Below are 56739 nucleotides of genomic sequence, written 5' to 3'. Positions count from 1 at the left end.
GCGCCGCGGTCTGCCCGGCGACGTCTGCCAAGCGCCTTGGTCTGCCCGGTACCTTTGCGAGCTCAGGCGCTGCGGGCCAGCACGCCGGACAGATCGTCGCGCAGCCAGGCGGCGATCCGTGGCCAGGCATGCGCGTGGGTGCGCGCACCCATGAACAGGCCGAGGTGATTGCTCGGCTCGGAAGCCGCCGCAATGAAGGCCGGCGCCGTGCCGAGGAGGCCCGCAGTGGCGAGCGCCTGCGCAGCCGGCACGACCTCGTCGTCGAGCCCGGCCAGCAGGAAGACCGGCGCCTTGACGTCCCTCGGATCGACCGTGCGACCAAGAGCGACGAAACTGCCGCTAGCGATCTGGTTCTCCCGGAAAATCCGGTTGACGATCTCCAGATAATATTTGCCCGGCAGATCGAGCGTCTCGGCGTTCCAGCGGTCGAACCGCGCGAGCAGCGCCGCGCCCTCCTCGTCCGACAGGTCTCTCTGCAACGCCGTTACGATATCATCGCGGTTCGGCGCCTTGGACCAGAAGCGCAGCATCTCCTCGCCGCGGACATTGCCGCCGCCGCGTACGACGAGCTGGTCGTAGACCATCTCGGGCGCGTTGCGGGTGAGCCGGCACAACGAGGACTCGATCGACAGATCCACGGGAGCGCCGACCAGCACCAGCCGCCGCACCTTGGCCGGAAAGCGCGACGCATAAAGCAGCGACAGCCAGCCGCCCTGGCACAAGCCGACCAGATCGACCGGCGCGCCGATCTCGTCGATGGCGACGTTGAGATCGCCGAGATAACTGTCGATCGAGAGATAGCGCATGTCCGGCGTCGCCGACCGCCAATCGGCGAGATAGACCCGGTCGATGCCGCCGGCTTGCAGCGACTGCACTACACTGTGGCCGGGTGCGAAATCGGCGATCAGGGCCCGATGCAGCGCATAGGGCGCGCAGACCAGCGCCGGCTGGCCGGACCGCGTCTGCGAGCAATCGCGCAGGCGCATGGTCGCGAGCTCGAGCGCGACGGTGCTCGGCGTCGTCCAGGGCAGAGTGCTGTCGCCCTGCTCCGCGGGACCGCGCTCCAGCCACCAGAAGCAGCTGTCCATCGCAAGGCGCGCCGCTGCAAACGGCCACAGCAGCGGGTCGTCTGGGGCAGCCCCCTGTGCGCCGCTCTGTTTGCCGGTCCGCTTCACCATGGCCATCTCACGATCGTCACAGGAACGCCTCGAGGCTCACGATGGAGATGCCGAGGTCGCGAAAACTCCGATGGGCCGCAGCGACCGAGCCGTCGAGATCGATGCCACGGCAGGCGTCCTCGATGACGGCGACCTCGAACCCTGCCTTGCGGGCATCCTCCGCCGAGAAGCGGACACAGAAATCAAGCGCGAGGCCGGCGACGATCACGGTCTTCAGCTCGCGTTCGCGCAAATATCCAAGCAGGCCCGTCGGCGTTCGCTTGTCGTTCTCGAACAGCGCCGAATAGGAATCGATGCCACGGCGAAAGCCCTTGCGCACCACGAGGCTCGCGCTGACGACGTCGAGATCGCGATGGAACTCCGCCCCCGAGGTACCCTGCACGCAGTGCGCCGGCCAGAGCACCTGAGTGCCGTAGTCGAGCTCGATGGTCTGGAACGGCTGCTTGCCCGCATGGTTCGGCGCGAACGAGACGTGGTCGCGCGGATGCCAGTCCTGGGTCAGCACCACATTGGCGAATTTTTGGGCGATTCGGTTGATGGCAGGGACGACCTTCTCACCGCCGGGCACGGCAAGCGCCCCGCCGGTGCAGAAGTCGTTCTGCACGTCGATCACCAGCAGCACGTCGCGGTCGGAAATCTTCATCGCCGGTCTCATTCGCTGGGCCCGGCGCGCCGGCACCGGACAAGTCCCCTGAGTGTCGGCCTTCCCGCGCAGCTTCGCAACCGCCCCGCGCCGCGCGAATTGGTCGCCAGACGGCCGCCATGATGCAACGGTTTGGCCTCGTCCGTGTTGACTAGGCGCACCCAAGGGCGGATTCTCGCACTGTCCGTGACTGCGCGGATCGGGTCGAAGGACTGGAGGACAGGGTTGTCGTGCCGCAAGGCGGCGGCGGCCACGAAGTCATGAATATCGGCAAGACAGGACAGATACTTCTCGCCGATATCGGCGGCACCAATGCGCGCTTCGCGCTGAGCCGGAGCGAATTGGGCCGCGGCGACCTCGGCAGCGGCGACCAGACCGGACCGATCGATTATGTGAAGGTCGCCGACTTCCCGACCGTCCGCGAAGCCATCGCGGACGTGCTGGCGCGCCGGTCCGGCGGCGAGCCGCCGCAAAGAGCCGTGCTGGCCGTGGCAGGCCCCGTCACCAACAACCGCTGCGTCATGACCAACAGTCCCTGGGTCATCGACGGCAACGAGCTGCAGCCGGCTCTCGGCTTCGACAGCGTCCATGTGCTCAACGATTTCGAGGTGGTGGCCTGGTCCCTGCCCGCCTTGCAGCCTGCGGATCTGATCCCGCTCGGCGGACAAAACGGCCTGGCCGGAGAGCCGTTGCTGGTGGTTGGCCCCGGAACCGGCTTTGGCGTCTCCTGTTTGGTCGAACGCCACGGCGCGCGCCTCGCCGTCGTCACCGAAGCAGGACATGCGACCCTGCCGGCGGAGAACGAGCGCGAGGAACGTGTGATTGCGTGCTTGCGCCGCCGCCTTGGCCACGTCTCCATCGAACGCGGCGCGCTCTCGGGTTCCGGGCTGCAAAACCTCTACGAGGCCTTGGCTGAGGTTGACGGCGCCCAGGTGCCGCATCGCGATGCTGCCGCCATCACCAAGGCCGCGATGGAAGGCACCTGTCCCGTCAGCCGCGCAACGCTGGAGATGTTTTGCGCCATCCTTGGCTCGGTCGCCGGCAATCTTGCGGTGACGTTCGGTTCCCGCGGCGGTGTCTATGTCGCCGGCGGAATCGTGCCGCGTTTCCCCGAGTTCCTTCTCGCCTCTGCGTTCCGGGCGCGCTTCGAAGCCAAGGGGCGCTTCCAGGACTATCTGCGCAACATCCCGACCAAGCTCGTGACGAAGCCAGACGCGAGCTTCGTCGGCCTGAAGATGTTCGCCGACTCAAATCCAAACTGAAGTTCGGTCGTCCTTCTGGTCACGGTTCCATTAATGCACAGCTGATTGCCGCGCACGCGCGGTTCCATACATGAACGTGCTTGCCTGCGTGTTCCGGATGAGAAACAATCCTGCCGTGTGTTGTGTGTGGCGTAGTTGCGGGGGCGTGACATGCGTAAGCAGGATTTTGGTTTCGACTACCACCGCTATCATCGCCTGCTGAGCGAGGCGGATGACGAAGACAAGCGGCTGGCGCTGATCGACCTTCTGATCGAGGAAAAGGCCCGAGACCGGCTGGCCGCCCAGCGCGCTTCCGACCGCGCGGCCATGACGGCCCACACCATTGCCAGGGTGCTGAAGAACGGCCGCAACTGAGACTTGCAATCCGGCCCGCAGCGCCGGAGAGTTGCGGAATCCGATTGGGATTCCGTTAAGGATGTCCCCCAATCTGACGTCAAACTTTTTGCCCTAGGGTTCCCTCACCTGATGCAATTCAGGGTCAACAAGGGGGCAATGACATGAGCATGATTTCGATCGCCGCGATGCCGGCCGTCGTCGAAACGCGTTTCGCCGATTCGTCCTTCAAGACCATCTTGCTGTTCTGCTGCACGGGCCTGGTCGCCTCGTTCGGCCTGATGGCGTACGGCATCGACCTCGGCGCCGGCCTGATCTGAGACCACGACAAATCCTGCCGCCAAATGGCCGCCCCTGACGGGCGGCCATTTTCGTTGGGCTATCTCAGTGCGGCGTCTTCGCCGTCACCAGTGCGGCGTCCTCGCCGTCACTCAGTGCGGCGCTTTGGCCGGGGCTCCCGGAAACATGGAATCGATCATCGCCTTGAGCTGATCCATAGCGATCGGCTTGCGCAGGATCGGCCTGCGTCTGAGCAAGGACGGCAGCAATTCCGGACCGTACCCCGTGGCGAACATGAACGGCTTTCCGCGACGTTCGATCAGGTCGGCGACGGGATCGACGTAAAGGCCCATCAGGTTGATGTCGAGGATGGCCATATCGTATTGCGCGGTCATGGCGAACGCGCTGGCGTCCCGGACATTGTCCGCTTCCGCAACGACGTGGTGGCCGAGTTCCGTCACCATGTCGGCGATCATCATCCGGATCAACGCCTCGTCTTCGACCAGGAAAACGGAGAGTCCGTCCGCCATATCAACCCCGCAGTCAGCTTGCGAAGATAATCATACCTCAATTTTGGAGAGGATTCACGAATTCGTGGCCGGCTCCGTTAATTCAGACGCGCCCGATCCGATTCAACTTGATCAATCCAATCCGCGTTCGTGGCTCAGCCGCACCATCTCCTGAATGAAGACCTGCTTCTGCTTGTCATCGAGGCTCGAAAAGAGCGGCTCGGCGGCGTCGGCGACATTGCGCTGGTCGGCGGCGCGGTCGATCAGGAACTGCGCCTCGTTTCGCATCTGCTCGATAATGTCGTCGGGCGGATCCCGCTTGGCGCGCGCAACCCGCAAGTTGAGCCGCTCTGCACCATTATGCCCAAGGTAGTGCATTGCGCTCGAGAAGCCGTACCAGTGCTTCTCCTGATCAGCCGTAAGATTCAGCTGAGTCTTGATCCGCTCGATATAGGAATCGCTGTTGGCGACGATCTGCTCGGCGGTCTGCTGCGGCGCGCCGGCCTGGGTGAGGACGGTGACATCCTTATTATCCTTGCCTTGCGGTGCGTTCTTGGCCTCCTTGCTCGCCTTGGCGCCCTTGCCTGCTTTGGCGGCCTTTGCATCCTTGTCCTTGGCATCCTTGTCCTTGGCCGCGCCCTGTTGCTTGGCGTCCTTGCCAGCATCCCTGGCGGCCGGGGCCTGATTGCCATTGTTGTTGCCGACGCCGAGCACGCCGGTGAAAACGCCGACCACGCCGCCGATTGCACCGCCGAGCACGCCACCGACGGGACCTGCCGCCTTGTTTCCGGCCGCCGCGCCGTCCTGAACGCCTTTGACCAGGCCTTGAGCTTGGGCCACTGCGGCCGCACCGAGCAGCAGCGTAAGCACGGCCCCCAGTGCGAACCATCGCCGCATGTGAAGCCGCGCAGACGGCGCCGGGTTGATCATTCTCGTCTCCATCGTCGATCTGACTGGCGTGTTGGGGCGGAGTCACCCGCCAGCTGCAACTCTATCGTTTCCGCCGCTTCGCGGTCCAGACGCGGCCGAATGCTGTCCACGCCCGAAAAGTCTTTCGCGCGAAGCGGTTATGCAGGCTTATTCGAAACTGCGGCGTAATTGCGCACAGATCGTTCCAGGCCGGCTCTCGCGACGTGTGCGTCGCAAAACAAGCGATCGCAGCTCACCACCGGCACGGCGCTGCCGCGTTCGAGGACGCAACGTTAGTTCTAGGCGCGAGCCGTTCGGCTTTCTCGACAGACGCGGTCAATCATGATCTGATCGCGCTACCAATTTGCTGCGGCCTGCGTGAATTGTTCACCTGGGCCGACGGCATCAATAAGAAAATCCAACAACAAGAACTCGGAAAAGAAGTCTTAGAGGAAACTCCAACAACAAACACCCAGGCGAGGAAACGAGATGTCACGCAAGACACTGACGCGACGTCAATTTGTGGCTGCCACTGCAATGTCCTCCGCGGCGCTGATCACAGCGCCCTATGTCCGGGGCGCTTACGCCGCCGGCAAACTCTCGATCGGTTTCTGGGACCATTGGGTGCCGGGCGCCAACAAGGCCTCGACCGACCTCGTCAACGAATGGGCCGCGAAGGAGAAGGTCGAAGTCTCCATCGACTACATCACCAGCAACAACAAGAAGATCGAGCTGACCGCTGCGGCCGAAGCCCAGGCGAAGTCTGGTCATGACATCCTGCAGATGCCGAGCTGGTGGCCGCAGGCCTATGCCGAGAATCTCGAGCCGCTCAACGACGTCATGGAGCCGCTTCTCAAGCAGAACGGTGAGGTGAACGGCACGGTCAAATATCTCGGGCAGTCGGGCGGCAAATGGCTCGCAGTGCCCGCGACACCCGGCAGCCAGATCAAGGGTCCCTGCTCCCGCATCGACCTGATGAAGAAGCATGCCGGCATCGACGTGCAGGAGATGTACCCGGTCGGCGGCCCGCCCAAGGTCGAGAACTGGACCATGGAGACCTTCCTGAAGGCAGCCGAGGCTTGCCACAAGGCCGGCGTTCCGTTCGGCATCGGTCTCGGCGAGACCACCGACAGCGTGGACACCGCCGGCGCGATCTTCCAGTCGTTCGGCGCCGAGCTCGTCAACGCCAAGGGCGACATCACGGTGAAGACCGATCAGGTTCGCCAGGCCATGGAGTTCTACAAGAAGCTGATCGCCTTCCTGCCGCCGGATGCGCCGTCCTGGGACGACGCCTCCAACAACAAATGGCTGATCTCCGGCCGCGGCGCGATGATCCTCAATCCGCCGAGCGCCTGGGCCGTCGCCAAGCGCGATGCGCCGCAGGTTGCCGAGCAGTGCTGGACGCACGGATTCCCGTCCGGTCCGAAGGGCCGGTTTGCACCGTACCTGCCCTATTTCTGGGGTGTCTGGAGTTTTGGCAAGAACAAGGAGGCGGCCAAGAGCCTGCTCGTTCACATGTCCTCGCCATCGTCGATCGAGAAGTTCGTCGCGGTGAGCGGCGGCTACGACCTGCCGGCCTACGCCAACATGACCAAGCTCAAGACATGGGAAGAGGAAGGGCCGCCGAAGGGAACGCTCTTCCACTATCCCGACCCCTACAAGCATCAGACGCTGTCGATCGCGGCGTCCCCGGCACCGCCCAAGATCGCGCAGCAGATCTATTTCCAGGCGACGCTGACCAAGATGGCGCTGCGTTTTGCACGCGGCGAGACCATGGATCAGGCCCTCGCCTGGGCCGAGGGCGAGTGCGAAGGCTTCATGCGGAGCTAGGTGGGGTGTGCGGGGCGGTTCACGCCATCTGCGTGAGCCGCCTGCATCCCGTCATCGAATTCGCATGGCCGGGAAGCCCACCCCAATGGCCGGCTTCGCGGTTGGACAAAGAAGTAGATCCAATAGAGCTGATTCAAGGAAGCTGAGATGGCCGATGTCGTCGTCGAGCAAGGTCGCGCCGTCCGTGCAAGGGGCGCGCGGAAGGGATCAAGCCTGCGCAACGCGCTCGGACGGAAATCGACGGTGGCGTTCTTCCTGACGCTTCCGCTGATCCTACTGATCGTCCTGCTCGTGCTCTACCCCGCCTTCTACTCGGTGTACCTCGCGACGCTGAACAAGGCGATGACGAAGTTCGTCGGCCTCAGCAACTTCACCTTCCTGTTCAAGCGCGAGACGTTCTGGATGGTGGTGCGGCAGTCCTGCATCTTCGCCATCACCGCGGTGGTCTTCAAGGCGCTGATCGGTTTCATCGTCGCGCATTTCGTCCACAACATTCCGGGCAAGAAGCAGCGCAAATGGCGCGGCATGCTGCTGGTGCCCTGGGTGATTCCGCCGGCGATGAGCACGCTGGCCTGGCTGTGGCTGTTCGATCCCTCCTACAGCGCCTTCAACTACACGCTGTCCTTCTTCGGCGTCGGTCCGATCCCCTGGCTCGGCGACACTTTCTGGGCGCGCTTCTCCGTCATCCTGGTCAATGTCTGGTACGGCGCGCCGTTCTTCCTGATCATGTACCTCGCCGCGCTGAAATCCGTGCCCGAACAGCTCTATGAGGCCGCGGCGATCGACGGCGCCAACTGGTGGCAGCGGATCTGGTACGTGACGCTGCCGATGATGCGCAACATCATCGCCATCACGACGCTGTTCTCGCTGATCGTGACCTTCGCCAATTTCGACATCGTGCGCATCCTGACGTCAGGGGGCCCGCTGGATACGACGCATCTGTTCGCCACCTGGGCATTCCAGGTCGGCATCCAGAGCAGCGATATTCCGCTCGGCGCCTGCGTCTCCCTGTTCATGGTGCCGATCCTCGCCGTCGCAGCGATCTTCATCCTGCGCGATGTCAACAAACGCGGGAATGAAGCCTGATGAGCACGCTTGCAATCGACAAGGCCGGCCCCTCCCGCAAGATCAAATACGGCAGCATGAGCCGCGACCGCACCTGGGCGCTGCGCTGGTCTTATTTCTTCCTGGTGCTGTTTGCGATCTTCTTCCTGACGCCCCCGATCTACATGCTGATCACCTCGCTCAAGAGCAGCGCGGAAATATCGGCGGCGACCAATCCCTGGTGGGTGTTCCATCCGACGCTGTCGAATTATGTCGAGCTCCTGAGCTCGAACCAGTTCCTGCGCTTTTTCTGGAATTCGTCGATCGTGTCGATCGTGGTCGTCATCATCACGATGCTGATCAGCATCCCTGCCGCCTTTGCGCTGGCCCGGATGAAGTTCTGGGGCTCGGCGACGCTGGCCACCGGCGTCTTCCTCACCTATTTGATCCCGGACAGTCTTCTGTTCATTCCCCTGTTCAAGGTGCTCGGAATGGTCCAGGACATCACCGGCATCACGCTGCTCAACAGATGGTACGTGCTGCTGTTCATCTATCCGACGCTGACGGTGCCGTTTTGTACCTGGATCATGATCGGCTATTTCGCCTCGATCCCGAAGGAGCTGGACGAGGCCGCGCTGATCGACGGCGCCTCCTGGCTGCAGACCCTGACGCGGATCTTCATCCCCGTCGCGCTGCCCGGCCTGATCGCCGCGACCATCTTCGCGTTCACCGTATCCTGGGCGCAGTTCCTCTATCCCCTGGTGTTCACGACCTCGGTGGACCAACTGGTGCTGCCGGTCGGCATCACCACGACGCTGATCAAGGGCGACGTCTTCAACTGGGGACAGATCATGACCGGCGCGCTGCTCGGCGCGGCGCCGCCGCTGATCATCTACGCCTTCCTGATGGACTACTACATTGCCGGCCTGACCGCCGGTGCGACAAAGGGTTGATGTCTCATGGCTGACGTTGCTTTGCGGAAAGTGGTTAAGCGTTACGACGACGTCGAAGCCGTGCGCGGCATCGATCTGGATATCGCCGACCACGAGTTCATCGTGCTGGTCGGCCCCTCCGGTTGCGGCAAGTCGACGACGCTGCGGATGATCGCAGGCCTCGAGGACATCAGCGACGGCGACATCATGATCGGCGGCGACGTCGTCAACGACGTGCCGCCGAAAGACCGCGACATCGCGATGGTGTTCCAGAACTACGCACTCTATCCGCACATGACGGTCGCGGAGAACATGTCGTTCGGGCTGCGCCTGAAGCATTATCCCAAGGCCGAGATCAAGGCGCGGGTCACGGAAGCCGCCCGCCTCCTCGACATCACCGACCTGATCGACCGCAAGCCGAAACAGCTCTCGGGCGGCCAGCGCCAGCGCGTCGCGATGGGCCGGGCCATCGTGCGCAACCCGAAGGTCTTCCTGTTCGACGAGCCGCTGTCCAATCTCGACGCCAAGCTGCGCGTGCAGATGCGGATCGAGATCAAGAAGGTGCACCAGAAGGTCCGCACCACGACCGTGTACGTCACCCACGACCAGGTCGAGGCGATGACCTTGGCCGACCGTGTGGTGGTGATGAACAAGGGCAAGATTGAGCAAATCGGCACCCCGAATGAGCTCTACCACAAGCCGGCCACGCGCTTCGTCGCCGGCTTCATCGGGTCGCCCGCCATGAACTTCATCCCGTGCCGGCTCGAGGACGCCGGCGGCACGCTCCAGATCCGGCTCACCGACCGCATCGCGTTCGCGCTGCCGCCGGCCCGCGCGGCGCGCTACAACGCGCTGCCGCGCACCGACAAGCTGCTGCTCGGCCTGCGGCCCGAGCATCTCACCGAGTCGCATGCGCATCTGGGGCCGGGCGTCGAGACCTTCGAGACCGTGCTCGACGTCACCGAGCCGATGGGAATGGAGACGCTGGTCTATTTCGGGCTCGAGGGCACGCCGATCTGCGGCCGCGTCGATCCCAACGCCGGCGCCAAGGACGGGGCACCCATGCGTTTGGCGATGGACCTCAATAACATGCACCTGCTAAACGAGGCGACCGGCGTCGTGTTGTGACGCCGGTCCAAGAAACTCGCGCAGGCAGGGGACGATGGCGACCAACAAGAAGAAGATTTTCGTTACACAAACTTTGTCGCAAGGGGCACGCGCCCTCCTCACCCAGCGGGACGATATCGAGCTCGTCGAGTTTGCGAACCTGATTTCGGCCAGGGATTTCGAGGCCTTGCTGAAGAGCCATGCGCCGGTCCATGGCGTGGCGCTCGGCGCCACCGCCTTCGGCGAGACCGAGCTCGAGGCATCCAAGGACATGAAGGTCGTGACCCGCATCGGCGTCGGCTACGACGCCGTCGACGTGCCCGCCCTTTCCCGCCGCAAGGTGCCGCTGATGGTCGCGGGCAGCGCCAACTCGCCCTCGGTCGCCGAGCAGGCGCTGTTCATGATGCTGACGCTGGCCAAGCGCGCGAACGAGTTGCACGCCTGCGTCAAGGACGGCAAATGGGCCGACCGGCTCGGCATGCTGCCGTTCGATCTGTACGGCAAGACCGTGCTGATCATCGGCTTCGGGCGCATCGGCAGCCGTACCGCCAAGCGGTGCCTGGCGATGGAAATGACCGTGCAGGTCTACGATCCCTACAAGCCAGCCGCCGAGATCAAGGCCGCCGGCTGCGAGCCCGTCGCCGACCTCGACGTCGCGCTGCCTCACGCCGATTTCGTCACCATCCACTGCCCGAAGACGCCGGAAACCGTCGGTCTGTTCGATGCAGCGCGGATCGGCCGGATGAAGCCGAAATCCTATCTCATCAACACCGCGCGCGGCGGCATCGTGAAGGAAGCCGCGCTGTACGACGCCCTGGTCTCCGGCAAGCTCGCCGGCGCCGGCATCGACGTGTTCGAGGTGGAGCCGCCGCCGGTCAGCAACGCGCTGTTCGCGCTGCCCAACGTCATCATCGCCCCGCACGTCGCCGGCGTCACGGTGGAGGCGGTCAGCCGCATGAGCGAGCAGACCGCGCGCAACATCCTGAGTGTGCTGGACGGCGATCCCATCCGGCAGAACATCATCAATCAGGACGTGCTGGGCTGAACAAGCCGAAAGCGGATGGACAAAGCGCGATGAATCGTCATCGCGCTTTAGTTATTGTTTGAGCATGATCTTTTCGGAAAACCGCTGCGCACTTTTCCGGATCATGCTTAGTCCACCCGCCTTCGGAAGGCCAGAATGCGTCCCATTTTGGTGCAGATCGAGCCCCAACTCAGCCTTAATCAAGCGCGCGTAATGGTGACGGAAGCGCGGCGGCAGCGGGACAGGACTAGCCGGCCGTGCCGAGCTGGAGGATCAACCCTTGTCAGAGATCGACCCGACCGACCACGCGCTGGCGACCATCGCCAGCATCCTGGAGCACCCCGAGCCCGTCCTCGTCATTCGCAAGACCGAGACGGAGATCGTGGTTGCCGGAGAGCGCGAGCACGTGGACCCCGACGAGCATCAGGTCGTCGATGAGTATTCGGCTGTCGACGAGCATCCGTCGGTCGACGAGCATCAGTCAGTCGACGAGCATCAGTCAGTCGACGAGCATCCAATGGTCGAAGAGCAGCCGCTGGTGCCGGAGCACACCGATGCCGACGGCTACAGCAAGGTCGGGCCCGGCCCCATGGTGGCGATCCGCCTGAAATGGACGGTCCATCGCGGCGATGACGGCCAGTATTACGTCCACGAGACCATCGGCGAACAGTCCACGCCCGTGGTCAGCGGCCCCATGACGAGTGAGGCCGCGGTGCATTTCGTCGACGTCCAGCAGGACGAGGCGAACAGGCGCTTCGAGCAGCTGCGCAGCGAGATCGCCGGCCGCAGCTCGCTCGCCGACTACGAGCGCAAGGGCGAAGCCTAGCGCTCCGGCCCCAGGTCTCCGTGCACCTCTCCCGAAGGGAGAGGTGCACACCGAGCCTCGCCAACTACTTCCTTCCCAGATAATCCTTCTTCACCAGCTCGACACCTGCATGCCGCAGCAGGTCGTAGGCGGTCGTGACGTGAAAGAAGAACTGCGGGACACTGAACGTCAGCAGCAGCGCTCGCCCGGTGAAGGGCAGCTCGGTCCCGTTCTTCAGCCTGAAGAAGACATTCCGTTCCGCCGCCGCATCGATCTCCGCACGCGGCAGGCTTTCGATGAACTCGATCGAGGTTGCGATCCGCGCCTGAAGCCCGGCCATGTCGTGCTCCAGCGCCGGCAGCGCCACCGGCTCGAGCTCCGCAAGCAAGGCCGGGGCGACCACGGCATGCCGGCAGGCCTCGCCGACCTGCTGCGCCAGATCGTACATGTTCGGGGCCAGCCGCATACCGAGCAGAACGGCCGGATTGAACTTGCGCGCCTCCGCATACGCCACGCCCTTGTCGAGCAGTCCCGACAGGTTGCGCAAATGCGGGACGAAGAGGCCGACAGAGCCTCGTACATCGAGATCGTCACGTCCAGATTCCCTTCAATTCCATCTCGCCAGCGACTGGCATCTGGTCTAAATCCACCCCTCAAGAGCTGCACAATGACAGCTCGCGCAGGGGTGGAAAAGACATGATCGTACGGATGGCTGTTCGAATCTTGGCGGCTGCGGCCGTGGCGTTGCTGACGAACATTTCGGCTCACGCGCAGCAGGCGACCTCGCGCCTCGACGAGATCGTCAAGCGCGGCACCTTGCGCGTCGGCATGACCGGCGACTACAAGCCCTTCACCTATCTGGACAAGGCGACGCAAAAATTCAGCGGCTTCGACGTCGACATGGCGGAGGCGCTCGGCAAGGCGCTCGGGGTCAAGGTCGAGTTCGTTCCGACCGCCTGGCCGGAGCTGATGAAGGATTTCGAGGCCGACCAGTTCGACATCGCCATGGGCGGCGTATCGGTCACGTTCGACCGGCAGAAGAAGGGCTTCTTCTCGACGCCGATCATGCGCGAAGGCAAGACGCCGATCGCACGCTGCGCCGACGTCGGCAAGTACCAGACGCTTCCCGATATCGACAAGAAGGGCACCCGCGTGATCGTCAATCCCGGCGGCACCAACGAGCGCTTTGCGCGTGCCAACATCAAGGACGCCGAGATCACCGTCTTCTCCGACAATACCGTGATCTTCGACGAGATCGCCAAGGGCAACGCCGATCTGATGATGACGGACGCCTCCGAGACGCGCTACCAGCAGAAGCAGCACGCCGGCGTGCTCTGCGCGGTGCATCCCGAAAAACCGTTCGACTTCTCCGAGAAGGCCTATTGGCTCCAGCGCGACATGGCGCTGAAGGCCTTCGTCGACCAATGGCTGCATATCTCGATGGAGAACGGCAGCTACAAGAAGATCTATGCAGCGTGGTTCGACTAGCAATGCGACGGGAATTGGCAATCGCAATCGCGCTCGGGATCAGCGGGGTCCACGGTGCGGTCGCGAAGACGAAGTTCACGCCCGCGACAGGGCCGGCCTGCAAGGACGTGTCGACAAATGAACTCGGCCTGTGGACCTGCCCGGGTCCGGCCGGTTACGTGGTGAGCTTTGCCGACGAAGGCAATATCGTATCGGTCACGATTGCGCCTCGGAGCGCAATCGAGAAGGTGTCCGGGCCGACCGCGCAATGGCGCGGCGCCGGCAAGTCGTTCGGCGAAAAGGTGCAATGGATCATGCGAGCCGGCGTGCCAAGGGCCGCGGTGATCCGCACCTGGCGACAGGTCGGCGAGGATGAGAAGGAGCTCCAGGAGCTCTCCGTGTTCGCGATCGATGGCACGAAGGCCTGCCTCGTTGGTTCGGTCGATGTTCATGCCGATAAAGCGAACGACGCAGCGCTTGCCCGCGCCCACCAGGCCGCCAATGCGGGTTGTCCGCGGAGGTAGACGCCGCGCGCTGAATCTTCGCCGCTCAGGCGCGCCAAATTGGAGCGGGGCCGCCCTGCCCAACTCCGGGCAGAGTTCGGCGTTATTGAACCAAGGTCGGCACGCGCACGACTTATACCGAGGACAGTGATCTAGATCACTTTTGAAGAACGAACCGAGGCGTAAGCGTCGGTCCGGGACTATCTGCTCAGGAGATGGAAATGAGGAAGCTGTTGGCCGCGGTCGCATTCCTGTTGGCGAGTACAGCTGCTCAAGCACAGTACACTTTCGAATATGGCGGACGCACCATCCGGATCGATCCGGACCGCGGCACGGTGCAGATTCCCGGCGTGTACGACAACACCGGCCAGGCCAAGGCCAAGAAGGCCAAGAAGAACGACCAGGCGCCGCAGCAGGCCACGGTCGATCCGCAGGCACCAGCCGCTCCAGCTCCCGCTCCCGCCGCCCCGCCCGCAGCGGTGCAGGCGCCCGCGGCTGCTGCGGCCGTGGCGCCGCCTCCTGCGCCACCACCGCCGGCGCCTCCGCCGACCACGACCGCCACCAACGCGCCGGCTGATACGGCCGTGCTGCCGCCGCCTGCGCCGCCCCCGGCCCCTGCGCCCGCTGAGCAGCAGGCAGCGCCCACCGTGGCTCCACCGCCCGCTCCGACCGTCGCTACTGCGCCATCGGCGCCGCCTCCGCCGCCCGCTCCGGCGCCTGCCGCCGCTCCCGTCCAGGCGGCCGCAGCCACGCCGGCTCCGGCAGCCGCGGCCACACGCGACCTCAGCTCGCCGCTCGGCGTCTGGCTCACCGAGGAAAAGGAAGGCAAGGTCCGCATCGAGCAATGCGGCAGCAATCTCTGCGGCTACTCGGTTGATTCCAAATCGAACCAGAATGGCGAGCAGGTTCTGATCAACATGAAGCCCAGCAAGGACCAGAAATGGTCCGGCCGCATCCTCGATCCGAACTCCGGCTCGACCTACGATTCGACGATCGCGATGAAGGGCACCGACCGCCTGCGCGTGCAGGGCTGCGCCTTCGGCGGCATGTTCTGCGGCGGCCAGACCTGGACGCGGGTGAATTGAGCGGCGCTGATTGCACGTGAGCCAACGTGGCGCAGGTAGGCTGACGTTTTCGTCACACAACCTGCAATCTATGATCCGACTGGCCGGGATAGTCGTCGCTATCCCCGCCCATGCGAGCCGGGGCCTCGTGTCGTAGGACCGCTCGATTCAAATGCCCCCATTGTGAACCATTTCATACTCTGCCCGCCGAAGTTGCTTCTAGTCTGGATTGATCGCCAGACCCTTTGCGACCTGTTTTACCGCGCAGTCGGCACCGTTTCGCCGAGATTGAGTAAACTGAAAAAGTCATTTGCCGATCTTCTTTCGGCGCCGATAGTTGCGTAAGCGAGCGAGGTTGTTATGGAGGAACTCCGTGCGACGCCATCGCTAGTCTCAGGTGACTGGGGCCCCGGCTTGTTGATGTCGGAGGAAAGCATACGACGCCATGTGATCGGCGCGCTCCGAAGTCGGCAGACAAGCTTGACGACCGCGCTGCAGCCACTGGTCAACGAGCAAGCGCGGATGCTGGTTTCGGAGTTCGGTTTCGACGCTCAGACCGTCGGCAAAATCCTGCAATCGCAAAATACCATGCTGAGCGTATTGTCGGATCGGTATGACGCGCTCGATGAAGCCGCACATTACAGCGAGATTCCCTTCGTCGAACTGGCGAACGACGGCCGCATCGTCTATTCGAATGCGGCATTCGACAAGCTCATTCCCTGCAGGCGCGGCGCTGCTTTCTCCGGATTGTTCGGACCCCGTGCAGCCGACGTGTGCATGGCCCTCCGGGCAAATCACAACACGAGTTTGCGCGCGGACATCCAGACCCACGAAACGGTTCGTCAGGTCAGAGTCGAGATCGGCCCGTTGCGCGACGAGGATGGAAAGCCGGGCAATTACGCACTCCTGCTCGACCAGAGCGCTGAACAGAGCCGCCTCGATGCCTTGCAGGATGGCGTGCTCCGCACCGACTTGACAGGCAAGATCCGGTTCGCAAACGAGCGCGCGGTGCAGGTTCTGGGCTTCTCGGAATCAGAACTCAAGGAGATGTCGCTCTCCCTCGTGTTCGGATCCGAGGACGAGGGAACGACGAACCTGTTCGCCGAATGGATCACCAAACAAACGGGCTTCTCGAGCTTCGTCAGGCTCCGCCCGAAAGACGGTCGTTCCGTTCTGGCAAGGGTGAGCGGAACACCTTACATGGAAGCACCGAACAGCTCGGCAGGGCTGTTGGTGCTGTTCGCTCCTCTTGCCGAAGATCGCGCCCGTCGTGAGCTCAAGACGATTCTAGCCGAGCACGATGATCCGCAAGAGATCATCGAGGCAACGCTTCAGGCCATCGGCAAAGTCATCCCGTTCGAAATGAGCACGTTCGGGGTCTACAACGATCTCAGCGATTATTGGCGAGCGGTCACCGTCTTTCCCAGACCCAGCTGGGAGTGGAGCACGCGTTGGTTCAAGGTGCCGCCCGGCGTGATCGATTGGCTCGAGCAGGGCAAGACGTGGGACAACAATTTGGCCGCGTTCGTCGAGCGCCTCAATCCGGAGGAAATGGACAACCCCGTGAGCAAGGCCATCATCGCCGACGAATTCGAGTCGATGATCGTATTGCCGATCCGCAAAGCCGGAGGCCGGTTTGGAAGTTCGCTTGCTCTGCTGTCCCGCAAGCACCAATACACGGCCTCGGATCTGCGCACGCTGCAAAATCTCGGCGTCGAGGAGATATTGCAGGCCGCAGACGCCGCCATGGAACACGCCCAGGCACGCGCCTTGCGCAAACTCAAGGACGATTTGAACAAGGCAACGAGCGCACGCGTCATCGCCGAGCTGCTGGCCACAGGCACCACGAAATGTCTGGGCTGGGAGTATGTCGGCGTGTTCCGGGTCGATCGCCGCCGCAGCAAGTTCGTGCTGGTCGCCGAGCACGTCAAGAACGACCGAAACCTGCTCGTGAAAGCTCCTGACCGCAGGGCCGAGTACACCCAGGAGCTGTCCAGCGGCATGCTCGGCAGCTGCCTGGCCGAGCGGAGCATTCTGGTTGTTCCAGACATCGGCGATACCGAGAGGAACTACGGCTTCATCAAAACCGCACCCGATCAGCGATCCGCCATGACCGTCCCCCTGTTCGTGAATGGCAAGATCGAACTGATCCTGGACATGGAATCATCGGAGTTCAACGCGTTCCGTGGGCCTGATCAGGACGCGGCAAGTGGCCTCGCCGCCGACTGCGAACAGATCTTTGCGGCTCGCTGGCACGAAGCGATCGAGCACGCGCTCATGGATAGAATCGAGCAGGCGGCCGTGATCGTGGATGCCGTTGGAACGATCTGCCACATGAATGGTGCAGCCGAGAACATCTTCGGCCAGGCGCGTGACAAGAAGCTCTCGTCATTTGGCGCCCGGAACGAAGATTCCGTGCAACTGGCGGAATGCGGGATCCAGCACCGTCTTCACATCCACCTGACGATCGGCGACGCACCGCGCACCGAGCTGACGACTCTCGCAAATCGCGAGCCGTTGAATGACGATTATGGTCATCAACTCTGGCTGTTTACCAGCCTTGCGGACCAAAGCCGGGAGAGCGACTGGGGATATCTGGAAGAGACCGTCACGGCCGTTGCACGCGAGACCCGCGCCCCACTGTTGATGGCCGACGGCCTGCTGCGCGGCGCCGCGTCGCTCCTGAGCAAACCAGAGCTCATGAGGAATTGCGCCGAGCTGCTCGAGCAGGCCGCCAACCACCTGCTGAGGGCCGACCTGACTTTCGAACGTCTGTCCGATCGTCTGACCGTTCAGCAGACGCCGCAGGAGGCCCCCGAGAAATTCGACGTATTGGAAGTGCTTTATCACGAGGTCGAAGGCCTTCCCGTCGAGGATCGTGCCGCGATCGACCTCGTCGACCAGATTGCGATGCGTCATCCGGTGTTGGTCAAGGGATGGACGAAGAGGTTGAGCTTTGCATTTCGCTCCGCCCTCAGCTCTCTGCTGTTGTTGCGCATCACGCCGAACGACAGGTTGACCGTGACGATCGCGGAACGGCCGCCGCATCGCCTCTCGGTGTCTATGCGCCTGCCCGCGACGATTACCGACGCTCTGGCACCGTCGGCGGCGGATCCGATCGAGCAGAGCCAGCACCGAGCACGGCAGATGGCCAGCGTCGCGGTCGAGGCTATTCGCAAGGCTGCCGAACAGCACGACGGCGATCTGATCGAGCTGGACGGCGCGGGATTCGAGTTCAACCTGCCATTGTGCGCGCAGGAGGCACCGGTATGACAGCAAAGATTGCCATAGCCACCGCCGAACCAAGCATGTTCGAAACCCTGCGGGGACATCTGCTCGCGGCCGGAGTGGCCCTGGAGGACTTGTACGACAAGCCTCTGATGACCCCGGACCAGACCAGCGAGTGGCTCATCGCGAATGAGACTGAATTGCTCGTGCTCGACGCCCGGTTGCCGACTGACCCCAGCGCCGTATTCGACACACGCACGACCCTTGGCGCGAAGCACGTGCTCAACACCGTCGTCCTGGCCCAGGACCCCCACACCTCCGTGCTGGTCATCGCACCTTCGTTCGGAACCTGCGCGGACCTGGAGGAAGAGTGCCGAGCAGCAGGCAATGCGTTGATCCTGCCGATGGACGCGCTGCAGCTGCACCGGCATCGGATCTTGCGCCCGTTCATTGCGATGCTCACCGGGCATCCCGACGAGACGGATGCGATTCCGGGCGCGTTCCGCGTGATCGAGATCGAAATCCATAGCGCCAAGGTGGAATGCCGACTCGGAACGGGTGAAGACGGCTCTCCTATGCTTCGCTGGAACACCATCAGCGATCTCGATGACCTCAAATCTGCCGCTCAGACTTATGCGCGCGATGAGATGCCGCTGAACAACTGGCTCGGCCAAACGCGGGACATCGGAACACGCCTGTTCAAAAGCTTCGTTGTCAAAGCGATCGGCGAACATCTGTTCTCGCAGATCGAGAAGTCCGCGGGCGGGCTGGTGGGACTGTCGTTCCGGTTCGTCATCAGCGACGCAGGCTTTTATCCGGTGCCCTTCGAGGCGAGTGTACGTTATCTCTCGGAGGAAAATGGGCCATTCGTGCTGCTCTATGCGCCGATCGTCCGGCGCATTCCATCCTTTGTCCGCGGAAGGGCCAGTGAGCGGGCGCGGATCAAACCGGGTGCAAAACTGATGTTCGTTCGTTCTCAGATCGGCGAACATCCCGATCTGAAGCTCGACAGCGCGATCTGCGATGGCAAGAAATTCGACAAGCTTGGCAATATCGATACCGAACTGAAGCACGTGACAGAGCTGGGTGCCGCGGGCTGTTTCGATTTGAAGGTCGTCAACTTGTCGGACGCCCCTCCGGGCGAGGCCGCCCCCTATCTGCTGAAGCAGCTCGACGCATTCCGGCCGACCATTCTCCACTACGCCGGTCACGCCTGGAGCGATGGCCAGAAAACCGCAACCCTCGTCCTTCCCGGACTGCAACCGCAGCAAGCGGTCGGCCTGAAGCTCGACAGGGTGGCGGCATCCGACGGGCTTTCAACGACGACACTGGTCTACCTCTCGGCCTGCCGTGGCATCTCGAAGGGCTGCGTTCAGCAACTGGTGATGAACGGAATCCCCTACGCCTTGGGCTTCCGATGGAATGTCGAGGACGAACGCGCGCCGCAGTTCGCCAGGGAGTTCTATGACGAGCTCCACAAGACGCGGTCCGTTTGCGTCGCGTTCCGCAAAGCCTGTCGCGCATCGTGGGAAAGCCTGAACTACGACGAAGAAAGTCCGATCTGGCTCTCACCGATCTTGCTGGCGCAGTCGACCGATTGGGCAGCTCGCTGCCAGTGAGCAACCACTGAGCTGCTTGGAGTGGAAGGATGTCATGACAGTCTGGGCCACACTCAAGAACGTCGTGGAACACTGGGCGAGCCGCGAGTTGCGGCGCCCCTATGTCGGTTACGTCGCGTCGAGCGGTGGCAACGCGATGACCGCGGGACAGACCTTCCAGCCCGAAGCGAGCTATTTCGGCGTGCGCATGGTCGAAATGGGCTTGCGCGAGGGCGGCAAGTTTTTCAGCTCGTTCCTTCCGCTCGGCGTCGTGCTCACCGAGTTCAGCTTCGGCGACGGACGTCAGCGCCGACCCACGATCCTGAGCAATGACGAGATCGCCGCTCAGCTGAAGGCCGCCGGTGCCGCTCCGGGGTATGTCGACTTCAAGAATATCTACGCGGTCAGGCGCGCGCCCATGAAGCAGGATAATTTGTCCCTGTTCGTCGGGCTGTTCCGCCTTCCGTTTCACGACGTCGCGCAACAGGTCCTGCAACTGGCGGCCGACCTGACCACACAGACCGGGCTCGCGCCGGGCGTTTCCGACGGGTTGCGCGTGGCTGAAAAGATCTACGACCGGGTCGCGGGCCTGTTCGGACTCAACATCGTCACGCCCTTGTTCTCCTATGCCGACGGCAATGCGCTCGCCCGCAGCGGCTATCTCCTGGTTGCCGGCCCCGACCTGGACGAAGCGGTTGCCAAGCGACTGGTGGTGACCGACGACAGATTGCTGCTGGACGGCCAGCGCGTGTCTGGCCTGGACTATTGCCTTCTGGCCATAGAGTTCACGGCCAGCCTGCTGCCCGAGGGGCCTGATACGATCAACCCTCTCACGCAGCTCGGATTTCACCGACACTGGCAGGGTGTTGCAAGCAGCATCATGAAGCGGGAGCTGGAGCATGCAGACGAGCAGATGCTGACTCTGCGCTCCGAGGTGATCACTTCGCCTGAGCTCGCCGAAAACGATCGCCTCGTGGCCATCGGCGCCTACCAGACCAGCTACGATAAGCTTGTGGAGCGCGTGACACCCAAGAATGCTCACCGCGGCTGGGAAGAGGCACTCCTGGCCGACCCCAACGACAAGACAATCGCCAAACCGGCCGTGACAGAGCTCCTGAAGGGCATGCAGATCCGCCTGCTCACCGGCATCAAGGACGCCCCTGATGATCCGGACAAGCTTTTTGCATCCGAGGCGTTCGCATTGCGAAAGACAGTCGGCAAGACCCCGCTGGTCGATACAAACTCCGCCGTCTCGCTGGCGCGCGTGATCGATCGCACCGCGAAAACAAGGTGATGCTACGAACGCCAGCTTTCACGGCTCTGCCCGGCTGATGCGGCGGCGCTCCGACACGTTCGCGCTGGACCGTCCGACCGCATCCGTGACACCCCTCACATCGGTCCGCCCCGTGTCGTGACACGATGCCCCGCAGGTTCAGCCAATGGGGCGTGTCATGCGACATCTTTGCAAGGGTATCTTCGCCGCGATCTGGGCCGCCGCCCTGCTCTGCGGACAGGCAAATGCAGCATCGACCAGCTTCGACGGCGCCTGGAACGTGCGGATCTCGTCCTCGAGCGAGACCTGCGGCAACGGCGCCACCGTCGCGATCGGTATCAACAATGGGCAGATCGCATCGACCAGCGCCGCGGTGACGGCATCGGGCCGCGTGGCGGACGCCGGCAGCATCAATGTCATCTTGAGCACCGGCATCAAGCGCGCCGTCGGCTTCGGCCGGCTCAGCGGCACCTCGGGCTCCGGCACCTGGCGCGGTGCGCTGTGCACGGGCACCTGGACGGCGGAACGGATGTAGGTTGCCGTGTCCCGGGCGCGGTGCAGCCTAGGCGATGCGAAGCATCGTCCGGTAACGCTGCGCCGCTGATCCGGGACATGTGCGCCTCAGCCCAGCGCCGCGCCGTACTCCGCGTCTGTGACCGGCTCCAGCCAGGTCGAGTAGGTCCCGTCGAGCGCCTCCTGCATGGCGATGTGGCACATGCCGTTGGTCGGCGAAGCGCCGTGCCAGTGCAATTCACCCGGCGGGATCCAGACGGTGTCGCCGGGGCGGATCTCCCTGACAGGACCGCCCTTGGTCTGGACGCGGCCGACGCCGGAGATGACGTAGAGCGTCTGCCCGAGCGGATGGTGATGCCAATTGGTGCGCGCGCCGGGCTCGAAGGCGACGCGCGAGCAGTTCAGCCGTGCCGGTGCGGGCGCCATGATGATGGGGTCTTGCCACACGGTACCGGTGAAGTTTTCCTTGGGCGCGCGGCGGGTCAGCCGCGTGCCGGCAACAGTGATCTCCATGGGGTCCTCGCTTGGTTACTTCTTGCTGGCGGCGTAGCGCGCCTTGGTTTCCGCGTTCATGGGGTAGAGGCCGGGCAGCACCGCGCCGTTGTTCACCTCGTTGACGATCCAGGCCTCCATCCGCTCCTGCTCGACGCCCTCGTTGAGCACGTGCTCGAGCATCGCCTGCGGGATCAGCACGCAGCCGTCCTGGTCGGCGACCACGATGTCATTCGGAAAAACGGCAACCCCGCCGCAGCCGATCGGCTCGCCCCAGCCGACGAAGGTCAGGCCGGCGACCGAAGGCGGCGCGGCATAGCCGTCGCACCACACCGGCAGGTTGGTGCCGAGCACGCCCTCGACGTCACGCACGACGCCGTCGGTGACGAGCGCGGTGACGCCGCGCTTCATCATGCGGGCGCAGAGGATGTCGCCGAAGATGCCGGCATCGGTGATCCCCATGGCATCGACCACGGCGATGCAGCCCTCCGGCATCGCCTCGATCGCGGTGCGGGTCGAGATCGGCGACGACCAGGATTCCGGCGTCGCCAGATCCTCGCGCGCCGGCACGAAGCGCAGCGTGAAGGCCGGCCCCACCAGACGCGGCAGGCCGGGGCGCAGCGGCCGCGCGCCCCGCATCCACACGTTGCGCAGGCCCTTTTTCAGCAGGACCGTGGTGATGGTGGCAGTGGTGATGCCGGCGAGGATCTTGCGGGCTTCGGGGGACAGCGACATGGAAACAGACGAGCTCCGGATGGGCGGGAAAGAACGAGCGCATCTTGCGAGCCGGGCGCTTTGCGTCAAGGGCCAAGAGGCTATCAATAACGCAGGGCCGGTGGGCTGTTATGCGACGCGATAACAAAGCCTTATCGTGGCCTCCTGCATTAATTTATTGGACTTGCGGGCGCATTTACGCGAAGCAGGGGTGAGGCGGAACTCAAGGTCGAGCCCGCTCCCGCAAAAGCCCGATTTCGACAGCTCTTCGACAGCTCAATGGCCGCGACGCTCCCCCCGCCCCGCCTTCTGCCCAGTGGCGACAGCGCCGTCACGGTCGAGTTCAGCCGCACCATCGACGACGATGCCAACCAACGCGTGCTGGCGCTGGACAAGGCGCTCGCAGCAAGCCCGATCGATGGCATCACCGAGACTGTGCCGACCTATCGCTCGCTGCTGGTGCACTACGATCCCGGCAAGATCGGTTTCGATGCGCTGGGCGACCAACTGCTCCCGATCGCTATCCAGCCGCCGCCGCCGGTCACCAAAGCGCGGCGCTGGCGCATTCCCGTCGCCTATGGCGGCGAGCATGGCATCGACCTCGAGGATGTCGCCAAGGCGCTGAGCACCACGCCTGATGACATCGTCGCCCGGCATGCGGGCGGCGACTACAAGGTCGCCATGATCGGCTTCACGCCGGGCTGGTCCTATCTCAGCGGCCTCGACAAATCCCTGCACATGTCGCGCCGGCAAAATCCGCGGCTGCTGACGCCCGCCGGCACGATCTCGATCGGTGGCGTCCAGGCCGGGATCCAGTGCCTCGCCGCCCCGAGCGGCTGGCATCTGCTCGGCCGCACGCCTGTCAGAACCTATCAGCTCCACCGCGATCCAACCTTCCTCACCGAACCCGGTGACCGCGTGACGTTCTTCTCCATCGATCACAAGACCTTCGAGGAGCTGGACCGCGCTGCGGAAGCCGGCGCGATCGTCGCCGAGCAGGTGGACGCATGAGCCGGCTCGTCGTCGCCAGCATCGGCCCGGCAAGCTCCGTGCAGGACGGCGGACGCCACGGCGCACAGCGCTATGGTCTGACGGTCAGCGGCGCCATGGACCGCCTGTCGCTGGCTGCGGCGAACACGCTGGTCGGCAACGAGCCGTTCGCGGCCACTGTAGAGATCGGCCCGTTCGGCGCCGCCTTCACCGCGCGCGATGGCGCCGTGCGTGTTGCAATTTCAGGCGCGCCGCGCAATGCGGACGTCGCCGGAAACCCGGTCCCGATGGACACGTCGGTGACGCTGAAGGACGGCGAGACGCTGACGTTGGGCTTTGCCCGCGGCGGCGCGTTCACCTATCTCGCCATCGAAGGCGCCATCAAAGGCGAGATGGTGTTCGGCAGTCTCGCGGTGAATGCCCGCGCCGGCCTCGGCAGCCCCTACCCGCGCCCGCTCCAGGCCGGTGATGAAATTTCGGTCGATGCCGCGAGCGGCGCCCCGGAATTGCGGATCGAGCTGCCAAAGCCCGTGAGCGGTCCGATCCGCGTCGTGCTGGGGCCGCAGGACGACGAGTTCGACGACGCCAACAAGGCGCTGTTCCTGGACAGCGAGTGGAAGATCTCGGCGACCTCCGACCGCATGGGCTACCGGCTCGAGGGCCCCGCCATCAAGCATCTGCACGGCCACAACATCGTCTCCGACGGTACGGTCAACGGCAGCATCCAGGTGCCCGGCAACGGCTCGCCGATCGCGCTGATGATGGACCGCGGCACCTCCGGCGGCTATCCGAAGATCGCAACCGTCATCACCGCCGACGTCGGCCGCCTCGCCCAGACCTCGGCGGGAACCGCGTTCCGCTTCAGGGCTGTGCGCATGGCCGAGGCGCAGGACGAGGCGAGGAAATTTGCGCAACTGATCCGCAACCTGCCCGATCGCCTGCGCTCTGCCGACACCGTCGCGCTCAACATCGAGGCGCTCAGCGATGCCAACGTCGCGGGCTATGCTGTGAGCGCCGTGGATGCCGGGACCTGGCAGGTGACGGCGGAGCCATAAACGACACGACGACCAGAGGCGGAGAGCAACCCATGAAGACAATCGATCTCAATTGCGACCTCGGCGAAGGTTTTGGCGCGTGGGAGATGGGCAACGATCCCGCGATGATCGAGCTCGCAAGCTCGGTCAACGTCGCCTGCGGCTTCCATGCCGGCGACCCCGACATCATGCGCCGGACGGTGGAATTGGCGAAGGCGCGCGGCGTCTCGGTCGGCGCCCATCCCGGATATCGCGACCTGCACGGTTTCGGCCGCCATCCGATCGCGGGCCTGAAGGCGTCCGAGATCGAGAACCTCGTCGCCTACCAGATCGGTGCATTGCAGGCGATTGCGACCGCGGCCGGCCACAAGGTCACGCATGTGAAGGCCCATGGCGCGCTCTCCAACGTCGCCTGCGAGGACGACATGACGGCGAAGGCGATCGCCGCCGGCATCCGGGCGGTCGATCCCAGCCTGATCTTCGTCGTGCTCGCCAATTCCAAGCTGGTGAAGGCCGGCGAAGCCGCCAATCTGCCGATGGTGCACGAGGTGTTCGCCGACCGCGCCTATGAGGACGACGGCAATCTCGTCTCGCGCAAGAAGCCCGGCGCGGTGCTGCACGACGCCAAGGCGATTGCCGACCGCGTGGTGCGCATGGTGCAGGACGGCGCGGTGGTCTCGGTGACGGGCAAGGTCATCAAGATGCGCACCGACACGGTGTGCATTCATGGCGACACGCACGGCGCCGTCGAGATCGCGCGGACCTTGCGTCAGGCGTTGAAGGATGCAGGGATCGAAGTGGCGCCGTTCAAGCGCGGGGCGTGAGGCACATCAGGTGCCGCGATGCCGTAGGGTGGGCAAAGGCGCATAGCGCCGTGCCCACGATCTCTGCATGATTGACACAGGCGGTGGGCACCTTCGCTTGCCCATCCTACGAGACCGAGCAGGATCTTAGAACGGGTGTATCGACAACGTGCCGAACACGATCGCCGCGATCACGGCAAACGCACTGTAGAGCGCGAAATGATGCATGCTCGCCCCGGTCCGACGCGAGAGCGAGCGCGCGTAGAAGTGCAGCCTGGCTTCCGCCGATAGTTCGCGCATGGTCGATCTCCAACGCCCCATTTGCGGGATTATGAGGGATCAACCAGGGCGGGAGGCAAGATGCCGGAGGAAATAGCGATGCGCCTCCTTTGAGGAGGCCGCATCGCAGACGTAAATTCTCTCCAGGTGCAGGTTCCGAGAATCTTATTCGTTCAAATTCGAGCCGGTTGGAACCGGCTCGGATGACAGTAGCGTGACGATCGCCTTAGTACACGTCAGCCTGGAAGCGGCCGGTCTTCTTGAGCTCGGCGACGAAACTGACGGCTTCGTCGGTCGAACGCGCCCCGAACTGGGCGACGATGTCGACCAGCGCACGCTCGACGTCCTTGGCCATGCGCTTGGCATCGCCGCAGATGTAGAGATGCGCGCCTTCGGCGAGCCAGGTCCACACCTCGCGGCCGACCTCGCGCATACGGTCCTGCACGTAGAACTTCTTCTCGCCGTCGCGCGACCAGGCCAGCGACATGCGCGTCAGCAGACCCGAGGTCTTCATCGCATTGAGCTCCTCCTGGTAGAAGAAGTCGCAATCGCTGCGCTGATGGCCGAAGAACAGCCAGTTCTTGCCGGGCGCACCGGTGGCCTTGCGATCGAGCAGGAAGGCGCGGAACGGCGCAATGCCGGTGCCGGGACCGATCATTATCACGGGCGTCTTTGGGTCCTGCGGCAGGCCGAAACCGTGCGCCTTCTGCACATACACCTTGAGATTCTCGCCTTCACCAATGCGCTCGCCGAGGAAGGTCGAGGCGACACCGAGGCGCTTGCGCTTGCCGACGACGTAGCGCACGGAATCGACCGTCAGCGACAGCTTTCCGGGCGTCGCATTGTGCGAGGACGAGATCGAGTAGAGCCGCGGCTGCAGCGGCTCGAGCGCCTCGACGAAAGCCTCCGGATGCGGCCGCGTACCCGAAAACTTCTGCAGCGCCGCCATGACGTCGAGCGTGGCGGCATCGCCATCGGGGTCCTCGCCCTGCGCCAGCGCCCGGGCCTTCTCGCGCTGCGCGCCGCCGGTGATGAAGGAGATCAATTCGAACAGCGTGTCGGGTGCCGGCGACAGCGAGACGTCGTCGATCAGCACCTCGCGCAACGTCTTGCCATTGACCTTGGTGGTGTGGGAGGCGCCGAGCAGCGCGATGATCTGGTCGACGAGGCCGACCTCGTTGCGCGCGAACACGCCAAAACTGTCGCCCACGACGTAGTCGAGCTTGCTCTCGGAGAGATCGAACTCGACGTGATAAGTTTCCTTCTCGGACTTGCCCTTGTTGAGCAGACGGCGCGAGAGGAAGGTCGCGGTCACGGGGTTGTCGCGCGAGCGGCCCGGCTCCGCGATCGTCACGGTCACGGCCGGCGCGGTCACCGCGTCCGTCTTGTCAGCCGCCTTGGCCGCCGGCGCCTTGTCCAGCTCCTCGTACAGCGACTTCAGCATCCGCGCGGTTTCCTTGCCGCCGGGAACACAGAGGTTGAGCCGCGCTTCGCTGCGGCCCGCGATCGCCTCCGAATAATCGTGGCAATTGTAGCCGCACTGGCCGCAATCCTGCTGCGCCATCGCCGCCATCATCTTGCGGCGGACGGGACGGCCCTCCGCAAGCTTCATCCGGTCGGCGATCGGCATGGTCTGGTCATGCCAAGGCGCCTCGCCGTCGTCACCGTCGCCGGCTGCGCCTTGCATGACGGCGGCGCCCTGCTCCGCTGACAGCGGCGCGGCGACATCAGGCGACAACAGCCCGGCAAAGAAGCCGTTCAGCCAGGAGCGCTGCGCATCGGAGAACGGGGCGCTGGCGGGAATGATATCGAGTTTCGGCGGAGGCGTGATCTGGTTCATGCGGACACCTGTGCATCGGCAAGCTTGCGCAGCGTTTCGCCGTCATGGCGGCGCGCAAAGGACAGGAAGGTTTCGTCAGGTGACGAGCGATGGGCGATATAGGCCTTGAGCAGTCCTTCGACCGTCTTCGGTGCGTCCTCGGCCTTGAGGTCGTGATAGACCTCCTGCCCGACGTCCGCGTCGGGGCCGAACCCGCCACCGGTGAAGAGGTGATAGCCCTCGACCGTGTCGTCCTCGTTCACCGGCACGCGCGCACCGATCAGGCCGATATCGCTGATGTAATGCTGTGCGCATGAATGGTGGCAGCCAGTGACATGGATGTTGACCGGCTTGTCCATGGCGACGCGCGGCTCGCACCAATCACCGATCTCGGCCGCGCTGCGCTTGGTGTTGGACGCCGCGAAACGGCAGCCGGCGTTGCCGGTGCAGGCGATCAGTCCGGCGCGGATGTGCGAAACCTCGACCGCGAGCCCGATCTGCTTGATGGCGGCGACGGCGAGCGCGACGTTCTCGTCGCGCACCCCTGATATCAGCAGGTTCTGCCAGACCGTCAGGCGGATCTCACCGTCGCCGAGGTCGCGCGAGACCTTGGCAAGACCGCGCATCTGATCGCAGCTAACCTTGCCGAGCGGCAGCGAGACGCCGATCCAGTTGAGGCCGTCCTGCTTCTGCTTGTGCACGCCGACATGCGCCATGCGGTCCGCTGCGGGCCGAGGCGCGAACGCCTCTTCGGGCACGTGCGTGAACGGCGTCTTCAGCCGTTCCTCGACGAGCTTGAGAAAGCCGTCATGGCCCATGGCGTCGAGCACATACTTCAGCCGCGCCTTGTTGCGATTGGTGCGATCGCCATGGTCGATGAACACCCGCACGATGGCATCGGCGACAGCCGTCGCCTGCTCCGGCTTGACGATGATGCCGGAATATTTCGCAAAGTCCTTGTGGCCGGTGATGCCGCCGAGGCCGAGGCGGAACCAGATTCCGGGCTCGACGCCAAAGCCGTCCTTCACCTCATACGCCGTGAAGGCGATGTCGTTGGTCTCCTCGAGCACCGCGATCCTGCCGGCGCCGTCGAAGGCGACGTTGAACTTGCGCGGCAAGCCGTAGAGCGAGCGATCGTTGAGGATGTGGTAGTGCCATTCGCGCGCATAGGGCCGCGTGTCGATGATCTCCTGCGGATCGATGCCGGCCGTCGGCGTGCCCGTGACGTTGCGGATGTTGTCGGCGCCGGAGCCGCGCGAACACAGGCCGAGGTCCTGGATACCCTCGATCAGCTTCACGGCATTCTTCGGCGGAATCTCGCGAAGCTGGAGATTGGCGCGCGTCGTGACGTGGCTGTAGTGACCGCAGAGCTCGTCGGCGAGATCGGCAAGGCCCGACATCTGCCAATGCTTCATGATGCCGTTCGGAATCCGCAGGCGGCTCATGTAGGAGTCCTGCGTCGGCGCGACATAGAAGATGCCGTAATAGCGCCAGCGGAAATTGTCCGCCGGGCTCGGCGGCGTATTCTCGAGCGCCTGCTGGCGCAGCCGCGGATAAGCATCGAAGGGATGCTCGTCGCGCTTGAACTTCTCCTGGTCGGCGAGCTTCTTGCCCGACGCGATGACCTTGTCCTGCGCCTTGATGTGCACGGCATCGGGACCAACAGGCTCGGCGTTCGGCTTGCCGGCGCCGCCTCCGCCGCCGAGACCGCGACCGACCCGGCTGATCTGCAGACCGGTCGTAAAACCTTCGAGATAGCGTTTCTGCTCGTCGGTAAAGTCGACTGCGAGCGTATCGATTTTCATGGTCGGTAACGAAGCTCCTGCGGCCACCTGGGTGGCATCGACGGACATTGGCGCGACCCGCGAGGAACTGGGCTGGCCCTTAAGAGCCGGCTTCGTTTCCCGACGGTCCGATCAGCTTCGTTGCTGCGGGACTCGGCTCAGCAGGCACCTGTGACAAGCTGGCCGCACTGCAACATTCAAGTTGCGTGCCAGCTTGGCCAAAATCGAAAATATCGCTATTTCAGATGATTAGGCGCCACCCCGGGAATTCCCGGGCGGCGAGCTTTCACGAAATTCGGGCAGCCGGATCAAACTTTAGGCAATGAAACTTACTGCGTAAAAAATACGCAGACCCGAATCAATCCCTCCATCGCCCGACCTCGAAGGCCCTAAGATGCCCCTGGATGTCGTCGGGATTGAACACCGGGCCGGCGAATGCCCCGAACGCGGCGGGAGCCTGCTCGGGCGGCCGGCGGCCGAGGGCCGCATCGTAGAGGTCGGGCCTGAAAACGGCCATCGCCGTCTTGACGCCCTCCGGACTGAGCACCGTCTGCCCCCAGCGCACCATCTGCGCATAGAGCCAGGCGGCCTGGACCGGATCGGGCCGCCCCGCCTCTTCCCGCCCCACCAGCAGGTAGCGGCCGCTTTCGCGCACCTCGCCCTCGGGCGATATCTTCAGGCGGCCGACGAGCGAGCGCTGGATCACCTCGGCATCGACACCGATCCGCTCGGGTTGCGCCAGGATCTGCGCGGCCTCGGTCAGGTTCTCAGGGCTTTCGATGAACGCGGCGGCCTTCACTGCTGCGCGCACCAGCGCAGCGACCACGTCCGGATTCTTGTCGGCCCAGGTCTGGCGGACGGCGAGCACCTTTTCCGCCGCGCGGACCAGAATGTCGGAAACGAAATGCAGGATGTGACCGATGCCGAGATCGACGGCGATCGAATTCCAGGGCGCACCGACGCAGAACGCATCGACATGGCCGCTCTTGAGGCTGTCGACCATGTAGGGCGGCGGCAGCACCACGAGGCGGACGTCTTCGTCGGGATCGACGCCAGCCGCCGCCATCCAGAACCGCAGCTGATAATTGTGGGTCGAGAACGGGAAGGTCATGCCGAAAGTCAGCGGCTCGGCACCCGCCTTGCGCCGCTTGGCAACCACCTTCGCCAGCGCTTTCGCCGTGGCCATCGGATCGAAACGGTCGCCGTCGATCTCCTCCATCAGCGCGGCATGGAGCGCCGGCGACACCGTAATCGCGTTGCCGTTGATGCCGAGACTGAAGGGCGCGGCGATCGGCACCTTGACGTGACCGAGCCCGAGCGAGGATGCGATCGCCACGGGCGCGAGCAGATGAGCGGCGTCGAACAGGCCGATATTGAGCTTGTCGCGGACGTTGGACCACGACACCTCGCGCACCAGCTCGACCTCGAGCCCTTCGGCGGCGGCAAATCCCTTGTCGACGGCGACGATCAGCGCTGCGGCATCGACCAGCGGGATGAAGCCGATGCGGAGGGGAACGGTCATTTCAGCATCTCCGACGCGGTGATGATCGACTGTGCGATCTCGCCGATTTTCTTCTTCTCGCGCATGGCGGTGGAGCGCAGCAGCACGTAGGCCTCGTCCTCGGTGAGGCCCTTCACCTTCATCAGGATGCCCTTGGCGCGTTCGATGATCTTGCGGTCCTCGAGCTGCGACTTGGTGCGCTCGAGCTCCTCCTGGAGCTTGGCAAAGGCGTTGAAGCGGGACACGCAGAGGTCGAGGATCGGCTTGATGCGCTCCTTCTTCAGCCCGTCGACGATGTAGGCGGATACCCCCGCCTCGACCGAGGCCTGGATCGAGGCTGAATCGCTCTGGTCGACGAACATCGCGATCGGCCGCTTCACGGCGCGGCTGACCTGGAACATCGCCTCCAGCACGTCGCGGCTGGGGTTCTCGAGATCGATCAGGATGATATCGGGGTCGACCGCATAAATACGGGCAAGCAGGCTCTGCATCTCGCGGATATGGACCACTTGCGTGAATCCGGCCTCCCGCAATCCTTCCTCCAGGATCGCAGCGCGGATCGGGCTTTCGTCGACGATCACGATTTTGGGCGACTGTTCGGCGCTCATAGCTCACTCACGGCAGGTGATTCATCCATAGCACGCCGGAACGCCCTGCAAAGGGTTGTAATTGTGGGCAATTGGGACTAGCTCAGGCCGGTCAATCAGGCAGATTTGGATATGGATCAGACGGCTGCGCCCAAGGTCAGCTTCGTGTCGCTCGGGTGTCCCAAGGCATTGGTGGATTCCGAGCGCATCATCACGCGCCTGCGCGCCGAGGGCTATGAGCTTGCCCGCAAGCACGATGGCGCCGATATCGTCATCGTCAACACCTGCGGCTTCCTCGACAGCGCCAAACAGGAATCGCTGTCGGCGATCGGCGAGGCCATGGCCGAGAACGGCAAGGTCATCGTAACGGGTTGCATGGGCGCGGAACCCGAGCAGATCGAGCAGGCCTATCCCGGCGTGCTCTCGATCACCGGTCCGCAGCAATACGAGAGCGTGCTGGACGCCGTGCACCGCGCGCTGCCGCCCGCTCACAATCCGCATTTGGACCTGGTGCCGCCGCAGGGCATCAAGCTGACGCCGCGCCACTACGCCTATTTGAAGATCTCCGAGGGCTGCAACAACCGCTGCACCTTCTGCATCATTCCGAAGCTGCGCGGCGACCTCGTCTCGCGTCCGGCCAATGACGTGCTGCGCGAGGCCGAACGCCTGGTCGGCGCCGGCGTCAAGGAGCTCTTGGTGATCTCGCAGGACACCTCGGCCTATGGCGTCGATCTCAAATATGCCGAGAGCCCGTGGAAGGACCGCCAGGTCCGCGCCAGATTCCTCGACCTCGCGCGCGAGCTCGGCGAGCTCGGCGCATGGGTCCGGCTGCAATATGTCTACCCCTACCCGCATGTCGACGAGGTCATCGCGCTGATGAACGAGGGCAAAGTGCTGCCCTATCTCGACATCCCGTTCCAGCATGCGAGCCCAGAGGTGCTGAAGGCGATGAAGCGCCCGGCGGCACAGGACAAGACGCTGGCGCGGATCAAGCGCTGGCGCGAGGAATCTCCTGATCTTGCCTTGCGCTCGACCTTCATCGTCGGCTTCCCCGGTGAGACCGACGCCGATTTTGCCTATCTGCTCGACTGGCTCGATGAAGCCGAGATCGATCGGCTCGGCTGCTTCAAATACGAGCCGGTTGCCGGCGCGAAGTCGAACGCGATCGAGAACCCGGTGCCGGAAGAGGTCAAGCAGGAGCGCTACAACGCGCTGATGGCCCGGCAGCAGAAGATCTCCGCGCGCAGGCTGAAGCGCAAGGTCGGCACCCGCCAGCAGATCATCATCGACGAGGTCGGCCCGACGGTGGCCAAGGGCCGCTCCAAGGCCGATGCTCCGGAGATCGACGGTGCGGTGTATCTGACGAGCCGCCGCCCCTTGCGCGTCGGCGAGATCGTCACCGCGAAGATCGAGCGCGCCGACCAGTACGATCTGCACGGCAGCGTCTCGGGGTTCTGACGGCGTTCGCCAACGGCCTTTAGTCCACGATCGCCCGGTAAACGCCATCCTCGCCGAAATGATAAAGACGCTTGCCGCGGCCCTGCAATCGGCCGGGCGGGCGGCCCGAGCCGTCGGGCATCAACAGGCATGCTCGCCTGACAAGGATAGTCCCGTCTCGATCCAATCGTCCGATGTAGGCCACATCGGGTGGATCGTCATATTGCCCTGAAAACAGAATCTCCGCCTCGGACATTGCGAACGCGTGGCAGCCGCGAAGCTTCGTGCGCTTCGAGGTCAATTGAAAGTCCGCGCTTATCCTGCAGATCGGGAAATCCGGGTAGCAAAAAATGACAGCCTCCGCTCCGGACACATTCAGCGCGTAGCAATCATAAATCGCCGGGCCCGCATCGTTCGGAAACTCCCAGATCTTCTCCCCAACAGCCGAGAAGCAGACCAGCCCGGCCTGCCCGACCGGCGCCGGCCCCGGATGCCCCCATCCATAATTTCCAAAAATGCCCTCGTCGAAATACCCCACCCAGATCCGGCCGCGGTCATCGATCTGGAGATCGCTGATGCCGTCGCCGAAGAGGACGCGGTCCGCTTGCCCAGTACGGGGATCAAAGACGACTCCGTTCAGATCGTAGTCCTTCGCGCCCCGCCAGTTGCACCTTGTACCGGCCAGCAGGAGGCGGCCGTCGGGAAACATGTCCACCTTCGGAAACGCGATATCGAGTGGCGGCAAGTCGATCGACTGGACCGCCCCGGCGTTTTCCCGCAGGAGTCGAAATCGCTTTAGACCGTCCATTCTCTTGCTCGCGGAAACGAGCCGATACCACCATGGTCGCTCTCGAACACGGCGTCACGTCCGGCGTCCTCGACGTACAAGAACAGCAGCGATTCGCCCGCAACCCCGCTCGCGGCAAGCGAGAAACCGGGAAACGTCGGCGCAGCGCCAATCCTCTCGAACTGTATTGATCTTATCAACTGTGCCCCTGGTACCATCGAACTGCCTTGAGGCAGCATCACCAAGCGCGCGCCGGGCGCAAGTGCGAAGTCGCGATTAAGCTTACGCAGCCATTTCGGTACCGAGCGTTCCGGACGCCGGGGCAAGGCGTGCGGGAGGCCGCAATGCCCAGGCTGCCGAGCAGACGGAATGTTTGGCGCTAGTCCGTTACGTCGCGTCTCCCGACGCCTGCTGTCCGTTCTGCGCGGCGAACACCTCCTTGGCTGCGAACAGCCCGTTCACTGCCGCCGGGAAGCCCGCATAGACGGCCATCTGCATGATGATCTCCACGATCTCGTCGCGAGAAAGCCCGACGTTCAGCCCCGCCTCGATATGCACTTTGAGCTGAGGCGCGGCATTTCCGAGCGCCGTCAGCGCGGCGATCGTCGCGATCTCTCGATCGCGCAGGCCGAGATCCGGGCGGCAGTAAATGTCGCCGAAGGGAAACTCGATCACGTATCGTGCGAAATCCGGAGCGATGTCGGCGAGTGAGGCGACGACCTTTTCGCCGGCCTTGCCGTCAATGCGCGACAGGGCCCGCTGGCCGCGATCGAAGCGGCTTTCGGCGTGTGTTTGGGCGTGCGTCATTTTCCTTCGTCCTCTGTTCGTCGCCGGCGTAGCCGGCAATCTTGGTATCAAGGACGAGCAGGCATTCCTGGAGTTCAGCAATCTGCGTGCGAACCTGTTCGCGATGGATTTCCAGCATCTGCCGCCGGGCTGGCCCGGTGGCGTCGCCGTCATCACGAAGCGCCGCGTAACGCAACATGTCCCGGATTGGCATTCCGGTGGTCTTGAGCCGACCGAGGAATTCGATCCATGTGAGGATTGATGCGTCAAAATCACGTTGACCGGAGCGATCCCGGTCAGCGTATGGAAGCAGCCCGACGCGCTCATAGTAGCGCAGCGTGTGAGTCGACAAGCCGGTTCGTCTTGCAAGGTCGCCGATCTTCATTTGTGCCCGTTCTCGTACTGACGCACGTACAGATACCCCTTCGAGCGCGCTCTAAGTCAAGAGGGATCGAAGGTGCCGTCCCCGCGAGGTCAAGCAAGGGCTAGAACGCACTGATGGCGCGACAGCGGAAGGTCTCGGCGCGCCCGGCTGCACGGCAGCCCCGCGGAATTCCGAAGGTTCAGGAGGTCGCCAGCCATTTCGGCACCCAGCGCTCAGGCCGGGGTGCGCGGGCGAGGTCGGCTTTCGCCTCGGAGAGCAGCGCCGGCTCGCCGTCGATGGTCGGGCGTAGATCGTATTCGAAATTCGGCATGACGCGGCCGTCGGCATAGAGCCCAAAATTCATCGCGTACCACAGGCCAAGCTCGGGCTGGGCGCGGCGCATCTCCTCGCGCAGGTCGCGCAGCAGCGATTCGATCGAGGCGGCTTCCTCGAACGGCTGTGGTCCGTGCGAGAGCACGCGCGCCTCGTATTGCTTGCCGACGATCGCGATCTCGAATCTCGTCCGGTCCCAGGGCTTCTTGCCCTTGGGCAGATGGGCGGCCAGCCGCCAGCCGAGCTCGGCCATCAGGCGGTGATTGGCCCAGTAGTCTTCGCGATCCCGGCTCCATTTTTCCATGAAGCCGCGGAAGTCAGGCAGTTCCGACGAATTGTCGTCGGACGTCGCCGGCTCGCCGAGCGGCCGTCCGGCCAGCCATTGCGCGAGCTCGACCGTCTGCGGCTCGACCTCGTCATGCGGCTTGAGATCGCTCCAGGCATTGTCGAATTGTTGCGACGTCAGTTTGGCGAGCAGGCCGTCGAGGCTCGGCGCCAGCAGCTCGTAATCGCCCTCCGAGCCCAGTCCCACGATCGGCGGATTGTCGCGGTCGAGACCGGCGCCGTACCAGCCGCCGACGGCCGAGCCGTCCGGCAGCCGCATGAACAGCGAAAACCTGTCCCGCAAGGGGCTGCCGTCGGTGATCGGCGCGTGATCCGAGAACTGGCCCTGCAGCGAGAAGCAGCCGACGCTGCCCCAGGGTCGCCCCTTGAGCCAGGTGGCAAAGTCGACCAGCAACGGCGGCGCTTCGATACCCGGCGGAAATGCGCCGCGAATGCTGTCGAGGTCGATGGGATAAGGCGTATCGGACAAGGCTGAAAACTGTCTGGTTGGTCCCGTCCCTCTTGGTCTCGCCCGAATTGCGTCCGGTTCGAACCAAGTCGCGTCCTTCGATCACAAACGCGCTAGAGGCGCAATGGTTTCGATGCGGTACGCAAATGGAATACGACGAAACATCAGCAATTTGGTTCAAGCTGGCGGCCATTGGCATGGCGATGGCCCTGCTCGCGCTGTCCACCCCCGCTACGGCGCGATCCCCCTCAGCCGCACAGCTGCGCCAATGGTGTTACGAGGACGACGACGTGGGCCACGAGGAACGGCGCATCGAGGGCTGCTCGGCCGTGCTCAAGGCCAATCCCAACGATGTGCATGCGCTCGCCAATCGCGGCGAGATGCTTCGGCGCAAGGGCGACGCCGCGCGTGCGCTGGTGGACTTCAACCGTGCGATCGAGCTCAATCCTGGGCATTCCGACCTCTGGTACAACAGGGGAATTGCCCATGACGATCTCGGCGAGAAAGATCACGCCATTGCCGACTACACGCGTGCCATCCGGCTGAACGCCCGCGACCCGCTCTACTACAACAACCGGGGCAACTCCCACATTCACAACAAGGCGTACGAGCGCGCGATGGCCGACTACGATCAGGCCATCAAGCTCGATCCGAATTTCGCGCTCGCCTATTTCAATCGCGGCACCGCCTTCAGCAACCACGGCGACGACGCGAGCGCCCTTGCGGACTTCGATCTGTCGATCAAGCTCAACCCGAACTACGGGCCGGCCTACGGCAACCGCGCCCGCGTCTATCGCGACCGCGGCGACCGTCCCCGAGCGCTGGCCGATTTCGCCAAATCGATCGATCTCAGTCCGAACAACGACCGCGACTTCCATGCGCGCGCGAACATGTATTTCGATACGCACGACTACACGCTGGCGCTCGACGATTACGACCGCTCCATCAGAGCGAATGCGAGCCGTGCGGACGTGTTCAATTCGCGATGCTTCACCCGCGCGATCGTCGGCCGCCTGCAGGAGGCGCTGGCCGATTGCGAGCAGTCGCTGAAGATGGCTCCCAACGATGCCGACACGCTGGACAGCCGCGCCCTCGCCCATCTCAAGCTCGGCAACCTCGACGCGGCGATTGCCGATTACGATGCCGCGCTGAGCATCAAGCCGGGGCTCGACGGCTCGCTCTACGGCCGCGGATTGGCGAAGCGCAAGAAGGGTGACGGTGAAGGCGCCGAGCGCGACATCGCGGCCGCAAAGGCAATCAATGCCGACATCGCCGATGTATTCTCGCGTTACGGCGTCGAGTAACCGTCACGCAGGAATGTGACACTATAGTGCATTCACGCAGAGGTCACGGACTCGTCCTAGTTCTGCCGCGCCTTTCAACGCGAGCGAGGAATGAGAATGAGCCGTCTCTCGAACATGCTGCGCAGGCAGCGCTTCGACGATTACCGCTTCTACCACCAGAGCACCGTCAACCAGACCCTGCATCTCGTCAGCGCCGTGATCTTTCTCGGCTGCTACGCCTTGCTGTTCAAGGACGCAGCGCTCGCGGGCATCGTCGGCTGGCTTGCGATGCTGACGCGGCAGACCGGGCATTTCTTCTTCGAGCCGAACGGCTATGATACCGTCAACGACGTCAGCAACGACTATAAGGAAGCGGTCAAGGTCGGCTACAACCAGACCCGCAAGATCATCCTGCTGCTGGTGTGGGGCAGCGCGCCGGTTGCGCTGTACGCGTTCCCTTCCCTGTTCGGGCTGTTCGATCCGCCCGCCACGCGTCTCGATTTCGTCCGTCACGTCGGCACGCTCTGGCTCGCGATCGGCGTCAGTGGCGGTCTTGCCCGCATGCTCCAGCTCTTCGCCACGCGTGACGTCACGACCGGCCTCGTCTGGGTGTTCAAGGTGCTGACCGACCCCTTCCACAACATCGCTCTGTACTGGAATTCGCCGCTCAAGCTGCTGCGCGGCGAGCTGATCGACACCGCGATCGCGGACGCGGATTGGGGCGATGAAGAGGCCGTGGAGGCCGCGCACCCGACGTGACGATGCACGCTCGGCGAGCATCCTGCAAAAAGCCTGCTTGACAAGCCCTGCTATTCGGCTGTACGGACGCGCCCCATGATCAACGCCCGGACTAACCTGCGCACCGAAATGCTCCGTCGTCGCTCCCGCGACGATGAGAGGGTGCGCCATGTCCGACGACGCCGCTGAACCACTGAATTCAGCTGAAGTTTTCGAGAAGGCCGCACCCGCAAGGTGCGGCCTTTCTGCTTTTTGCGCCCGTTTTCCACCCGCCTCCAGAGGAGTTCGACATGACCACGCATCCGTATGACGCGCTGATGGACATCACCGCACGGCCCAAGGCCGTGTTCGTCCGCGGCGCGGGCTCCTACCTCTGGGACGACGGCCGCAAGCGCTATCTCGATTTCGTGCAGGGCTGGGCCGTGAACTGCCTCGGCCACTCCCCGGCCGCGGTTGCCGACGCGCTTTCCGCACAGGCCAGGCGGCTGCTGACGCCGAGCCCGGCGTTCTACAACGAGCCGAGCCTCAAGCTGGCGCAAGCGCTGGTCGCGAACAGCGCCTTCGACCAGGTGTTCTTTGCCAATTCCGGCGCGGAAGCCAACGAGGGCGCGATCAAGCTCGCGCGCAAATATGGCAGCCTGCACAAAGGCGGCGCGTTCGAGATCATCAGCTTCGAAGGCGGCTTTCACGGCCGAACGCTGGCGACGATGTCGGCCTCGGGCAAGAAGGCGTTCGAGCCGCTGTTCGAGCCGAAAGTATCAGGCTTCAAGAAGGCGAAGCTGAACGACATCGCCTCGGTCGAGAAGCTGATCAACGACAACACCGTCGCGGTGATGCTCGAGCCCATCCAGGGTGAATCAGGCGTCTGGCCGGCGACCGATGCGTTCCTTCAGCAGCTACGCGCGCTGACCGATGCGCACGGCCTGCTGCTCATTTTCGACGAGATCCAGACCGGCATGGGCCGGACCGGAAAACTCTTCCACTACGAGCACACCGGCATCGCGCCCGACATCGTGACGCTCGGCAAGGGTATCGGCGGCGGCGTGCCGCTCGCTGCCCTGCTCGCAACCGAACGCGCCTCGTGCTTCGAGCACGGCGACCAGGGCGGCACGTTCAACGGCAACCCGATCATGTGCGCGGCGGGGCTCGCCGTGCTCGAGGAGGTCAGCAAGCCCGACTTCCTGAAGCAGGTCGCCGAGACTGGCCTCCTGCTCGAGAGCGAGCTGCAGAAGGTCTCGGCCCGGCACGGCCTCGGCGGTGTGCGGGGACGCGGGCTGCTGCTCGCGCTCGACCTCAAGCTGCCGATCGCGCCCGGCATCGTCGCGCAGGCGTTCGAGGAAGGCGTGCTCCTCAACGCGCCGCAGCTCGACACGCTGCGCTTCATGCCGGCGCTGAACGTCGCGAAGGCAGAGATCGCCGAGATGATCGATTGTCTCGATGGGATCTTGACCAAGGCCGGCGCGGCACGGCGCGTGGCGTAGCAACTGTCTCGTTCTCCTGGAGGCAGTACCGTAGGGTGGGCAAAGCGAAGCGTGCCCACCACTCAGAAATGGTGGGCACGGCGCTTCGCACCTTTGCCCACCCTACGAGAGCAGCATCCGCGGAGACAGTTCTGGATTTCCTCGCTTCGCCCGCAATGACGGGAACCTAGGGCTTCAAAATCGAAGCCCCCGTGGTCTTGCGGCTTTCGAGATCGATATGCGCCTTCGCGGCATCCTTCAGCGCGTAGGCGTGGTTGATCGGCACGTGCAGCTTGCCGTTGATGACGGCGGCGAACAGCGTGTCGGCGCCTTCGAGCAGCTCCTTGCGCGTGCCGACGTAATCGTTGAGCTTCGGCCGCGTCGCAAACAGCGAGCCGTGATTGTTGAGCTCGGCGATCGCGAACGGCGGCACCGGGCCGGAGGCGTTGCCGAAGGAGACGAACATGCCGCGCGGCTTCAGGCACGACAGCGAGCCCGGGAAGGTCGCCTTGCCGACGCCGTCATAGACGACGTCACAGCCCTCGTTGCGGCTGATCTGCTTGACGCGCGCGACGAAGTCTTCCTCGTTGTAGAGGATGACGTGATCGCAGCCATTGGCCTCGGCGAGCTCGGCCTTTTCGCGCGAGCCGACCGTGCCGATGACGTGGGCCCCGAGCGCCCTCGCCCATTGGCAGGCCAAGAGGCCGATGCCGCCGGCGGCGGCATGGACCAGCACGCGGTGATGCGGCTCGACCTTGAAGGTCTTGTGCAGGAGATACCACACCGTCAGCCCCTTGAGCATCAGCACGGCGCCCTGCTCGTGGGTGATGTGATCGGGCAGCTTGACCAGCTTCTCCCAGGGAATGTTGCGCTCGCCGGTATAGGCTCCGAGATTGTGGTAGTAGGCAACGCGATCGCCCGGATGGAAATGCGTCACGCCGGGCCCGACGGCGATGACCTCGCCCGAGGCCTCGTTGCCGGCAATGAAGGGCAGCCCCGGCGCCTTGTAGAGACCGGTACGGTAATAGACGTCGATGAAGTTCAGGCCGACCGCATGCTGGCGGATGCGCACCTCGCCGGGGCCGGGCGCCGGGACATCGACGCTCTCGTAGACCAGGGCTTCTGGGCCCCCGACCTTGTGCACACGGACCGCTTTGGTCATCACCTGACCTCCTCTTCTCAAAGGCCAGCGAAAGACATCGCGCCCGCCTTGTCAACTCGATGTAGCTGGAACGCCTAAACCGACGGCGTGCTGGTCTTCCTGCGATTGCGCTTGGCCAGCACGTTGAAGAATTCGACGGCCGCCGAGAACGCAATTGCAAAATAGATGTAGCCCCGCGGAATATGGAATTGGAATCCGTCCGCGACCAGCGCGACGCCGATCAGCACGAGGAACGCCAGCGCCAGCATTTTCGTGGTCGGATGCTCCGCGACGAAGCGCGACACCGGGCCCGACGAAATGTACATGATCAGGCAGGCGATCACGACCGCCGCGATCATGATCTCGACGTCCTGGGCCATGCCGATCGCGGTGATGATCGAATCCAGCGAGAACACGATGTCGATGACGATGATCTGGATGATCACCCAGAAGAAGGCGCTGCCGCCGGATTTCTGATCGCCCTCGCCGTCATCGGCCTCGACCTCGGCGTGGATCTCGTGCGTCGCCTTCGCGATCAGGAACAGGCCGCCGCCGATCAGGATGAGGTCGCGCCAGGAGAAGTCCGAACCCTTGAATGAAAAGACCGGTGCGGTCAGGCCGATCAGCCAGACCAGGACGCTGAGCAGCATGATGCGGAAGACCAGCGCGAGAGCGAGCCCGATCTTGCGGGCGCGATCGGCCTGCTGCTGGGGGATGCGCGAGACGATCACCGACAGGAAGATGACGTTGTCGATGCCGAGCACGATCTCGAGCGCAGTCAGGGTGAGCAGCGCGGCCCAGGCTTCGGGGCTGGTCAACAGATGCATCATGCGAAGGATCTTACCAGTCGTATCAACGCATCGCTGAAGCTGATCCAGAGCGCGATCGCGCAGAGCGCGACGGTGACGCCGGCGCCGACGCGGAAATCCATCTCCAGCACGTAGAGGGCGAGCAGCGCCCAGATCGCGATCAGCGACATCGTCAGCCAGCGCAGCCGCACGACGCGGACCGGATGCAGCACGTGAAACGGCACGAAGGTCAGCACGACGAGCGCTGCCACCAGCAGCGTCGACCACAGCGGCGGCCAGTGCAGCAGGAACAGATAGAACGCCGCCGCATTCCACAGCGCCGGGAAGCCGCGGAAATGATTGTCGTCCGCCTTCATGCGCAGATCGGCGAAATATAGTGCGCTGGTGACGATGATGGCGACGCCGAGCAAGGGCGCCGCGACCGGCAGCAGCAGGCCGCTGGCGACGATCGCGTAGGCCGGCACGAAGACATAGGTGACGAAGTCGACCACGAGATCGAGCACGTCGCCCGACCAGTTCGGCTGCACGTTCTTGACGTCGAGCCGGCGCGCGATCGGCCCGTCGACCGCGTCGATGATCAGGGCGACGCCCAGCCATTGAAACATCGCCGCCCAGTGCTCGCGCACGGCCTCCAGCATCGCCAATAGCGCGATCGCCGCGCCGAACGCGGTGAAGATGTGCACCGAAAAGGCCGCGGCGCGGATCGCCGGTTTCGGCTTCAGGGAATCCTGCTGGGTATCCATGGCTTCTGCTATCAGAATGAGGCCGGTTTGCACATCCGCCATTGCGGCGCCCGGTCGCACGATCAGTCAGAAAATCAGGCGGAATCAGCGGGCTTGAATTTGCCGCCGGGCGTGTCATTTGTCGTTCCATGACAGACGCATCGACACTCCATGACGCCGCCGTGATCGGCGGTGGACCGGCCGGACTTGCCGCAGCGATCGCGCTGGCGCAGGCGGGTGCCCGGACCGCACTGGTGGCGCGGCGCATTCCCTATGCCGACAACCGCACCACCGCGCTGCTCGGCGCCTCCGTCGAACTGCTGGAGACGCTCGACGTCTGGTCCCGCTGCAAGGACAAGGCCGCCGCGCTGGAGGTCATGCGCCTCGTCGACGACACCGGCCGGCTGTTCCGCGCGCCGGAGGTCCGGTTCTCCTGTCACGAAATCGCGCTCGACGCCTTCGGCTACAACATCGACAACCGCTCGCTGATGCTGGCGCTGGAAGCGCGTGCGGCTGAGTTGCCCAATCTCGTCCGTTTCGACGACGAGGCTGAAAGCGTCGTCATCGAAGCCGATGACGTCGCGGTCCGCACGGCCTCCGCGCAATTTCTCTCGGCCCGCCTGGTGGTCGGCGCCGACGGCCGGCATTCGCTGTGCCGGGAAGCTGCCGGCATCGCGGTGACGCGGCGCGAGCTGACGCAGACCGCGCTGACCTTCAACGTCGGTCACACGCGGCCGCATCGCAATGTCTCGACCGAGTTCCACACGCCGCATGGCCCTTGCGTGTTCGTGCCCCTGCCCGGCGACCGCTCCAGCATCGTCTGGGTCTCGGCGCCTGCGGAGGCCGAACGGCTCCGCGGCCTCAGCGATGCCGAGCTGTCGGCCGCGATCGAGAAGCAGTCGCATTCGATCCTCGGGCGCATGACCGTCGAGCCCGGGCGCAACCTGTTCCCCCTCGCGATCGAACGTCCAAAATCCTTCGGCCGCGACCGCATTGCGCTGGTCGGCGAAGCAGCCCATGTGGTTCCGCCGATCGGTGCCCAGGGCCTCAATCTCGGCCTGCGCGATGCCGCCGACATTGCCAGGCTCGCGGGCGAGGTCATCGCAGCCGGCCAGGATCCCGGCTCGCCCGACCTGCTCAAGCGCTACGACCGCGCACGGCGTCCGGACGTTTTGAGCCGCACCTTTGCGATCGACATCGCCAACCGCTCGCTGCTCAACGATTTCCTGCCGCTCCAGCCGGTCCGCGCCGTGGGCATGCACCTGCTCGGCGCCATCGGCCCGCTCCGGCGATTTGCGATGCGCGAAGGCCTGACGCCGACCTGGCGAAGGTAGTTTCTCAGGCGCGATAGCGCGCGATGAATTGGATTAAGTTCGATCGAGCCGCGGGCTCGGTCCAACCTCTCCCGCTTGCGGGGGAGGTCGGCGCGAAGCGCCGGGTGGGGGCTCTCTCCTTTTAGGGATTTTCTCTGCAGACTTCAGACAATCCCCATGCGGAGATACCCCCTCCCCGACCCTCCCCCGCAAGCGGGAGAGGGGGCGCACCGTTCGTATCGCCAGCAGTTCTGGCTCTCACGGAAACACCAGCCGTCCGCTCTGAAGCAGCCACATCACGCTGGTCAGCGTGACCACGGATGCAAAGGTCCCGAGCAGCACCGCGACGGAGGCGGATTCGATCCAGGCATCGTTCTGCCGGGCGATGACGAACACGTTCAGCGCCGGCGGCAGCGAGGCCATCAGCACGGCGGTCGCAGCCCAGGGCTGCGCGAAGGGGCCGAACGCCAGCATCAGGCCGAACGCCGCCAGCGGATGGATCAGGAGCTTGACCGCGATCACGCCCGGCACTTCCCACGGCACCCGGTCGAACGGACGCAGCGCCACGGTCACGCCGAGCACGAACAGAGCGGTCGGAGCGGCGGCGTTCTGGAGGAAGGTGATGGTGCGGTCGAGCGCGACCGGCATCTCGATATGCAGCGCCGCGACCGCGGCACCGAAGCAGGCCGACATGATCAGCGGGTTGAGCACGATCTGCTTCAGCACGACGCCGAAGGCATGCACGATCGAGGGATGGTCGCGGTCGGAGAGCTCGATCAGGAGCGGCACGATCGTGAACAGGAAGATGCTGTCGCAGCAGAAGATCAGCGCGGTCGGCGCCGCAGCCTTGGTCCCGAGCACAGCGAGCGCCAGGCCAGGACCCATATAGCCGATATTGCCGTAGCCGCCGGAGAGACCTGCGAGCGTCGCCTCGCGCAATGTCAACCGTCCCAGAACCTTGCCGACCACCAGCGCCAGGGTGAATGCCGCAACCGTCGACAGCGTGGTCGCGACCAGGAACGGCGGGTTGTTCAATTCCGCAAACGGCGTCTTCGACATGATCGCAAACAGCAGCGCCGGCAGCGACACGTAGAGCAGGAAGAAGTTCATCCAGGCGAGGCCCGATTCCGGCAGGGACTTGGCCTTGCCGCAGGCAAAACCGACGAAGATCAAACCGAAATAAGGTAGCGCCAGATTGAGGATATCGACCATCGGTGAAGTATTTTCTGAAGACTTGGGGGCTATCTGCCCCTGAAGTGAACGTTAATTCCAGATGAGGCCACTAGCATCGGCCACAATCCTGGTCTATCGACGGGGAATGATTAAAGCGCGGACCGCCAAATTCCAGATCGGACAGGTCGTACGCCACCGGATCTTCTCGTTCCGGGGCGTGATCTTCGACATCGATCCGGAATTCAACAACACCGAGGAGTGGTGGCTGTCGATCCCCGAGGAGGTGCGGCCCCACAAGGACCAGCCGTTCTACCACCTGCTCGCGGAGAACGCGGAATCCGAATACGTCGCCTACGTGTCCGAGCAGAACCTTTTGCCGGACGAATCCGGCGAGCCGATCCGGCACTCGCAGGTGGCCGAGATCTTCATCAAGAACAAGGATGGCGGCTACCGCCCGCGCAATCCCTCGCTGAACTGATTTCACCAGCAGACGGCCAACAAAAAAGGCGCTCGTGAGAGCGCCTTTTTCATGTCCAGGACCCTGGTCCCGATTACTTCTGGCCGGCCGGAGCGGCTCCTGGGGCAGCACCGCTCTGCTCGAGCTTCTTGCGCTGCTCATCAGCCTTCTTCTGAAGCTCTTCCTGGAGCTTCTTCTGATTTTCCTCGAACACCTTCGGATCGGTCGGCGGACCGTCATAGGCCTTCTGGAATTCGCCGGCGAGCGGCAGCGGCAGGGTCAGCGGCGCGCCGTTGGCATTGATTGCCTGGACAACGAGATTCTGGCCCTTCTTCATGCTGTTGATGAGCTCGGGCGTCGCCTCGTAATCGGACATGCAGCCGTTCTGGAAGCAGATCACGTAGGGCTGCTGCAGCGGCGCGTTGCTGTCGACGATGATGCGGGTGCCGTGCACGAGCTGCATACCGAGCGGCAGCGTCACGCGCAGGATCTTCTTGGGCTCGCCTTCCGGCTCGATGATCACGGCGGCGATGACCGGCTGGCCCGATTCGATGCGGCCGTCCTTGCCGGTGAAGCAGACCTGCTTGGCGTTGGCGTCCTGGCCCTTCAGGCAGAACTTGGTCCAGGGGGCGTAGATCAGCTGGATCTGCTGATCCGCCGGCTGAGCCGCGCCCTGCTGCGCCGGAGCGCCTGCAGCGGGGGCCTGCTGGGCGGGGGCCTGAGCGGCCGGTGCCGGAGCCTTCGGGGCGGCCTTGGGAGGCGCTTTCGGGGCCGGAGTCGCCTTGGGCGCACCCGGGGCCGGCGCCGGGGTCTGGGCCTCGGCGGCAAACGGAACGGCCAACGCCGTCGCCGTCAACAGGGCGAGAAGTCGCCCACGCGGCCGGACGGACGCGGCCAAGTAACGGAAATTCATTGCGGAAAACCCTTTCTGAACGGGAAGCGCCCGAACCGCTCCGAAGCGCCGAACCAAGCCGCCTTGGGCGCGGCTCTCTTCCCGTCAATTGAGGCAGATAAGTGACGGGCTCGGCGCTCTTGCGCGATTGCCCGCCTTCTTAACGTGGCCGACGAAAAGATCAATGCCGACAACCGTCTTTGGCCACATCCGCGGCTGCGCCCGGTGAAATTCCCTGTGATAGGATTCGAGGCTAGCCGGTCCTCGAATCAACGTGTGCCGATGTTCAAGTTCCAGCGCCTTTTCGAGGGCCCCGGTCTCCGCCTTTACGTCCTTGCCTCTATGCTCGCGCTCGGGCTGTCCGCTGGCGGCGCGCGGGCCGAGGAAGCCCATGCCATCGCCATGCACGGCAAGCCGGCGATGCCGGCCGATTTCACCCACATGCCCTACGCCAATCCCGATGCCCCCAAGGGCGGCCGCTTGATCTGGGGCATTCTGGGCACCTTCGACAGCCTCAATCCCTTCATCGTGAGGGGATTGGCCGTGCAGCAGATGCGGAGCTACGTGGTCGAGAGCCTGCTCGCGCGCGGCAATGACGAGCCGTTCACGCTCTATGGCCTGCTCGCCAGGAGCGTCGAAACCGACGACGAGCGAAGCTTCATCACGTTCCACCTCGATCCGCGCGCCCGTTTCTCCGACGGCAAGCAGGTCACGGCCGAAGACGTGCTGTTCTCCTGGCAGCTGCTGCGCGATCATGGCCGCCCCAACCACCGGCAGTACTACGCCAAAGTCGCCAAGGCCGAGGCGACCGATCCCCTCACCGTCCGCTTCGACCTCGCAGGCGCCAACGACCGCGAGCTGCCGCTGATCCTCGGCTTGATGCCGATCCTCTCGAAGCAAGCGGTCGATGTCGCGACCTTCGAGGAGACGACGCTGACGAGCCTGACTGGCTCCGGCCCCTATCGCGTCACGGCCGTGAAGCCCGGGGCCAGCGTGACGCTGACCCGCAATCCCGACTATTGGGGCCGCGACCTCGCCATCAACCGCGGGCTCTACAATTTCGACGAGATCCGGCTCGACTATTTTCGCGAGGCCAACGGCCAGTTCGAAGCCTTCAAGCGCGGCCTCTATGATTTCCGCGTCGAGCACGAGCCGCTGCGCTGGCACGACGGCTATGATTTTCCGGCCGCCAAAAGCGGCGAAATGATCCGCGACACCGTCAAGCCGGGCCTGCCGCAACCCTCCGAATTCCTGGTGTTCAACACCCGCCGTCCGATCTTCGCCGACATCCGCGTGCGCCAGGCGCTGACGCTTCTGTTCGATTTCGAGCTGGTCAACCGCAACTACTTTTTCGGGCTTTATTCGCGCGTTGCCGGTTATTTCGCCGGCTCGGACCTGTCGGCCTATGGCCGGCCTGCAGACGCGCGCGAGCGCGAGCTGCTCAAACCCTTCGCCGCGCAAATTCGGCCCGAGATCATGGACGGCAGCTACCGTCTGCCGGTGACCGACGGATCGGGACGCGATCGCACCACGCTGCGCGCGGCGCTGAAGCTGCTGTCGGACGCCGGCTACGAGCTCGACGGCACCGTGCTGCGCAATCGCAAGACCAAGGCGCCCTTCACCTTCGAGATCCTGGTCACGACCCGCGACCAGGAGCGTATCGCGCTTGCGTTCCAGCGCGACCTCAAGCGCGCCGGCATCGAGCCGAGCGTGCGAACGGTCGATCCCGTGCAGTTCGACCAGCGCCGGCTCGCTTACGAATTCGACATGATCCAGAACCGCTGGGACCAGTCGCTGTCGCCCGGCAACGAGCAATATTTCTATTGGGGCAGCGCTGCCGCGGACAATCCGGGGACGCGCAACTACATGGGCGCCAGGGATGGCGCGGTCGATACCATGATCGCCGCCCTGCTCGAGGCCCGTGAACATACGGATTTCATCTCGTCGGTGCGGGCGCTCGACCGCGCCCTGATCGCGGGCTTCTACACAATCCCCCTGTTTAACGTATCCGAGCAATGGATCGCGCGCTGGAATCGGATAGAACGGCCCAAGGCCACCTCGCTCTCAGGCTATCTGCCGGAGACCTGGTGGTCGAAGGGGCAGCCGCAAGCTCATCAAGCAAAGTGACGCCGTGAACCAGCCAGCAATATCGCCGACGCTCGACACGTTGTTTCAGCGCACGCTGATGCGGCAGCCGCACGCGCCCGCCCTGCTCGACCCGCTCAACAAGGCCCGCGTGACCGGGCACCAGCCGCGGCGGATGACCTACGCCGAGGCAGACACGGCCATCGAGGCGCTGTCGGCCTATTTCGTCGAATCGGGCCTGCCGGCCAATTCCGTCATCGCCATCCAGCTGCCCAATACGGTCGAGTTCGTGCTGACGGTGCTCGCCGCCCATCGCGCCGGCCTCGTCGTCGCCGTGATGCCGCTGCTCTGGCGGCACGCGGAACTCACCGCCGCGCTCAACCGCACCGCGGCGCGCGCGATCGTCACCATGAGCACGGTCGACGGCGTCAGCTATGCCGATCTGGCGATGCATGCGGCCGCCGAAGCCTTCTCGATCCGTCACGTCTGCGGCTTCGGCACCGATCTGCCCGAAGGCATGGCTTCGCTCGACGACGTGTTGGCCCGCCCGCCGGGCACCACGCGCGCCGTGATCCAGGACGGCCGCAAGGCGGCGATGATCTCCTTCGACGTCACCGCGGAAGGCTTTCGCCCGGTACCGCGACCGCATTTCAGCGTGATCGCCGGTGGCCTTGCAATGTCGCTGGAAGCCGACATCCGGCAGGGCGCGACCGTGATGGCGGCATTCACACCGATGTCGTTCGCAGGGCTCGCCTCCTCGCTTGCTGTGTGGCTGCTCTCCGGCGGCGCGCTGGCGCTGCATCATCCGTTCGAGAACGACGTGCTGGAGCAGCAGATCAACGAGCATGGATGCGAGGTGCTGATCGCGCCGGCGCAGCTTGCCTTGCGGCTCGGCGATGCCGACCTGGCGGCGCGGATGCCGACCTTGCGCAACGTCGTCGGCCTGTGGCGCGCGCCCGAGCAGGTGGCGGCGAGCGATGCCTGGATCGCGCCACATGCCCCGCTGACCGACGTCTACCTGTTCGGCGAGGCCGGGCTGTTCGGCGCCCGCCGCGGCGAGGACGGCATGCCGGTTGCGGTGATGCCCGGGCCGCATGGCGCTCCGCGTGAGCAATCCGGCTCGTCCATTGCCGGCGAGATCCTGCTGACGCCGAAGGGCACGCTCGGCCTGCGCGGCGCGATGGTGCCGATCGCGGCCTATGCCCCGCCGCAGCCGGTCGGCGACACGCTGATCGCGCAGCCGCCGCGAGACTATGTCGACACCGGCTATGCCGCCCGGCTCGACCGTCCGAGCGGCGCAATCTGCATCACCGCGCCCCCCTCCGGTATCATGGCCGTCGGCGGCTACCGCTTCCTCTCCAACGACCTCCAGGAATGGGCGCGCCGGCTCGGCCAGGGCGCCCTGCTCACCGCGCTGCCCGATCGGCTGTCCGGCCACCGGCTGGCCGGACGCGCCCAGGACAATACCCGGGCCCGCGAGGCGCTCAGCGAGCTCGGGCTTAACCCCCTGATGGTCGAAGCTTTTCGCGACCGTTCCGGCCCGGTCTAGCCGCAGTTTCGCCTGGTGCGTTGACGCTGCATTAAGGCGGCCAAACTAGATTGCGGGGCATCTGTCGCGTGATCAGAGTTTGCGAATGTCCCAGGCGGGCCCGATCCTGTTTGTGTCCAATGCCGAGCGGCCGCCCTTCATTGCGGCGCTGGACGAGGCCCGGCTCTTTCCCGTCGTCGACACCGACTGGGCCAGCGCAGCGCGCGCGGTCGAGCAGGTCCAGCCGGCCGCGGTTCTCGCCCAGATGTCCGGCGGTCACGAGCCGCATATTGCGCCGCTCGCCAAGAAGATCGCCGACCAGCCGCTTTACCTTCCCTTCGTGGCCCTCGATGCGATGGGCATGCTGCCTCACAACGCCCTGCCGTTCTCCTCGCGCGGCGGCAATTCCGACCGCCTGATCGCGCGGCTTCGCGCCGCCTTGCGCGTGCGCACCCTGCACGCCACGGTGCTGCGCCGGCTGCCGGAAGTGAAGGTCGCGTTGCCGGAAGGCGATCCGGCCCGCGATGCCACCGTGCTCCTGATCGGCCGCGGCTCGGCCTATCCCGCGCTCTCTGTCGCACTCGGCGAACGCGCCGGCGTGGTCGGCGCGCTCTCGATCGAGGCCGCCGCGAAACACCTCAACACCCGCGACCTCGACGGCGTCGTGCTCGCCGAGGGTTTTACCGCGCGCGTCACCGACGCCTTTCTCACGGTGCTCGCCGAGGACACCCGCTTCCGCAGCCTGCCCGTCGTCGTCACCGCACACCAGCTGACGCAGACTTACGACCTGCCCAATCTCGAGCTGATCCCGGGCGAGCCGGCGAAGGTCGCGGCCAATGCGCTGCCCCTGATCCGCCAGCATGCGATGGAAGCACAATTGAGCCGCACGCTGCGCTCGATCGATGCCGGCGGCTGGCTCGATCCGCGCAGCGGCCTGCTGACGGTCGAAGCCTTCGCCCGCGATTTCGCCAAGGCGGTCGAGCAGACGCTGGCCCGCGGCGGCGGTCTCTCCGTCGCACGCTTCGCCTTCGACCCCGGCAATTCCCGCGCCCAGCTCGATGCCGCCCGCATCCTCAGCCGTCTGATGCGGCAGATGGATTTCGGCGCGGCGCAGAAGGACGGCTCGGTCATCGTCGTGTTCGCGGAAACCGACTTCCGCACCGCCCACATGATCGCCCGCCGCCTCTCGGCGGTGATGCGTCACACCTCCAACGGCAAGCACGAGATGCGCAGCGAGCCCGTCGTCAGCGTGGATTCGCTGTCGCCGTCGGATAATGCGCGCTCGCTGCTGGCGCGGCTGTCCGCGGATGCGTCGCGAGCGGCGTCGTAATTACAACCTCGCTGTCGTAGGGTGGGCAAAGCGAAGCGTGCCCACGATATCCCTCGTCTTTGAAAGATGGTGGGCACGCTTCGCTTTGCCCACCCTACGATATCTGGCCCGATCCTCACGCCGCCTTCTTGCTCTCCGCGAGCTGCGCCAGCTGCCGCATGATCTCCGTCGTCCCCACGAGACGCTCTTCCGGCGTCTCCCAGTCCTGCAGGAACACCACCTTCATGTCGGGCCGCACCTTGGCGGCCTGGCCGTAGCTGCGGATGAACGACACCAGGCGGTCGGGATAGGCGAAGGAATTGTCGCGGAAGGCGATGACGGCGCCCTTCGGGCCGGCGTCGATCTTGCCGACATTGGCCCTTCGGCAGAACGCCTTGATCGCGGCGACCTTGAAGAGGTAGCGCACCTCGTCCGGCAGCACGCCGAAGCGATCGCGCATCTCCGCGCCAAAATTCTCGATCTCCTCCTCGGTGTCGAGATCGGCCAGACGCCGGTACAGTGACAGCCGCACCGAGAGATCGCCGACGTAATCCTCCGGGATGAGCACGGGCATGCCGATCGTGATCGACGGCGACCAGCGGTCGGCGGCGGGCTCGGAGACGCCGGCCTTGAGGTTGACGATCGCCTCCTCCAGCATCGACTGATAGAGCTCGAAGCCGACCTCCTTGATGTGGCCGGACTGCTCCTCGCCGAGCAGATTGCCGGCGCCGCGAATGTCGAGATCGTGCGAGGCGAGCTGGAAGCCTGCCCCCAGCGTCTCCAGCGATTGCAGCACCGTGAGCCGGCGCTCGGCCTGCGCCGTGATCTTCTGCTGCGCCGGCAGTGTGAACAGCGCATAGGCGCGCAGCTTGGAGCGGCCGACGCGGCCGCGCAGCTGATAGAGCTGGGCCAGACCGAACATGTCGGCACGGTGGACGATCAGCGTGTTGGCGTTGGGAATGTCGAGGCCGGACTCGACGATCGTGGTGGACAGCAGGATGTCGAACTTGCCGTCGTAGAACGCGGTCATGATGTCTTCAATCACCGCGGGCGGCATCTGGCCGTGCGCGACCGCGACCTTCATCTCCGGCACGTTCTTGTCGAGGAAATCCTTGACCTCGGCGAGGTCGTCGATGCGCGGCACCACGTAGAATGCCTGGCCGCCGCGATAGCGCTCGCGCAGCAGCGCCTCGCGGATCATCAGCGGATCATGCGGGGCGACGAAGGTGCGCACCGCGAGACGATCGACCGGGGGCGAGGCAATGATCGAGAGCTCGCGCACGCCGGTCAGCGCCAGCTGCAGCGTGCGCGGGATCGGAGTTGCCGACAGCGTCAGCACGTGCACCTCGGAGCGCAGCGCCTTCAGTCGCTCCTTGTGAGTGACGCCAAAATGCTGCTCCTCGTCGACGATGACGAGGCCGAGGTCGCGGAACTTGATCGCCTTGCCGAGCAACGCGTGGGTGCCGACCACGATGTCGACCGAACCGTCGGCGATGCCCTTCTTGACCAGATTGAGCTCCTTGGTCGCGACCAGGCGCGAGGCCTGCGCAACGTTGACCGGAAATCCCTTGAAGCGCTCCGTGAAGGTCTTCGCGTGCTGGCGCGCCAGCAGCGTGGTCGGGACCACGACGGCGACCTGCTTGCCTTCGAGGGCCACGGCAAAGGCCGCGCGGAGCGCGACCTCGGTCTTGCCGAAGCCGACGTCGCCGCAGATCAGCCGGTCCATGGGACGGCCGAGTTCGAGATCCTTCAGCGTGGATTCGATCGCGCCTAGCTGGTCCTCGGTCTCGTCATAGGGGAAGCGCGCGCAAAACTCGTCATAGAGGCCCTGCTGCACCGGCAGCTTGGGCGCTTCGTGCAGATGGCGCGCGGCGGCGATCTTGATCAATTCGCCCGCGATCTCGCGGATGCGGTTCTTGAGCTTGGCCTTGCGGGTCTGCCAGCCACCGCCACCGAGGCGATCGAGCTCGACCGTGGTCTGGTCCGAGCCGTAGCGTGACAATAGCTCGATGTTCTCGACCGGCAGGAACAGTTTTGTTTCGGCGGCATAATGCAGCTCGAGACAGTCATGCGGCGCACCCGCGACATCGAGGGTCTGGAGGCCGATGAAACGGCCGATGCCGTGATCGACGTGGACGACGATGTCGCCCGCGGCAAGGCTCGTCACCTCCGAGATGAAATTGTCGAGCTTGCGGCTGGCCTTGCGCGGCCGCACCAGGCGGTCGCCAAGGATGTCCTGCTCGCTGATGAGCGCGATCTCGTCGGTCTCGAAGCCGCTTTCGAGGCCGAGCACGGCGAGCATGGTCTCGTTGCGCGGGGTCGCCTGCACCGTGCGCCAGGAGTTGACGCTGGTGGTATGGGCGAGCTTGTGGTCGCGCAGCATCGAATTCATGCGGTCGCGCGAGCCTTCGCTCCAGAGCGCGATCACGACCTTCTTGCGCTGGGCGTGCAGCGCCATGACATGGCTGACCACGGATTCGAATACGTTGACGGTCGTGTCGTTGCGCTCCGGCGCGAAATCGCGGCCCTTGCGCGCCCCGGCGTCGACGACACTGGTCCCGTCAGCCCGAACCGAGAACTGCGTCAGCCGCAGCAGCGGCATGTCGCTCTCGCGCTTGGTCCATTCCTCGCCGGTCAGATAAAGCCGGTCTGGCGGCAGCGGCTTGTAAATGGCGCCGCCGCCGGGATGCTCCATGGCGTCGCGGCGGGCCTCGTAATAGTCCTGGATCTGCTTGAAGCGCTCGCGGACGGCGTCCTCGGCCTGCGGCTCGATCGCGATGGGAGCGCCTTGCAGATAGTCGAACAGCGTGTCCATCCGATCCTGGAACAGCGGCAGCCAGTGCTCCATGCCGGGATGGCGGCGGCCCTCGCTGACTGCCTCATACAGCGCATCGTCGCGTTCGGGCGCGCCGAACTCGGCGACATAGCCCATGCGGAATCGGCGGATGGTGTCGGTGACGAGCTGGAATTCCGAGATCGGCACCAGGTCGAGCGAGCGCATGTCGAGCAGCGTGCGCTGGGTCTCGGCATCGAAGGAGCGGATCGATTCCAGGCTGTCGCCGAAGAAATCGAAGCGGACGGGCTGATCGAGGCCGGCCGGAAACAGATCGAGGATGCCGCCGCGTACGGCGTATTCGCCGGGCTCGCGCACGGTCGACGAGCGGTTGTAACCGTTGTGCTCGAGCCAGGCGACGATAGTGTCCATCGGCACCACGTTGCCGGGAGCAACCGACAGTGCCTGCGCCGCGACGAGCTCGCGCGCGGGCACGCGCTGCACGACCGCGTTCACCGTGGTCAGCACGATCAGCGGCTTGTCGCTGCCGGTGAGCGAGGCCAGCCGTGCCAGCGTGGTCAGGCGTTGTGCCAAGATGCCGCCATGCGGTGAGACGCGGTCATACGGCTGGCAGTCCCAGGCCGGGAAAGTCAGCACCGGCAGATCGGGCGCGAAGAACTGCAGCGCGCGTTCGAGCTGCTGCATGCGCGGACCGTCGCGGCAGACCACGGCAAGGCTGACGGCCGGCTTCTTCGGCCGCGCCGCGATGGCGCGGGCGAGATCGGAGACGACAAGGCCTTCGGCGCCTTCCGCGACATTGGCGAGCGTCAGCACACGGCCGGGCGCAAGCAGCTCGGCCGGAGATTTCATTCCCTGCTTCATGCGTCGCGGTCCGCGATCGGATAGGCCTTGATGCGGGCAAACAGCGCGCCAATGACATCGGCCGGCAGCACCTTGTCGCCGGTGATGGCGGCATAGAGATCGGGATCGTTGACCTCGAGCAGCGTCTCGAGCTCATCGAGCTCGGCGTCGGACAGATTGCCGATCTCGGCATCCGCGAAGCGGCCGAGGATCAGGTCCATCTCGCGCGTGCCGCGGTGCCAGCAGCGGAACAAAAGCCGCTTGCGGCGGTCGTCCAGCCCGCTGCTCGATCGTGTCGTTCCCGTCATGTCTCAAATCCAGTCAAACGCAGAAAGCCCGGACGTGCCGGGCGGGGCTGATATAGCCATTCGGGGTGGCCGTGTCAGCCCTCGATTTGGCAAGCCTGCCGCCCGGGTTGCGGCCGCGAAAAAAGCCGTGGATGCCCGGCATAAAGCCGGGCATGACGGGCCGAAACGATCCTAGATTCGCATCCATGCGCCCCAGCCTGCTCAATCCGCTGTTTGCTCCCGTGACCAGCCTGCCCGGCGTCGGTCCGAAGCAGGACAAGCTGCTGCAGTATTTGCTCAGCCGCAATGAGACGCCGCGGCTGGTCGATCTGCTCCTGCACCTACCCAGCCAGGTGATCGACCGCCGGGCGCGGCCAAAAATCCGCGACGCGGCGGTCGGAACCATGGTGACGCTGGAGGTCACCGTCGACCGCCACCGCCCGCCTCCGCCGCGCAACGCGCGCGCGCCCTATCTCGTCTATGCCAGCGACGACACCGGCGACGTCGTGCTGACCTTCTTCCGCGCCAAGCCCGGCTATGTCGAAAAACTGCTGCCAATGGGGGAGAAGCGCTACGTCTCCGGCACGCTGCAGATGTATGAAGGCATCCCGCAGATCGTGCATCCCGACCGCGTGCTGGACGAGGAAGCGATCTCGAAACTCTCAGGGATCGATCCGGTCTATCCGCTGACGGAAGGCCTGGCGCTCGGCTCGCTCCGCCGCGCGATCGCCCAGGCGCTGCAGAAGCTGCCTTCGTTGCCGGAATGGATCAGCCCGGAGGTGATGCGCCGCTGCAGTTTCCCGCCGATCGCCGAGGCGCTCAACCGCGTGCATCGGCCGGTCGAGCTGACGGACATCCTGCCCGACCAGCCGTTCTGGTCGCGCCTCGCCTTCGACGAGCTCCTGGCCGGCCAGCTCGCGCTCGCCCTGATCCGCGCGCAACTCCGCCGCCCAGCCGGCGTCCGCAACGCCGGCGACGGTCACCTGCGCAACAAGATCATTGACGCCCTGCCCTATGCGCTGACGCCCTCCCAGCGCAGCGCAACGGCCGCGATCGCCGAGGACCTGCAACAGCCGGTGCGCATGCTGCGTCTGTTGCAGGGCGACGTCGGCTCCGGCAAGACCGTGGTCGCGCTGCTCGCGGCCGCAGCCGTCGCCGAAGTGGGAAAGCAGGCGGCGCTGATGGCCCCGACCGAAATTCTGGCGCGGCAGCACATCAAGACCATCGCGCCGCTCGCCGAGCGCGCGGGCATGCGGGTCGCGATCCTCACTGGCCGCGAAAAGGGCAAGGAGCGGCGCGAGCTGCTGGCGCAACTCGAAGCCGGCGAGATCGACCTCGTCGTCGGCACCCACGCCCTGATCCAGGACGACGTGATCTTCCACGATCTCGCCCTCGCCATCGTCGACGAGCAGCACCGCTTCGGCGTGCGCGAACGCCTCGCGCTCACGTCCAAGGGCGAAGCGGTCGACGTGCTGGTGCTGAGCGCGACGCCGATCCCGCGCACGCTGGTGCTGACCTATTTCGGCGACATGGACATTTCCGAGCTGCGCGAAAAGCCGGCCGGCCGCCAGCCGATCGAAACCCGCACCATATCGATCAGCCGCCTCGCCGAAGTCACTGACAGCATCGGCCGCGCGCTGCAGGCCGGCAAGCTGGTTTACTGGATTTGCCCGCTGGTCGAGGAGTCCGAGGCCGAAGGCACCGAACACCTCACCAACGCGACGAAACGTTTCGAGAGCCTGCAGAAGCGTTTTGGCGACCGCGTCGGCCTCGTCCACGGCCAGATGAAGGGCGCCGAGAAGGACCGCGTGATGGGCCAGTTCGCCGCCCACGAGATCGGCTTGCTGGTCGCGACCACCGTGGTCGAGGTCGGCGTCGACGTGCCGGCGGCGACCATCATGGTG

The 56739-nt window shown here is 64.6% G+C and carries 51 protein-coding genes and 1 pseudogene (1 of these 52 only partly in view); 29 read left to right on the top strand and 23 right to left on the bottom strand.

Translation table 11 applies throughout. The features are described from left to right. Positions 1 to 62: 62 nt before the first annotated feature. Both A3AS_RS0112995 and pncA read right to left on the bottom strand, forming a co-directional pair. Positions 63 to 1178, bottom strand: a complete 1116-nt coding sequence (locus A3AS_RS0112995; RefSeq protein ID WP_026201952.1) for an alpha/beta fold hydrolase — start codon at positions 1176 to 1178, stop codon at positions 63 to 65. Positions 1179 to 1194: 16 nt separating this feature from the next. Next, the gene (gene pncA / locus A3AS_RS0112990) at positions 1195 to 1833 is read right to left on the bottom strand and encodes a bifunctional nicotinamidase/pyrazinamidase (protein WP_018318014.1); all 639 of its coding nucleotides are present in this window, start codon (positions 1831 to 1833) and stop codon (positions 1195 to 1197) included. Between the two features lie 248 nt (positions 1834 to 2081). On the opposite strand from pncA, the gene glk reads away from it, so the two are divergent. The 3 genes from glk (at position 2082) to A3AS_RS48280 (ending at position 3736) form a co-directional block, all read left to right on the top strand. Further along, positions 2082 to 3083 (top strand): glucokinase, encoded by a 1002-nt coding sequence (gene glk / locus A3AS_RS0112985; protein ID WP_026201951.1) that lies wholly within the window; start codon positions 2082 to 2084, stop codon positions 3081 to 3083. Positions 3084 to 3233: 150 nt separating this feature from the next. After that, complete coding sequence (locus A3AS_RS0112980; protein WP_018318012.1) at positions 3234 to 3437, top strand: hypothetical protein; 204 nt, start codon at positions 3234 to 3236, stop codon at positions 3435 to 3437. A 143-nt stretch (positions 3438 to 3580) separates the two neighbouring features. After that, a complete protein-coding gene (locus A3AS_RS48280) occupies positions 3581 to 3736 on the top strand; it encodes a hypothetical protein (protein WP_018318011.1) in 156 nt (51 codons plus the stop codon). A gap of 111 nt (positions 3737 to 3847) precedes the next feature. Here A3AS_RS48280 and A3AS_RS0112970 read toward each other — a convergent pair whose 3' ends face one another. Beyond that, the gene (locus A3AS_RS0112970) at positions 3848 to 4225 is read right to left on the bottom strand and encodes a response regulator (RefSeq protein WP_018318010.1); all 378 of its coding nucleotides are present in this window, start codon (positions 4223 to 4225) and stop codon (positions 3848 to 3850) included. 111 nt (positions 4226 to 4336) lie between these two features. Beyond that, positions 4337 to 5134 carry a Spy/CpxP family protein refolding chaperone gene (locus A3AS_RS0112965; protein ID WP_018318009.1) on the bottom strand — a complete coding sequence of 266 codons (798 nt, stop codon included), beginning with the start codon at positions 5132 to 5134 and terminating at the stop codon, positions 4337 to 4339. A 468-nt stretch (positions 5135 to 5602) separates the two neighbouring features. Here A3AS_RS0112965 and A3AS_RS0112960 point away from each other — a divergent pair, with 468 nt between their 5' ends. The 6 genes from A3AS_RS0112960 to A3AS_RS48275 all read left to right on the top strand — a co-directional run bounded on the left by A3AS_RS0112960 (position 5603) and on the right by A3AS_RS48275 (position 11876). Continuing rightward, the gene (locus A3AS_RS0112960) at positions 5603 to 6943 is read left to right on the top strand and encodes an ABC transporter substrate-binding protein (RefSeq protein WP_018318008.1); all 1341 of its coding nucleotides are present in this window, start codon (positions 5603 to 5605) and stop codon (positions 6941 to 6943) included. A 147-nt stretch (positions 6944 to 7090) separates the two neighbouring features. Next, positions 7091 to 8029 (top strand): carbohydrate ABC transporter permease, encoded by a 939-nt coding sequence (locus A3AS_RS0112955; RefSeq protein ID WP_018318007.1) that lies wholly within the window; start codon positions 7091 to 7093, stop codon positions 8027 to 8029. Continuing rightward, positions 8029 to 8940, top strand: coding sequence for a carbohydrate ABC transporter permease (locus A3AS_RS0112950; protein WP_018318006.1), 912 nt, complete (start codon positions 8029 to 8031; stop codon positions 8938 to 8940). The genes A3AS_RS0112955 and A3AS_RS0112950 overlap by 1 nt, the downstream gene beginning before the upstream one ends. A gap of 6 nt (positions 8941 to 8946) precedes the next feature. Next, the gene (locus tag A3AS_RS0112945) at positions 8947 to 10047 is read left to right on the top strand and encodes an ABC transporter ATP-binding protein (protein WP_018318005.1); all 1101 of its coding nucleotides are present in this window, start codon (positions 8947 to 8949) and stop codon (positions 10045 to 10047) included. A 34-nt stretch (positions 10048 to 10081) separates the two neighbouring features. Next, positions 10082 to 11071 carry a hydroxyacid dehydrogenase gene (locus A3AS_RS0112940; RefSeq protein ID WP_018318004.1) on the top strand — a complete coding sequence of 330 codons (990 nt, stop codon included), beginning with the start codon at positions 10082 to 10084 and terminating at the stop codon, positions 11069 to 11071. A 259-nt stretch (positions 11072 to 11330) separates the two neighbouring features. After that, on the top strand, positions 11331 to 11876 hold the full coding sequence (locus tag A3AS_RS48275; protein ID WP_018318003.1) for a hypothetical protein: 546 nt from the start codon (positions 11331 to 11333) through the stop codon (positions 11874 to 11876). 64 nt (positions 11877 to 11940) lie between these two features. Here the strand turns inward: A3AS_RS48275 and A3AS_RS43410 are convergent, their stop codons facing one another. Next, the gene (locus A3AS_RS43410; protein ID WP_018318002.1) at positions 11941 to 12402 is read right to left on the bottom strand and encodes a DUF1993 family protein; all 462 of its coding nucleotides are present in this window, start codon (positions 12400 to 12402) and stop codon (positions 11941 to 11943) included. 161 nt (positions 12403 to 12563) lie between these two features. Here A3AS_RS43410 and A3AS_RS0112925 point away from each other — a divergent pair, with 161 nt between their 5' ends. The 7 genes and pseudogenes from A3AS_RS0112925 to A3AS_RS0112895 all read left to right on the top strand — a co-directional run bounded on the left by A3AS_RS0112925 (position 12564) and on the right by A3AS_RS0112895 (position 21523). After that, positions 12564 to 13343, top strand: a complete 780-nt coding sequence (locus A3AS_RS0112925; RefSeq protein ID WP_018318001.1) for a transporter substrate-binding domain-containing protein — start codon at positions 12564 to 12566, stop codon at positions 13341 to 13343. Positions 13344 to 13357: 14 nt separating this feature from the next. Continuing rightward, positions 13358 to 13846, top strand: coding sequence for a hypothetical protein (locus A3AS_RS0112920; protein ID WP_018318000.1), 489 nt, complete (start codon positions 13358 to 13360; stop codon positions 13844 to 13846). Between the two features lie 788 nt (positions 13847 to 14634). Then, positions 14635 to 14910: pseudogene (locus tag A3AS_RS49995) on the top strand (DUF2147 domain-containing protein); the annotation flags it as partial. Between the two features lie 459 nt (positions 14911 to 15369). Then, a complete protein-coding gene (locus A3AS_RS0112910) occupies positions 15370 to 18162 on the top strand; it encodes a PAS domain-containing protein (protein ID WP_157644265.1) in 2793 nt (930 codons plus the stop codon). Continuing rightward, positions 18159 to 19736, top strand: a complete 1578-nt coding sequence (locus tag A3AS_RS0112905; RefSeq protein ID WP_092258052.1) for a CHAT domain-containing protein — start codon at positions 18159 to 18161, stop codon at positions 19734 to 19736. Before A3AS_RS0112910 ends, A3AS_RS0112905 begins: the two co-directional genes overlap by 4 nt. A 34-nt stretch (positions 19737 to 19770) precedes the next feature. Then, a complete protein-coding gene (locus A3AS_RS0112900; protein WP_157644264.1) occupies positions 19771 to 21009 on the top strand; it encodes a hypothetical protein in 1239 nt (412 codons plus the stop codon). Positions 21010 to 21166: 157 nt separating this feature from the next. Next, entirely contained in the window at positions 21167 to 21523 is a 357-nt protein-coding gene (locus A3AS_RS0112895) for a hypothetical protein (RefSeq protein WP_018317995.1), read from the top strand. An 86-nt stretch (positions 21524 to 21609) separates the two neighbouring features. Here the strand turns inward: A3AS_RS0112895 and A3AS_RS0112890 are convergent, their stop codons facing one another. Beyond that, positions 21610 to 22014 carry a cupin domain-containing protein gene (locus tag A3AS_RS0112890; RefSeq protein WP_018317994.1) on the bottom strand — a complete coding sequence of 135 codons (405 nt, stop codon included), beginning with the start codon at positions 22012 to 22014 and terminating at the stop codon, positions 21610 to 21612. Positions 22015 to 22029: 15 nt separating this feature from the next. After that, entirely contained in the window at positions 22030 to 22728 is a 699-nt protein-coding gene (locus A3AS_RS0112885; protein WP_018317993.1) for a ribonuclease activity regulator RraA, read from the bottom strand. Positions 22729 to 22986: 258 nt separating this feature from the next. Between A3AS_RS0112885 and pxpB the strand changes: the two genes are divergently transcribed. From pxpB to A3AS_RS0112870, 3 genes are read left to right on the top strand one after another with little or no spacing between them, the layout of a single operon-like run. Further along, positions 22987 to 23718, top strand: coding sequence for a 5-oxoprolinase subunit PxpB (pxpB, locus tag A3AS_RS0112880; protein WP_018317992.1), 732 nt, complete (start codon positions 22987 to 22989; stop codon positions 23716 to 23718). Then, the gene (locus A3AS_RS0112875) at positions 23715 to 24752 is read left to right on the top strand and encodes a biotin-dependent carboxyltransferase family protein (RefSeq protein ID WP_018317991.1); all 1038 of its coding nucleotides are present in this window, start codon (positions 23715 to 23717) and stop codon (positions 24750 to 24752) included. Before pxpB ends, A3AS_RS0112875 begins: the two co-directional genes overlap by 4 nt. A gap of 32 nt (positions 24753 to 24784) precedes the next feature. Beyond that, positions 24785 to 25555 carry a LamB/YcsF family protein gene (locus A3AS_RS0112870; protein ID WP_018317990.1) on the top strand — a complete coding sequence of 257 codons (771 nt, stop codon included), beginning with the start codon at positions 24785 to 24787 and terminating at the stop codon, positions 25553 to 25555. Positions 25556 to 25681: 126 nt separating this feature from the next. On the opposite strand, the gene A3AS_RS46575 is transcribed toward A3AS_RS0112870, so the two are convergent. The 5 genes from A3AS_RS46575 to A3AS_RS0112845 form a co-directional block, all read right to left on the bottom strand. Then, on the bottom strand, positions 25682 to 25834 hold the full coding sequence (locus tag A3AS_RS46575) for a hypothetical protein (RefSeq protein WP_165637618.1): 153 nt from the start codon (positions 25832 to 25834) through the stop codon (positions 25682 to 25684). A 205-nt stretch (positions 25835 to 26039) separates the two neighbouring features. Then, a complete protein-coding gene (locus A3AS_RS0112860; protein WP_018317988.1) occupies positions 26040 to 27653 on the bottom strand; it encodes a sulfite reductase subunit alpha in 1614 nt (537 codons plus the stop codon). Next, positions 27650 to 29437, bottom strand: a complete 1788-nt coding sequence (locus A3AS_RS0112855; RefSeq protein ID WP_026201948.1) for a NirA family protein — start codon at positions 29435 to 29437, stop codon at positions 27650 to 27652. Before A3AS_RS0112855 ends, A3AS_RS0112860 begins: the two co-directional genes overlap by 4 nt. Positions 29438 to 29774: 337 nt before the next feature. After that, the gene (locus tag A3AS_RS0112850; RefSeq protein WP_018317986.1) at positions 29775 to 30938 is read right to left on the bottom strand and encodes a CmpA/NrtA family ABC transporter substrate-binding protein; all 1164 of its coding nucleotides are present in this window, start codon (positions 30936 to 30938) and stop codon (positions 29775 to 29777) included. Then, a complete protein-coding gene (locus A3AS_RS0112845; RefSeq protein ID WP_008564898.1) occupies positions 30935 to 31525 on the bottom strand; it encodes an ANTAR domain-containing response regulator in 591 nt (196 codons plus the stop codon). The genes A3AS_RS0112850 and A3AS_RS0112845 overlap by 4 nt, the downstream gene beginning before the upstream one ends. 111 nt (positions 31526 to 31636) lie before the next feature. Between A3AS_RS0112845 and rimO the strand changes: the two genes are divergently transcribed. Further along, complete coding sequence (rimO, locus tag A3AS_RS0112840; RefSeq protein ID WP_018317985.1) at positions 31637 to 32962, top strand: 30S ribosomal protein S12 methylthiotransferase RimO; 1326 nt, start codon at positions 31637 to 31639, stop codon at positions 32960 to 32962. A gap of 19 nt (positions 32963 to 32981) precedes the next feature. Here the strand turns inward: rimO and A3AS_RS0112835 are convergent, their stop codons facing one another. The 4 genes from A3AS_RS0112835 to A3AS_RS0112815 form a co-directional block, all read right to left on the bottom strand. Next, on the bottom strand, positions 32982 to 33749 hold the full coding sequence (locus A3AS_RS0112835) for a hypothetical protein (RefSeq protein ID WP_018317984.1): 768 nt from the start codon (positions 33747 to 33749) through the stop codon (positions 32982 to 32984). Between the two features lie 366 nt (positions 33750 to 34115). Continuing rightward, positions 34116 to 34535, bottom strand: a complete 420-nt coding sequence (locus A3AS_RS0112825) for a carboxymuconolactone decarboxylase family protein (RefSeq protein WP_018317982.1) — start codon at positions 34533 to 34535, stop codon at positions 34116 to 34118. Further along, a complete protein-coding gene (locus A3AS_RS45005) occupies positions 34468 to 34899 on the bottom strand; it encodes a MerR family transcriptional regulator (RefSeq protein WP_018317981.1) in 432 nt (143 codons plus the stop codon). Before A3AS_RS45005 ends, A3AS_RS0112825 begins: the two co-directional genes overlap by 68 nt. Before the next feature lie 178 nt (positions 34900 to 35077). Then, positions 35078 to 36025 (bottom strand): hypothetical protein, encoded by a 948-nt coding sequence (locus tag A3AS_RS0112815; protein ID WP_026201947.1) that lies wholly within the window; start codon positions 36023 to 36025, stop codon positions 35078 to 35080. A gap of 125 nt (positions 36026 to 36150) precedes the next feature. Here A3AS_RS0112815 and A3AS_RS0112810 point away from each other — a divergent pair, with 125 nt between their 5' ends. The 3 genes from A3AS_RS0112810 to A3AS_RS0112800 all read left to right on the top strand — a co-directional run bounded on the left by A3AS_RS0112810 (position 36151) and on the right by A3AS_RS0112800 (position 39506). Continuing rightward, entirely contained in the window at positions 36151 to 37308 is a 1158-nt protein-coding gene (locus A3AS_RS0112810) for a tetratricopeptide repeat protein (RefSeq protein ID WP_018317980.1), read from the top strand. 96 nt (positions 37309 to 37404) lie between these two features. Then, positions 37405 to 38046, top strand: coding sequence for a membrane protein (locus tag A3AS_RS0112805; RefSeq protein ID WP_026201946.1), 642 nt, complete (start codon positions 37405 to 37407; stop codon positions 38044 to 38046). A gap of 269 nt (positions 38047 to 38315) precedes the next feature. Further along, positions 38316 to 39506 carry an acetylornithine transaminase gene (locus A3AS_RS0112800; RefSeq protein WP_018317979.1) on the top strand — a complete coding sequence of 397 codons (1191 nt, stop codon included), beginning with the start codon at positions 38316 to 38318 and terminating at the stop codon, positions 39504 to 39506. A 166-nt stretch (positions 39507 to 39672) separates the two neighbouring features. On the opposite strand, the gene A3AS_RS0112795 is transcribed toward A3AS_RS0112800, so the two are convergent. The 3 genes from A3AS_RS0112795 to pcsA all read right to left on the bottom strand — a co-directional run bounded on the left by A3AS_RS0112795 (position 39673) and on the right by pcsA (position 42220). Beyond that, entirely contained in the window at positions 39673 to 40647 is a 975-nt protein-coding gene (locus tag A3AS_RS0112795) for a quinone oxidoreductase (protein WP_018317978.1), read from the bottom strand. Between the two features lie 74 nt (positions 40648 to 40721). Then, positions 40722 to 41456 carry a TerC family protein gene (locus A3AS_RS0112790; RefSeq protein WP_018317977.1) on the bottom strand — a complete coding sequence of 245 codons (735 nt, stop codon included), beginning with the start codon at positions 41454 to 41456 and terminating at the stop codon, positions 40722 to 40724. Further along, complete coding sequence (gene pcsA, locus A3AS_RS0112785; RefSeq protein ID WP_026201945.1) at positions 41453 to 42220, bottom strand: phosphatidylcholine synthase; 768 nt, start codon at positions 42218 to 42220, stop codon at positions 41453 to 41455. The genes A3AS_RS0112790 and pcsA overlap by 4 nt, the downstream gene beginning before the upstream one ends. An 86-nt stretch (positions 42221 to 42306) precedes the next feature. On the opposite strand from pcsA, the gene A3AS_RS0112780 reads away from it, so the two are divergent. Continuing rightward, a complete protein-coding gene (locus A3AS_RS0112780) occupies positions 42307 to 43491 on the top strand; it encodes a UbiH/UbiF family hydroxylase (protein WP_018317975.1) in 1185 nt (394 codons plus the stop codon). 237 nt (positions 43492 to 43728) lie between these two features. Here A3AS_RS0112780 and A3AS_RS0112775 read toward each other — a convergent pair whose 3' ends face one another. Next, a complete protein-coding gene (locus A3AS_RS0112775; protein ID WP_018317974.1) occupies positions 43729 to 44682 on the bottom strand; it encodes an AEC family transporter in 954 nt (317 codons plus the stop codon). A 106-nt stretch (positions 44683 to 44788) separates the two neighbouring features. On the opposite strand from A3AS_RS0112775, the gene hspQ reads away from it, so the two are divergent. Further along, positions 44789 to 45121 (top strand): heat shock protein HspQ, encoded by a 333-nt coding sequence (gene hspQ, locus A3AS_RS0112770; RefSeq protein WP_018317973.1) that lies wholly within the window; start codon positions 44789 to 44791, stop codon positions 45119 to 45121. A gap of 73 nt (positions 45122 to 45194) precedes the next feature. On the opposite strand, the gene A3AS_RS0112765 is transcribed toward hspQ, so the two are convergent. Next, the gene (locus A3AS_RS0112765; RefSeq protein ID WP_018317972.1) at positions 45195 to 46013 is read right to left on the bottom strand and encodes an invasion associated locus B family protein; all 819 of its coding nucleotides are present in this window, start codon (positions 46011 to 46013) and stop codon (positions 45195 to 45197) included. Between the two features lie 261 nt (positions 46014 to 46274). Here A3AS_RS0112765 and A3AS_RS0112760 point away from each other — a divergent pair, with 261 nt between their 5' ends. From A3AS_RS0112760 to A3AS_RS0112750, 3 genes are all read left to right on the top strand, one after another. After that, positions 46275 to 48119, top strand: a complete 1845-nt coding sequence (locus A3AS_RS0112760) for an extracellular solute-binding protein (protein ID WP_026201944.1) — start codon at positions 46275 to 46277, stop codon at positions 48117 to 48119. 4 nt (positions 48120 to 48123) lie between these two features. Continuing rightward, on the top strand, positions 48124 to 49626 hold the full coding sequence (locus tag A3AS_RS0112755; protein WP_018317970.1) for an AMP-binding protein: 1503 nt from the start codon (positions 48124 to 48126) through the stop codon (positions 49624 to 49626). A gap of 85 nt (positions 49627 to 49711) precedes the next feature. Then, a complete protein-coding gene (locus tag A3AS_RS0112750; RefSeq protein WP_018317969.1) occupies positions 49712 to 50935 on the top strand; it encodes a hypothetical protein in 1224 nt (407 codons plus the stop codon). Positions 50936 to 51050: 115 nt separating this feature from the next. On the opposite strand, the gene mfd is transcribed toward A3AS_RS0112750, so the two are convergent. Continuing rightward, positions 51051 to 54569 carry a transcription-repair coupling factor gene (gene mfd, locus A3AS_RS0112745; RefSeq protein WP_018317968.1) on the bottom strand — a complete coding sequence of 1173 codons (3519 nt, stop codon included), beginning with the start codon at positions 54567 to 54569 and terminating at the stop codon, positions 51051 to 51053. Then, on the bottom strand, positions 54566 to 54856 hold the full coding sequence (locus A3AS_RS0112740; protein WP_018317967.1) for a succinate dehydrogenase assembly factor 2: 291 nt from the start codon (positions 54854 to 54856) through the stop codon (positions 54566 to 54568). Before A3AS_RS0112740 ends, mfd begins: the two co-directional genes overlap by 4 nt. Positions 54857 to 55041: 185 nt before the next feature. Here A3AS_RS0112740 and recG point away from each other — a divergent pair, with 185 nt between their 5' ends. After that, positions 55042 to 56739 carry the 5' portion of an ATP-dependent DNA helicase RecG gene (gene recG / locus A3AS_RS0112735; protein ID WP_018317966.1) on the top strand. Its footprint extends 411 nt past the window's final position, so only the first 1698 of its 2109 coding nucleotides appear in the window; it begins with the start codon at positions 55042 to 55044; its stop codon lies beyond the right edge, outside the window.

The sequence above is a fragment of the Bradyrhizobium sp. WSM2793 genome (assembly GCF_000379585.1).
Taxonomy (GTDB): Bacteria; Pseudomonadota; Alphaproteobacteria; order Rhizobiales; family Xanthobacteraceae; genus Bradyrhizobium.
This window is presented reverse-complemented; position numbering and strand designations above follow the sequence as displayed.

Excerpts from the sequence above, each read along its gene's own strand:
- A3AS_RS0112900 (WP_157644264.1), top strand. The coding sequence starts at position 19,771 with ATGACAGTCTGGGCCACACTCAAGAACGTCGTGGAACACTGGGCGAGC.
- A3AS_RS0112995 (WP_026201952.1), bottom strand. The coding sequence starts at position 1,178 with ATGGTGAAGCGGACCGGCAAACAGAGCGGCGCACAGGGGGCTGCCCCA.
- A3AS_RS46575 (WP_165637618.1), bottom strand. The coding sequence starts at position 25,834 with ATGCGCGAACTATCGGCGGAAGCCAGGCTGCACTTCTACGCGCGCTCG.
- pcsA (WP_026201945.1), bottom strand. The coding sequence starts at position 42,220 with ATGGCGGATGTGCAAACCGGCCTCATTCTGATAGCAGAAGCCATGGAT.
- A3AS_RS0112905 (WP_092258052.1), top strand. The coding sequence starts at position 18,159 with ATGACAGCAAAGATTGCCATAGCCACCGCCGAACCAAGCATGTTCGAA.
- A3AS_RS0112895 (WP_018317995.1), top strand. The coding sequence starts at position 21,167 with ATGCGACATCTTTGCAAGGGTATCTTCGCCGCGATCTGGGCCGCCGCC.
- A3AS_RS0112835 (WP_018317984.1), bottom strand. The coding sequence starts at position 33,749 with ATGGACGGTCTAAAGCGATTTCGACTCCTGCGGGAAAACGCCGGGGCG.
- A3AS_RS0112845 (WP_008564898.1), bottom strand. The coding sequence starts at position 31,525 with ATGAGCGCCGAACAGTCGCCCAAAATCGTGATCGTCGACGAAAGCCCG.
- A3AS_RS0112790 (WP_018317977.1), bottom strand. The coding sequence starts at position 41,456 with ATGATGCATCTGTTGACCAGCCCCGAAGCCTGGGCCGCGCTGCTCACC.
- A3AS_RS0112805 (WP_026201946.1), top strand. The coding sequence starts at position 37,405 with ATGAGCCGTCTCTCGAACATGCTGCGCAGGCAGCGCTTCGACGATTAC.
- pncA (WP_018318014.1), bottom strand. The coding sequence starts at position 1,833 with ATGAGACCGGCGATGAAGATTTCCGACCGCGACGTGCTGCTGGTGATC.
- A3AS_RS0112950 (WP_018318006.1), top strand. The coding sequence starts at position 8,029 with ATGAGCACGCTTGCAATCGACAAGGCCGGCCCCTCCCGCAAGATCAAA.
- glk (WP_026201951.1), top strand. The coding sequence starts at position 2,082 with ATGAATATCGGCAAGACAGGACAGATACTTCTCGCCGATATCGGCGGC.
- A3AS_RS0112970 (WP_018318010.1), bottom strand. The coding sequence starts at position 4,225 with ATGGCGGACGGACTCTCCGTTTTCCTGGTCGAAGACGAGGCGTTGATC.
- A3AS_RS0112965 (WP_018318009.1), bottom strand. The coding sequence starts at position 5,134 with ATGATCAACCCGGCGCCGTCTGCGCGGCTTCACATGCGGCGATGGTTC.
- A3AS_RS0112850 (WP_018317986.1), bottom strand. The coding sequence starts at position 30,938 with ATGACCGTTCCCCTCCGCATCGGCTTCATCCCGCTGGTCGATGCCGCA.
- A3AS_RS0112765 (WP_018317972.1), bottom strand. The coding sequence starts at position 46,013 with ATGAATTTCCGTTACTTGGCCGCGTCCGTCCGGCCGCGTGGGCGACTT.
- hspQ (WP_018317973.1), top strand. The coding sequence starts at position 44,789 with ATGATTAAAGCGCGGACCGCCAAATTCCAGATCGGACAGGTCGTACGC.
- mfd (WP_018317968.1), bottom strand. The coding sequence starts at position 54,569 with ATGAAGCAGGGAATGAAATCTCCGGCCGAGCTGCTTGCGCCCGGCCGT.
- A3AS_RS0112795 (WP_018317978.1), bottom strand. The coding sequence starts at position 40,647 with ATGACCAAAGCGGTCCGTGTGCACAAGGTCGGGGGCCCAGAAGCCCTG.
- A3AS_RS48280 (WP_018318011.1), top strand. The coding sequence starts at position 3,581 with ATGAGCATGATTTCGATCGCCGCGATGCCGGCCGTCGTCGAAACGCGT.
- A3AS_RS0112890 (WP_018317994.1), bottom strand. The coding sequence starts at position 22,014 with ATGGAGATCACTGTTGCCGGCACGCGGCTGACCCGCCGCGCGCCCAAG.
- A3AS_RS0112855 (WP_026201948.1), bottom strand. The coding sequence starts at position 29,437 with ATGAAAATCGATACGCTCGCAGTCGACTTTACCGACGAGCAGAAACGC.
- A3AS_RS0112775 (WP_018317974.1), bottom strand. The coding sequence starts at position 44,682 with ATGGTCGATATCCTCAATCTGGCGCTACCTTATTTCGGTTTGATCTTC.
- pxpB (WP_018317992.1), top strand. The coding sequence starts at position 22,987 with ATGGCCGCGACGCTCCCCCCGCCCCGCCTTCTGCCCAGTGGCGACAGC.
- rimO (WP_018317985.1), top strand. The coding sequence starts at position 31,637 with ATGGATCAGACGGCTGCGCCCAAGGTCAGCTTCGTGTCGCTCGGGTGT.
- A3AS_RS0112885 (WP_018317993.1), bottom strand. The coding sequence starts at position 22,728 with ATGTCGCTGTCCCCCGAAGCCCGCAAGATCCTCGCCGGCATCACCACT.
- A3AS_RS0112960 (WP_018318008.1), top strand. The coding sequence starts at position 5,603 with ATGTCACGCAAGACACTGACGCGACGTCAATTTGTGGCTGCCACTGCA.
- A3AS_RS0112980 (WP_018318012.1), top strand. The coding sequence starts at position 3,234 with ATGCGTAAGCAGGATTTTGGTTTCGACTACCACCGCTATCATCGCCTG.
- A3AS_RS0112925 (WP_018318001.1), top strand. The coding sequence starts at position 12,564 with ATGGCTGTTCGAATCTTGGCGGCTGCGGCCGTGGCGTTGCTGACGAAC.
- A3AS_RS45005 (WP_018317981.1), bottom strand. The coding sequence starts at position 34,899 with ATGAAGATCGGCGACCTTGCAAGACGAACCGGCTTGTCGACTCACACG.
- A3AS_RS0112740 (WP_018317967.1), bottom strand. The coding sequence starts at position 54,856 with ATGACGGGAACGACACGATCGAGCAGCGGGCTGGACGACCGCCGCAAG.
- A3AS_RS0112760 (WP_026201944.1), top strand. The coding sequence starts at position 46,275 with ATGTTCAAGTTCCAGCGCCTTTTCGAGGGCCCCGGTCTCCGCCTTTAC.
- A3AS_RS0112860 (WP_018317988.1), bottom strand. The coding sequence starts at position 27,653 with ATGAACCAGATCACGCCTCCGCCGAAACTCGATATCATTCCCGCCAGC.
- A3AS_RS0112750 (WP_018317969.1), top strand. The coding sequence starts at position 49,712 with ATGTCCCAGGCGGGCCCGATCCTGTTTGTGTCCAATGCCGAGCGGCCG.
- A3AS_RS0112810 (WP_018317980.1), top strand. The coding sequence starts at position 36,151 with ATGGAATACGACGAAACATCAGCAATTTGGTTCAAGCTGGCGGCCATT.
- A3AS_RS0112800 (WP_018317979.1), top strand. The coding sequence starts at position 38,316 with ATGACCACGCATCCGTATGACGCGCTGATGGACATCACCGCACGGCCC.
- A3AS_RS0112955 (WP_018318007.1), top strand. The coding sequence starts at position 7,091 with ATGGCCGATGTCGTCGTCGAGCAAGGTCGCGCCGTCCGTGCAAGGGGC.
- A3AS_RS0112780 (WP_018317975.1), top strand. The coding sequence starts at position 42,307 with ATGACAGACGCATCGACACTCCATGACGCCGCCGTGATCGGCGGTGGA.
- A3AS_RS0112940 (WP_018318004.1), top strand. The coding sequence starts at position 10,082 with ATGGCGACCAACAAGAAGAAGATTTTCGTTACACAAACTTTGTCGCAA.
- A3AS_RS0112825 (WP_018317982.1), bottom strand. The coding sequence starts at position 34,535 with ATGACGCACGCCCAAACACACGCCGAAAGCCGCTTCGATCGCGGCCAG.
- A3AS_RS0112945 (WP_018318005.1), top strand. The coding sequence starts at position 8,947 with ATGGCTGACGTTGCTTTGCGGAAAGTGGTTAAGCGTTACGACGACGTC.
- A3AS_RS0112875 (WP_018317991.1), top strand. The coding sequence starts at position 23,715 with ATGAGCCGGCTCGTCGTCGCCAGCATCGGCCCGGCAAGCTCCGTGCAG.
- A3AS_RS0112870 (WP_018317990.1), top strand. The coding sequence starts at position 24,785 with ATGAAGACAATCGATCTCAATTGCGACCTCGGCGAAGGTTTTGGCGCG.